The following is a 56,665-nucleotide window of genomic DNA, read 5'->3' on the forward strand; positions in this document are numbered from 1 at the left end:
GCCGTCCGGATCGAAGGTGCGCACCACCAGTTGGTTCGGCTCGTCGTTCAGGCCGACCGTGATCAGGCCAGGGGAGACCGGTTCCTTCAGCGCGCTGCCTATCGTGCCCGCGAAATTGGTCTTCGCCTCGCCCTGGAGCGGCACTCCCCAGCTGATGACATATTCGTTCGTCCCGTCGAATCGGCAGTCGTCCACCAGGAATCCCCGGGCGATCGAGCCGTCCGCCTTGATGACGCAGGCAAGTCTCTTTTCGAATTCAGCCATGCCTATCTCACCTCTGAGTTGGTCGTCTCATTACTGCCGTGCCGTTCTTTCCCGGCCGATCGCCGCGATAACCCCACGCGTCCTTCTGGCTCGCCGCGTTCAGCCGGAATTCTCCGCCTGTCCCGAGCTGGGATTCTCGCTTGGCGCGGAAGTCGCGTGCGCCCGGCGCGGCGGGGTGAAGACGTGCAGGTCCAGGATGGCGGGCAGGTCGGCGATTCCGGGACCGCCGGTGTCCACCCAGGCGGCGATGTCGTCGATGACCTGTTCGTCGAGGACGAATCCCAGCCAGACCGACCGCCCGCCGGCGGCCCTCCCCTCGGGCGACGGCGTGACGATGACGACGTTCGAGTGCGCGCAGGGGCCCAGGCAGTCGGCGACGACGCGAATGCGGAACGGCGGGGTCAGCTTCCGGCGGAGCCGATCCGGCTGGTCCTCGTGGTCGACGTCCGGATGTTTCTTCGCGGTGCCGCAGCAGCAGCCCCGGCACAGGGTGATGAGACAGCCGAGGCGCTCGGCCGTCGCGGAGGCGGCACGGCTCACCTGCCCACCTCCCGCCCGGCGCCGCACGCGATCGGCTCCCGCACCTTCAGTCGCGCCACCGTTGAACCCCCAGACGAAACGTGGATCTCACTCTAGGAAATCAGCCGCGGCCGCCTTCATTGCCATGCGTCCGGAAATCAAAACATCGGAAAGTCTTGTCGTGCGCTTCACGCCCGACGGGGGGGTCGAAGGCTATAGGGTGTCTTTGTTGTGCCTTTGCTCTGCCAGCGCACGATTTGGGGCAGACCCCCTTTCGACGTTCTCGGCAGAACGGAGAATCCAGATGACGAGACTTACATATGACACGCTCCAGGAAAAGGTCAGGCACCTGTCTCCGGAAGAGCGCGACGTGCTCGACTCGCCGTACACGATTTCGAACGAGCTGTACGCCGCCCTGCGGTCGGTGCTCCACGACGTGGGCGGCCAGACCGACCCTCCCGCGCCCTACCTCGAAAAGGGCGAAGAGGAGTGGGAGATGAACACCTACGTCACCTGCGAGTGTCTGGGCTGGCGTGGCGCGTGGAACTCCGAGGAGCGGCGCAGGCGCGAGAACGACCTGGGCGGGACCCAGTACTTCGGGTTGCCCTACTACGCCCGCTGGATCACGGTGGCCACGAAGTCGCTCGTGGACAAGCAGCTCATCACGGTCGACGAACTCGGCGAGAAGATCGACGAGATCCGCACCCGGATGGAGGGGAGCAGGTAAATGGCCACGCCGAAGTTCAACGTCGGTGACCAGGTCGTCATTCGCAACCAGACGAGCCTGTTCCACACCCGCACGCAGAAGTTCGCGCGCGGCCACGTGGGCGTCGTCACGGAGCACCGCCCCGAGTGGGCGATCCCGGAGGACGAGGCATTCGGCAAGATCGAGGACAGCCGGACGGAACCCTTCTACGTGGTGCGGTTCAAGCAGAAGGACCTCTGGCCGGACTACACCGGATTCGACGTCGACACGCTGGAGTCGGAGTTCTCGGAACGCTGGCTTGAGCCGGCGAATAAGGAGCAGTAATGAGTGGAAGCCACCACCACGATGGTCACGCCACCTTCCCGGTGGCGTCGACCGTCAGCGAGTTCGAGATCCTGGAGCTCGCGGTGCGGGAGCTGGCGATCGAGAAGGGGATCTTCTCCGCCGACGACCATCGCCGATTCTCCGAATGGGCCGACGGCGTCGGGCCACACGGAGGCTCGAAACTGGTCGCGAAGGCGTGGGTCGACCCGGGCTTCAAGCAGCGCCTGCTCGCCAACGGCACGGAGGCGTGCAAGGAGGTGGGCATCGACTGGCTCCAGCCGACGGGCACCGGGACCCCCAGTGACTACACCTTCTTCTACGTGCTGGAGAACACCCCTCAGTTGCACAACGTGATCGTGTGCACGCTGTGCTCCTGCTATCCGCGTCCGGTCCTCGGCATGTCTCCCGACTGGTACCGGACTCCGAGCTACCGGCGGCGGATGGTCCGGCGGCCTCGCGAGGTGCTCGCCGAGTTCGGGCTCCACCTGCCGCCGGACGTCGAGGTCCGCGTGCACGACTCCAACCAGAAGTCGCGGTTCATGGTCATGCCCATGCGTCCCGCGGGGACCGAGGGCTGGAGCGAGGAGCAGCTCGCCGAGATCGTCACCCGCGACACCATGATCGGTGTCGCCCTGCCCGCTCCGGGCCGGAAGACCGACGAGAGGGCGCAGGCTCTGGCGGGTGGAGGATGGCGATGAGCGACGGCAGCCGGCCGTACGGCGTGCTCATGGAGACCCTCGACGACATCGGCGAGCGGACCGACACCTCTCTGCGGTGCCTGGACCACGAAGTGGCCGTCTGGGAGTCGAGGATGCAGGTGACCTGCGAGTGCCTGTCCCAGCACGGCGCGCTCGACAACCTGGAGCGCAGGAACGCCGAGGACCGGCTGGGTGAGACCATCTACTCCAGGTTTCCGGTGCAGACCCGCTCCGCGCTGGTGGTGGCCCACTCGCTCATGGACAAGGAGCTCTTCACCGAGGCGGAGCTCCGGCGGAAGATGGAGGACGTCAGGGCACGCCTCAACGAGGAGTGACCCATGACGCGCGGCGGTCGTCATGATGCACCATGACGACCGCCCTTTTCGTGTGTGCACTAACTCGGCCCGGATCGGGCACGCAACGCGGCGAGGACGTGGGCGGCCGTTATCAGGCAACTGAAGATGGCCATGATCGTCAGCGCCCAGGGGAGCCCGAGCTTCAGAAGGCACACGGTGCCGACGAAGGCGCCGATGACGAGCGCGCCGATCTGGCCCGTCCGGCGGCCCGCCCGGGTGCGGGTGCCGGTCCCCAGCAGCGAATCGGCCGCCAGGTTGGTCAACGTGCCGGTGATCACCGTCGTGTTGATGTCGGTGATCTTGAGCCGGCGGATGACGGTGTTACGGGCGCCCATGGTGACCGCCAGGATGACGATCAGCGGGTACTGCCCGGCGACCGTCTTGACGGGCAGGTAGAACGCGGCCACGGCGGCGACCGCGTGCAGGGCCGATTCGGCGGGGAAGCCGATGAGGAGTCGGCGGCTGACGTCTGTCACTCTCGCGGTCAGCTGGCCCCCCATCGCGGCCCCCACGAAGAAGCTCACCAGCGAGATGAGCGTCGCGACGACCGACAACTGGGCCGCCCCGCCCGCGGCGAAGCCCATGATGAGCAGGTTCCCCGTCATGTTGCCCGCGAAGACCTGGGCGAGGGCCGTGTAGGCGATCGCGTCGACCATCCCGCTGATGACGGTGAGAGCGCCCCAGACGGGCCAGCCGAGAGTGCCGCTGCTCATCTCCGGCACCTCGCGTGCTGGATCGGGTCCCCGACGGTCACCTTGGCCCTCCGTCACTAGTGCCCTCACACAGCCGGTTTCCTTGAGCGCTCCTGCCGCAAGGTAGGCAACGGACCCATGTCCCGAACGCTGCGCTCGCCGTGTTTTGGGAAACCTTTCGGAGGATCAGCCCAAGACCGGGCGACTCGGGACTCGCCTCTCACTCGGCGCCGGATCCAGGTCCGGCCAGGAAATGTGGCTTTTTTCCGACAATCAGTCGAGACTGAACGGTGGACGGAACGAAGGACGACATAGGCCGATGGCGTCCGTTGGGGCTTGCTCGCAGGTCTGGCACGGACACGGCTCGGGATCCAGAGACCGCGGAGGTAGGAGACAGTGCGCCGTTCCTCCCCAGGGGCTCCGCACTCCGATGAACCGTGTGGCACCGGCTGCCGCCGGCAGGTCCGGCCGGGACCGCGCACCCTCCCGGCCCTGGTGGCGGAGGTCGTCGCGCGGCAGCCCGGCACGACCGCGGTCATCGGTGAGCACGAGACGACCTACGGCGAACTGGCGCGCGGGATCACGACCGTCGCGGCCCGGCTGGCCGCCGCCGGTGTCGAGCGAGGCGAGGTGGTCGCGCTCGCATCGGGCCGATCCGAACGCGCGCCCGCGCTCGCTCTCGGGATCATGCGGGCGGGCGCGGTGTACCTGCCGCTCGACCCCCTCTATCCAGCTCCGCTGCTGGCCCACATGATCGAATCGGCCTCGGTACGGACGCTGCTCGTCGACGAGGCGGCCGGAGGCCGATCGCCTGCCCTGGTCCATCCGGTGCATGCGGGGGACCGGCTGGAGCAGAGGACCAGGGACCGGCCCGAACAGGGCGCGGGAGATCGGCTGGTGTTGGACGCCTTGGACGTGCTCAAGCGCCCTCCGGCAGGGGAGGGCGGGCCGCTTCCCGAGCCCGTGCCGTGCGGCCCGGCCTACGTCATGTTCACCTCCGGCTCCACCGGCCTGCCCAAGGGCGTGCTGCTCGGACACGCGGGGCTGGCCGAGTACGCGCACGCGCTGCCGGCCGGGCTCGGCCTGAGCGGCGCGGACCGCTGTCTCGGGATCGCGCCGCTCGGCTTCTCCTCCTCGATCCGCGAGCTGCTCCTTCCCCTCGCCCGGGGGGCGACGGTCGTCGTGCCGGGCGAAGACCGGATCCGCCTGCCCTGGGGCGTGCCCGACCTCGTCCGCGCCCACCGGGTGACGCACCTGGACCTGACACCGTCGTACTGGCGGGCCGTGACGGACGCGATGCCGGCCGGCGAACTGGCCCCCGCGCTGTCATCGGTGCGCGGCCTGCTGTTCGCCAGCGAGCCCCTCGACGCCCGGCTGGCCCACCGCACCCGGCGGCTGCTGCCGAGGGCCACGGTCTGGAACATGTACGGCTGCACCGAGACCACCGGGATCGTCGCCGCCCACCGGGTCGACGGCAGGGAGCCGGCCGACTCCTTGGTGCCGGTCGGCACGTCCCTGGACCATGCGTCGATCAGCCTGCGGCCCGCCGCCGGCGATGCGCCGGGCTCTCCGGCCGGGGAGATCGTCGTCACCGGCAGGGGCATCGCGCTCGGGCACGTCGACGGCACCGATCTGGCCGGAGGGGTGAGGCAGGACAGTGGTTGCGCCGTCCGGCGCTGGGAGACCGGCGACCGGGCCACGTTCCGCGAGGACGTCCTGGTGTGGAGCGGGCGCGACGACCGCATGCGCAAGATCCGCGGGATGCGCGTGGTCCCGGAGACGGTCGAGCAGCACCTGCTCGCCCATCCCGGGATCTCCAACGCGGCCGTCGTCGGGGCCACCGAACGGGGAGTGGCGTGCGTCGTGGCCCGCGCTCCCGGTGTCGCGCGTCTGGACCCCCACCGGCTCATCGCCTGGCTGCGTGAGCGCCTGCCCGGCCACCTGGTGCCCGCCACGATCACCGTCATCGGCGACTGGCCCGTGCTGCCCAACGGCAAGACCGACCACCAACACCTGATCGCCCGCTACGGGCTCCACACTCCAGGAGCCGCCGTCCCCCAGTGAGGGAGCGAGATGTCGCCCATCGACACCCCGGACACCGAGCGTGAGATCCGTGCGCGCGTACGCGGTCTGTGGCTACGGCTCCTGCCGGACGGGCACAGCGGCGGCTTCACCGACTGCGGTGGCGACTCGCTCACCGCGCTACGGCTCATCGGCGCGGTGTACGGGGCCTGCGGGGTGCGCATGACCCTGGCCGACCTCGACACGGCGGCCGACATGGAGGACTTCGCCGCGCGCGTCGCCGCCACGGCAGCCGCCACGTCCGTCCGCACGTCCGCCCGTACGGCCGAACCGGCCTCGGCCGAGGCAGCGGACCTCCAGCGATGAGCGCCATCCTGCCTGGCCCGCTCACTCCGGAGGAGGCGGCTCTGTGGCGATACCAGCAGCGCCATCCGCTCGCCGCGACCTACAACATCTGCGTGGCGCTGGAGATCGAGGGCCCCGTCGACGCATCGGTGCTCCGGGCCGCGGCCGGTGCCGTCGTCCGCCGCCACCACAGGCTGCGCTCGGCCGTCCGCGACGAGGGCGGCAACCTGAGCTGGCAGGACGCCGTCGAGCCGGTCTGGCGGGTGAGCCCGGCCGCAGCATCCACTCCCCGGGCCTGGGTACGGGACGACGGCGCGGAGGCGGTGCGTGAGGAGGCGCGACGGGCGTTCTTCCCCGGTCAGGCGCTTCACCGGATGCTCTACTGGGACCTGGGCCCGGCGGGCGGGGTGCTTCAGCTCACGTTCCACCACTGCGTGTGCGACGGTTTGAGCATCCGGCTGGCGGTCCGGGAGATCATCGGCGCTTACCGGGACCTGGTCGAGCACCCGGTCACGGCGGCGCCCGGCCCGGCCGAGCTTCCGTACCGTCCGCTGGTCACAGCATCGGAGGCCACGCGCTTCTGGACGCCGCGCCTGACCCTGGCGAGGGAGCTTCCCGCGCTCGGCCCCGCCGATCCCCGGGCGACCGCCGACACGGGCGTCCTCCTGCGGCGGATCTGTGACGTCGACCTACGGGACACCGCCGAGCCACGGGCGAAGGCGGCGGGTGCCAGCATGTTCGCGCTGACGGTGAGCGGGCTGGCTGCGACCCTGGCGCGCTGGAGCGGCGACCCGCGGGTCGCCGTCGGCATCCCGATCAGCCACCGCACCCCCGCCGAGGACGGCCAGGTCAGCTACCGGGTCAGGACCCTGCCCGCCAGGATCGAGGTCGCGGCCGGCGACACGCTGGGGTCGCTGGCCGGCCGCGTGGGCCAGGAGCTCCGGGACGCGGCCATGCACGCCGACTGGGGCTCCGGCGCCGAGCTCGGTGACGCCATGGGCGGCGATTCGGTCGTCGCCGTCAACCTGCTGCAGCCGGCCGGGATGGTCACCCATCACCGGCCGCCGCCGACGGAGGTCGCGGGCCTGAGCTGGCGGCCCTACCTCCTGCACAACGGCACCGCCAAGTTCCTGCTGAACGTCTACGTCGCCTCCCGCGACGGCAGGCTGGCCCTGACCTTCGAGTGCCGGGCCGGCGGGCGCCCCCGGGAGGAGCTGGAATGGATCGCCGACCTCACCGCCGCGGCGGTGACGGAGGCGTTCACCTTGCCCGAGGACAGCTCCGCCGCTCGGGCAGGCGGCACCGCGACGGTCGTGCCCGGTTCGCCATCGCTGGGGGACGGCGGGGCCGCGCCAGGTGCGCAGCGGCAGGCGCCGACAGGGCAGAGCCCGAGCCGGCGGGTGGGCGATGGTCTGCTGGCCGAGGCGGCCAGGCATCCCGACGTCATCGCCGTAGTGGAGGACGGGCCCGGAGGGGCCAGGGCCGTCACCTACCGCGAGCTGGCCGAGGCGAGCGAGCAGGTGGCCGGACGGCTGGCCGCCGCCGGGATCGCCCCCGGTCAGGCGGTCGCGGTACGCCTCCCGCGCGGCGCCCCGCTGATCGCCGTGGCCCACGGCGTGCTGCTCGCCGGTGGCGTCCTGCTGCCGCTCGACCCCGAGCTCCGGCCGGGCCGCGCGGCGTACCTGCTGGGCGGCAGCAGGGCCGGGATTCTCGTCGAGGAGGACGAGACCGGCGGGCCGGCCGCCTGCACGGTGCTCGGACGGCCACTGCGCCTCGCCGCCGCGCGCCCCGAGACGCGACTCGCGGACGCGGCGCGGCGGATTCCGCTGGCCCGGCCGGATGATGCCGAGCGGGCTGCCTACGTCATGTACACGTCCGGATCGACGGGCCGCCCGAAAGGGGTCGCGGTCGGGCATGACGGGTTCGCCAACCGGTTGGAGTGGATGCGGCGCGCCTTCCCTCTCGGCCCCGGCGACGTGGTGCTGGCCAAGACCCCGCTGAGCTTCGACGTGTGCCTGTGGGAGCTGTTCTGGCCGGTCACGACGGGCGCGACCGTCGTGACCGCCCGGCACGGACGCCACGTGGACGCGGGCTACCTGTGCGACGTCATCGAGAGGTACGGCGTCACCGCCGTGCACTTCGTGCCCGCCATGCTGGGGGCCTTCCTCGACGCCGCCTCCGGCCGGCCCCTGCCCGGCCTGCGGCAGGTGTTCTCCAGTGGCGAGCGGTTGTCCCGGTCGCTGGCGGAGCGGGCCGGCCGACAGTTGGAGGCGCGGGTGCACAACCTGTACGGGCCCACGGAGGCGTCCATCGACGTCACCTGGTGGACCTTCGATCCCGATGACGGACGCTCGTTCGTGCCCATTGGCCGCCCCATCGACGGCATTCAGGTGCGTGTCCACGACGACGAGGGACGCGAGGTGCCGGCCGGTGTCACCGGAGAGATCGTCATCGAGGGGGTGGGCGTGGCCCTCGGCTACCTCGGCGACGGCACCGAGGACCACGGCCGGTTCCGCGCAGGCACGGCCACGGGGGAGCACGCCTACCGCACGGGCGATCTGGGCCGGTGGCGAGCCGGCGGGGTTCTGGAGTTCCTCGGCCGGCTCGACGACCAGGTGAAGATCAACGGCCAGCGGGTCGAACTGGAGGAGATCGACGCGGTGCTCGGCGAGCACCCGGAGGTCACGGCGGCGGGGGTGGTCTACCGCGCGGAGGCGCCGGGGCCGCGCCGCCTGCAGGCGTACGTGGTGCTCCGTGGCGAGGTCGCGGCAGAGGAGCTCCGCGCCCATGCCGCCGACCGGCTGCCGCGTTCCATGATCCCGACCCTGTTCACGGCGGTGGACCGGCTGCCGTACAGCACGGCGGGCAAGCTCACCCGCGGCGAGCTGGGCACCTTGAGCGGCCGGGACCTGCCGTGGGATGCCAGCGCGCGGCAGGAGGGGAGCGGCACGCCGCCCCACCGGTGGACGGTCGTGCACGCGGCGGTCGGCGAGCTGCTCGGCCTGGCGGAGGTCCCGCCCGACGTCGACCTGTTCCACCTGGGGGTCGACTCCATCAACGCGGTACGGCTGGTGGGACGGCTACGCCAGGCGGGCCTCGCGGTCGAGGTGGCCGACCTCTTCGAGACGCGAACCCTGCGCGCCCTGACGGCCCGCCTCCAGCCCGCTCCACCGGACCTCCAGGGGCCGAAGGCGACACCGCCGGATCTTCCGCACCTTCCAGGCCAGACAGGGTCGCCGATGGGCCTCGCCGGTGCGACGGCGCCGCCGGGGGACGAACGGTGGCGGGGGCACCGCGTCCAGCGAAGATTCCCCCTGTCCCGGCTCCAGACCGGGCTGGTCTATCACCGTGACGTGAGCGGCGACTACCTGACGTACCTCACGTCCTACGACCTCGCCGGAGAGGTGGACTCCGAGGTCCTGAGCGCGGCGCTGGGCGTGGCGGCGGTCCGTCACGAGGCCGTCCGCACCGCGTTCGACCTGGCAGCCGACGGCGGTCCGGCACAGGTCGTCGTCGCGCAGGTCACCCCCCGCCTCGTCGAGCACGACCTCACCGGCCTGACCGGACCCGATCAGGCCGGTGAGCTGAGCCGCTGGCGGGAGGAGGTGCGCCGGAGCCCGTTCGCGTGGGACTCCCCACCGCTGTTCGTCTTCCACCTGCACCGGCTGGCCCCCGATCGGGCCGTGCTGTCCATCGTCGAGCCGTTCCTGGACGGCTGGAGCGTGGCCGTGCTCGGACGCGACATCCTGGACGCCTACGAACGCGCCCTGTCGGCCCGCGACGGTCGCCCCCTGCCGATCACGGCGAGGGGAACGACCGATCCGATCCCCTCGTACGCCTCGTTCGTCGAGCTGGAACGGGCCGCCACCCGGGACGAGGCCGCGCTGGCCCACTGGCGCGGCGTCGTCGAGCGGACGGACACGGCCTGGCGGCTGGCTCTGGCGCCGGGCGAACCGGGCGAACCCGCCACCTGGCAGCGCCACGACCACGTGTTCGGCGAGGACGAACTGCTCGCGGTGCGCGAGGCGGCCAAGACTCTGGGAGTGTCGCTGCGCACCCTGATGTGGGCCGTCCACATGCGCACCGTCGCGCTCTTCACCGGGAGCCGGGTCACCGGATCGGCGATCATGGTGAACGGGCGGCCCGAGCTGCCCGGCGCCGAGGCCATGTGCGGGCTGTTCCTGAACATCATGCCGGTGGTCACCGAGCTCGGCCCGAGCACCACCTGGCGCGACCTGGTCGAGCAGGTGGTGACGGCCGAACGGCACTCCTGGCGGCACCGGCGCACCCCGTACGCGGCGCTGCGTGGTCTGGCGGCCGGGTTCGAGCCGTCGACCGTCTTCAACTACACCGAGTTCCACCTCTACCGCGAGCTGATCCAGGACGAGGGCCGTGCGCTCCGCCTCCGGGGCGTCACCGCGCTGGACCAGACCTACATGGACCTGACCGTGCAGTGTTCTCTGGACGCCACCGGCCGGCGGCTACGCGTCTCGGTGGACCACCGCGCGCCCGCCGTCACCCGGGCGGACGCGCGCCGCTTCCTCGCCTGCCTGGTGCACGCGGTCCGTACGGCGGCGCGGGACGTCGACGCGCTGGTCGAAGCCGACCGGCTGCCCCCCGCCGAACTGGCGCGCGTCGTCGCGGCCGGTCGCGGCCCGACCCGGAGCCGGCCGGCCGAACTGTCGCTGCCGCGCGTCGTGGAGAGGCACGCGGCCGCCCGTCCGGACGCCGTCGCGGTGGAGGACGCCACCGAGTCCTACACCTACGCCGAGCTGGCGGCCCTGAGCCGCCACTACGCGAGAGGCATCCGCCGCCACACCGCCGAACCGCACCCGGTCGTCGGCGTCCTGGCCCCTCGCTCGGCCCGATCGTGGGCCGCCGTGCTGGCCATCTGGCACGCCGGAGGCACCTACCTGCCGCTGTCGGACCGGCTCCCCGCCGAGCGGCTGGCCAGAATGACCGAACGGGGCGGCGTCCGGCTGGTGTTCACCGATCCCCGCCACGGCAGCGCCACGCTGCCCGGCTCCGTCCGTCCGCTCGACCTGGACGACCTCCCCAAGGAGGAAGGACCACCCGAGTCGCCGCGACCACTGGCCGAGTGCGCGTACATCCTTTTCACCTCCGGGTCCACCGGCAGCCCGCGAGGCGCCCGGATCGGGCCCGCCGCGATGGCGAACCACTGGTGGAGCAAGGTGGACCTGCTCGGCCTCGACGAAGAGTGCGTCGTGGGCCAGTCGGCTCCGGCCTCCTTCGACGTCTCTCTGTGGCAGTTCGCGGTGCCGTGGCTGGTCGGCGGCCGGGTCGTGGTGCTGGAGGACGACCTGCTGCTTGACCCTCCAGGCCTGTTCGGCAGGCTCGACGACCGGCGGGTGCGCGTGTACGAGACGACCCCGAGCCATCTGGCCACCCTGCTGGACGCCGCTGAAGGGCAGGCCCGGCCATGGCCACGGCCGAACGGCGTCCTCGACGTCCTGATGGTGACCGGCGAGGCCGTCAGCGCCGAGGTGTGCCGCCGCTGGCTGCGCGCGGGCGGCCCGCGGATCGTGAACGCCTACGGGCCGACGGAGTGCGCCGACGACATCACCCACATGGTGATCGACGATCCTGACATCACCGGTGGCGTGCCGATCGGCCGCCCCATCCCGAACATCGTCTGCCAGGTCACCGACGCGACCGGCCACCTGGTGCCGCTCGGCGTCGAGGGCGAGCTGCGTGTGCGCGGGGCCTGCCTGGGCCTGGGCTACCTCAACCCCGCCGACGAGGCCGGGCGGTTCCTGCGCGCGGACGCCGCGCCGCACCCGGTGGTGGCCTACCGCACCGGCGACCGCGTCCGTCTCACCGAGCAGCACACCCTGCTGTGGCTGGGTCGCGACGACGAGCAGGTCAAGGTACGCGGTCACCGCATCGAACCGGGCGACGTCGAGACGCACCTCCGGAGCCACCCCGGGGTGCGGGACGTGGCCGTCGTCGTCGTGCCGACCGGCGGTGGCCGCCTGCGGGCCGTCGTCGTCGCCCGCCCGTCCGGTGCGGACCGGACGACGCTGCTGGCTCACCTGTCCGAGCGTGTCCCCGCGTGGATGCTGCCCGACGAGATCGTCTTCGTCCCGGCGCTGCCACTCACGCCGCACGGCAAGCTCGACCGCCGCCCGCTGGCCGGGCCGGAGTACGCCCCGTCCGCCGTCCCGGTGCCCACCGCCCCCAGCGCCGAGTTCGCGGACCCCAGGGTCTTCGCCGACCTGGACGCGATCGTGGCCGGGGAATGGCAGAAGATCACCGGGAGCGCGCCGGAGCCCGGCAGCGACTTCTACGCCGAAGGCGGATCCTCGCTGGACAGCGTGCGCCTCGTCTCCCGCCTCGCGGCACGTCTCGGCCACCCGGTGACCGTGACCGACCTGCTCCGCGCTCCCGTCTACGCCGCCTTCGTCGGACGCCTGCGCCAGACCACGGGGCGAGCGGCACCGCGGGACGCCCCCGCCGCCCTCACCGGAGCCGTGACCCCCCGGACTGCCGGGCCGCTCTTCGGATCGCCCGCCGGACCGACGACCGGACCGACCACTGGACCGACCGGACCGACGACCGGACCGACCGCTGGGCCGCCGCCGGGGGCGACCGGGGTGCCGATCGAGAGACTGGCTGGGTGGCCGGTTGCCGGGCTGGTCGCGGCGGTGTTCTCTGACCCGGACGAGCTTCTCACCCTGGTCCCCAGCGGACGCCTGGACGCCGCCGCCGTCGGCTACCTAACCCGTGGCGCCCTGGAGCGCGGCGGGTTTAGCGCCGGAGACGTTCTCGGCCGGCTGGGCGAGCGTCCGGTGCTGCGCAGGATCCTGCGGACCCCGCTGGGAACCGTTGGCCACTACCTGCTGCCCATCCTGGCCGACGACCTCTTCGCGGACCCGGAGCGTCTTGCCGGGCTCGTCGGTCGCGCCGCCCGTCACGCTCGGCAGCACGGAGCGGTTCGCACCGCGCTGACCGGCCTGGTCGCCGCCGCCCTGGACTACGGCCGTGCGCTTCCCCCGGGCCTGCCCGAGGTGACCACTGGCCACGACGTGACGGCGGCGGCCGTGGTGCTCAACGTGGCACGGGCATTGGAGGAGACCGGCACCCGGCTGGCGGAGCACCGGGTGGCGGTCATCGGACTCGGCTCGGTCGGCGGCGCCGCCTGCCGGTTGCTGGTGTCCGTCCTCGGTCATCCCGCCGAGATCGTCCTGGTCGAGGCGCCCGCCGCCGGACAGCGCCTGCGCGACGCGTACGACGCGCTGCGTCAGTGCGGCTACCGCGGGCCGGTGCGCCGGGCCGTGTCCGCCCCGGACGGGGTCACCGACCAGGTGCGGGGAGCGAGCCTGCTGCTCGGCGCCGCCAGCGCCGCCGCGATTGTGGACGTGGACCGCCTGGCCGAGGGAACGATCGTGGTGGACGACTCCGCCCCGCACATGTTCGACGTCGCGGACGCGGCCCGGCAGGCCGATGCCGGCCGCCTGTACGTCACCGAGGGCGGCATGCTGCGCTGGCCGGAGCCGCTGCGGGAACTCCGCTGGATCCCGGCCGACCCGGTTCTCGCCGGGGCGCTCGCCGCGCTGCGCGCCTACCGTCCGGCCCCGGCGGTGTCGATGGGCTGCCTGGTCGCCGCCCTGCCTGAGCTGACCGGCGCCGAACGGGGCGTGATCGGACCTCCCTCACCGGCCCAGGTGGGCGAGGCGTGGCGACGGCTTCGTGACGCGGGCTTCCGGGGCGTCCCCATGATGCTGGAGGACACCCTGCTGCCGCCGTGGCGGCGGTGACGCCGGCCGGGAGCACGATGAGCAAGGGGTGGCGATCGTGGGTAAGGAAGGTCTCCCCCGGGGATGGTTGACTACCTCTTTGCCTCGTCGTACATTTCGTAATTAAGTCGTGACTTTGCGTGGAATGCCCAGCATGATCGCCACGCCGCGTACCCGGAGTCCGCGGGTCACGCCTCTGGGCGACGCCGTGGTCACCCGTCGATCGGAACACGCGCGATCTCGAAGGAGACCCCTCTTGGCACAGGTAGCCGTCCCCCAGTCACAGTCCCTTCCCCTGATCCCGCTGCGCTCGGTGCTCCCGTGGGCCGTGCTGGCCGGAGTCCTGTCGATCGTCATCATCTACTTCATCGGCGTCGAACAGGGCGCGCTCACCCTCATCAGCGGACAGACGGTGCACGAGTTCGTGCACGACGGCCGGCATCTGCTCGGGTTCCCTTGTCACTGACCGGAGGGCGGGCAACGCCATGGCGATGAGCGCCTTACTGGTACGAGGCATGCTCGCCGGGCTCGCGTCGGCCGCGTTCGCGCTGGTGTTCGCCTGGATCTTCGGCGAGCCCCAGGTGAACCTCGCCATCGGGTTCGAGGAGCAGCAGGCGGCCGTCGCGGAGGCGGCCCACGAACACGAGGTGGTCTCACGCACGATCCAGGAGACGCTCGGCCTGGCGGTCGGCATCGGGCTGTTCGGGGTGGCGCTGGGCGGGCTGTTCGCCGTCGCGTTCGCCATCGCGTACGGGCGGATCGGGTCGTTCGGCCCGCGCGCCACGGCGGCACTGGTGGCGGGCGGCGGGTTCGTCGCGGTCGCGCTGGTGCCGTTGCTGAAGTACCCCGCCAACCCGCCCGCCGTGGGCAACCCTGACACCGTCGGCACCCGGACGCTCCTGTTCTTCGCCCTGATGGCCATTTCAATAGCGATCATGGTCGTCTCGGTGCAGGTGGGGCAGCGGCTGGCCGCGCGGCTGGGCAACTGGAACGCGGCGCTGGCCGGCGGCGGGGTCTTCATCGCGCTCGTCGCGGCCGCCTACCTGATCCTGCCGTCGGTCAACGAAGGCTCCGCGAACTTCCCGGCCACGGTGCTGTGGGACTTCCGGGTGGCCTCCCTCGGCGTCCAGGCCGTGCTCTGGACCGGCCTCGGCCTGATCTTCGGCGCGCTCACCGAGCGGTCCCTGGCCTCCCGTTCGCGGGCCACTCCGATATCCGTGACGGGAGCCTGACCCGGCCGGCTGTCAGACCAGGGCGCGCACGATGGCGTAGCAGGCGGCGAAGGCGGCGAAGCCGAGCACCAGGCTGCCGACCGCGTTCACGGCGGCCTTGCCGTACGCGCCGTCCCGGATCAGGTGGACGGTGTCGAGCTCGAAGGTGCTGAACGTGGTCAGCGCGCCGCAGTAGCCGGTGCCGAGCAGTGCCTCCACCTCGGTGCCCGCTCCGCCCCCGTGCAGCGCGCCGAGGAAGCCCGCGCCCAGCAGGTTGACCACGAGCGTGCCCCACGGGAAGGCCCGGCCGGCCCGCTGCTTGACGTAGCGGTCCAGCGCGTACCGGGACATGGCCCCGAGCGCGCCGCCGATGAGCACCATGATGATCGCCATCTCACGTCGTCCTGTCCTTGTGGTGTGGGAGGTGCTTGCCGAGCATCAGCCCCGCCACCACGGCGATCCAGCCGATCACCACGCTGGCCACCGCGTAGCCGACGCCCAGCCCCCACCTGCCCGCGTCGCCCAGGTTGTGGATGCCGTCGATGAGGTGCGAGAACGTGGTGAAGCCGCCCAGGTAACCGGTCACGGCGAACGGCCGCACGAACGGCCGTGGCCTGCTCGCCAGCAGGTACGACGTCAGCAGGCCCATGAGGAAACAGCCGATCACGTTCACCGTGAAGGTGCCCCAGGGAAAGCCCGTCGGCGAGGCGGGGATCGCCGCGGTCAGCAGATAACGCGCCAGGGCGCCGACGGCGCCTCCGATGGCGATGTCCAGGAACACACCCGGCTGCCAGGCGGGCGCGCCGTGCGGGTGCAGCGCGACGGCCTCGGCGCGCTCGCGTCGTCCCAGATGCTCACCGCTGTTCATAGGAGCAGTCCCTCCTCGCAGGTCGGATACGGCGGGTCAGATAGGGCGGGTCAGATAGGCCGGGTCAGTGGTCAGATGCGGCGGTCCGGCGCGGGCACGCCTCTGAGCAGCCGGCGCACGACGTCCCAGGCCAGGTGCAGCGCTGCCGTGACCTCGGGGGAGCGGTCGCCGAGGATCCGGGCCCACGCCCCCCGTTCCCCGGGCAGCACGCCGGCGCCGGCCCGCAGCCCCGTCCCCGAGAGCGCGTCGTGCATGGCGTCGGCGAGCTCCCGCGCGGGCCTGGCGCCGCTGACGACGTAGAGGGAGGCCACGACGTCGAACCCGGCCAGCACGGCCGGGCCGGTCACCGCTCGCTCGGACGGCGCCAGTCGCATCGGATCGGCGAAGATCAGCCGCCCGTCGGGGCCACGCACCTCCAGGTCGGAGCAGTACGCGGCGTAGGCGTGCCGCTCGCCGCGCACCAGCCGGCCGCCCATGACGGTCTCGCCCAGCACGACGGTCGCGTCCGGATCCACGGTGACGCCGATCCGCTGGTAGTACCGCGAGTCCACGTACGGGATCGTGTGCCCCGGCAGGTACTCCAGGTAGCCGCCCGGTCCGACGGTGAGGTTCACCAGCTGGGAGGCGTAGTCCTGGTCCATCCGGTAGACGCGCGTGGCGGCCACGGTGGACAGGTGCACCGACGTGTCCGCGCCGCAGGTCACGTCGATGCGGTACCGGTCGCCCTGGATGACGCCGCCGCTGGACGACAGGAACATCGCGTACGGCATGTCCGGCCACTCGGGGTCGTAGTACAGCGGCCGGGTGGTGTGCAGAGGCGCCTTCTGGTAGAGGGCGGTCAGCTCGGTCCGGTCGCCGATCAGCTCGAAGGCCAGGTCGAGGATGCCGACCTTGCCGGGGCTGCCGACGGGCAGCATGTCCACGCCGGAGGCGTGGCGGGCGACCTGGGGGGGCAGCCAGGTCGCGGTGTAGCTGTCCGGGGCCAGCCGGTCGGGCGAGCCGCCGGACCGGCGCGCTAGTTCTGCGAGACCCACTCCGCCCCCTGACGAGCCTCGATGAAGTCGGCGACCTCGCCGACCCCGGTGCCGGTCAGGCAGTTGGTGAGGATGACGGGCCCGGTCCCGCGCACCGCGTGCGCGTCGCGTTCCATCACCGCCAGGTCGGTCCGTACGTACGGCGCGAGGTCGATCTTGTTGATGATCAGCAGGTCGGAGTCCGTCGTGCCGGGGCCACGCTTGCGCGGCATCTTCTCGCCCTCGGCGGTGTCCAGGACGAACACGTACACGTCGGCCAGCACCGGGCTGAAGGTCAGCGTCAGATTGTCGCCGCCGCTCTCGAAGAGCAGCATGTCGATGTCGGGGAAGCGGTCGAGCAGTTCGGCCGCCGCGGCGAGGTTCATCGTCGGGTCGTCGCGCACCGCGGTGTGCGGGCAGGCCCCGGTCTCGACGCCGACCACCCGCTCCGGGGCGAGGATGCCGGCCAGCGTGCGGCGGACGTGGTCGGCGTCCTCCTGGGTGTAGATGTCGTTGGTGATGACACCGGGTCTGCGCCCGTGCTCGATGAGGATGGGGATGAGCGCCTCGATGAGCGCGGTCTTGCCGGACCCGACGGGCCCGCCGACGCCGACCTTGAACACCGTTTCCAGTTCCATGTCGATCCCTTCAGGTGATGAACAGCCGGGCCGGCGCCCGCTCGTGGGCGGCGGAGACGGTGTCGGCGACGGGCACGCAGCCGTGCACGTCGCGCGGATCGTCGGCGTCCAGCGCCGCTCGGGCGACCCGCGCCAGGACCGGCCTGACCTCGCGCAGGATCGCCTGCGCCCGGCGGAAGTCGGTACGGCCCAGTCGCACCGCCGCGGCCGTGAAGCTCGCGGCGAACGCGTGCAGGTCACCGGCTACCGCGTTCGTCACCGGCACCCCGCCGCCCGCGTGCACCACCCCGATGACGACCGCGTGGTTGCCGGGTGTGACCTCGCACGCGACCAGGTCGGCGAGCCGGGCGGCGGTCGCCGAGCCGAGGGCGGAGACGGCCGTGGCCAGCACCTGTTTTCCGGTCCTCGTCGAGGCCGTGCGCGGTTCGCGGGCGAGCTTGATGGCGTGTAGCCGGCGGTCCACCTCCACCACCCGGTCCCAGTCGCCGGACTTGACCGCGCGGTGCGCGAGCACCAGGGCCGTCGCGTCTCCCGGGCCCACCGAGTTCTCCAGCAGGTCCGTCAGCAGGTCGGTCAGCGGATCGGTCAGCGGGTCCGTCGGCCGCCGGGCGCTCGGCTCGCCGGAGCCGATCAGCCCTTCCTGGACGTAGCCCTCCAAGCCGTGCGACAGCGTGTACAGCCCGCTGGGAAAACCCGAGTCCGTCAGCTGGAACTGGGCGAACAGTGGCTCCAGGCCACCGCGCGACAGGCTCATCGCATCTCCTTGCTCAAGCGATGAAGTAGAGCCGGTTGAGCGGGAGCTTGCGGGCCGGTTCGATGGTCATCAGCTCGCCGTTCAGGGTGACCTTGTAGGTTTCCGGGTCAACTCTGATGTCGCCGAGCGTCGAGTTGTACAGCATGTGCCGCTTGTCGACCGTACGGCACTGACGCACCGGCGCGATGATCCGTTCCAGCCCGAGCCGCTCGGGCACCTGACGCTGGATCCCCGCGTCGGACATGAAGGTGACGCAGGTCTTCTGCAGCGCCTTGCCGACGGCGGCGAACATCGGCCGGTAGTAGACCGGCTGCGGGGTGGGCAGCGACGCGTTCGGGTCGCCCATCTCCGCCCAGCTGATCAGCCCGCCCTTGACGACCATGAACGGCTTGGCGGCGAACGAGTGCATGGGCCACAGCACGATGTCCGCCAGCTTGCCGTCCTCGAGTGAGCCGATCGTGTCCGCCATGCCGCTGACGCGGGCCGGGTTGATGGTGACCTTGGACAGGAAGCGCAACACCCGGTAGTTGTCGTTGCGGGCGGAGTCCTCCGGCAGCGGGCCCCGCTGGTCCTTGCAGTGGTGGGCGATCTGGAAGGCCCGGGTGACCGACTCGCCGACCCGGCCCATGGCCTGGGAGTCGGAGCCGATGATGCTGATCATGCCCAGGTCGTGCAGCACCGTCTCCGCCGCGATGGTCTCGGCGCGGACCCGGCTCTCGGCGAAGGCGATGTCCTCGGGGACGTCGTAGCTGAGGTGGTGGCAGACCATCGTCATGTCCAGCAGCTCGTCCACCGAGTTGGCCGTGTAGGGCAGCGTCGGGTTGGTGGAGGCGGGCAGCACGTTGGGCTCACCGATCACGCGCAGGATGTCCGGGGCGTGGCCGCCGCCGGCTCCTTCGGAGTGGTAGGTGTGGATCGCGCGTCCGTTGATCGCGCTGATGGTGTCTTCGACGAACCCCGCCTCGTTCAGCGTGTCGGTGTGGATGTTGATCTGGATGTCGTGGGCGTCGGCCACCGACAGCGCGCAGTCGATGACCGCGGGCGTCGTGCCCCAGTCCTCGTGCACCTTCAGGCCGCAGGCGCCCGCGCGGAGCTGCTCCTCCAGAGGTGCGGGCAGGCTGCAGTTGCCCTTGCCGTAGACCCCGACGTTGATCGGGATGCCCTCGTAGGCCTGCAGGATGCGGCCGATGTTCCATGGGCCCGGCGTGCAGGTGGTGCCGCGGGTGCCGTCGGCGGGCCCGGTGCCGCCGCCGATCAAGGTGGTGATCCCGTTGCTCAGCGCGTGCTGCGCCTGCTGCGGGGAGATGAAGTGGACGTGGGTGTCGATGGCGCCCGCGGTGGCGATGAGGTTCTCGCCGGAGATCACCTCGGTGCCCGCGCCGACGATCAGCCGCCGGTCCACGCCGTTCTGCGTGTGTGGGTTGCCGGACTTGCCGACTCCTGCGATCCGCCCGTTCTTGATCCCGATGTCGGCCTTGATGATGCCGAGCATCGGGTCGATGATCACCACATTCGTGATCACCGTGTCGAGGGCGATCGTGGCGTTCTGCGAGCCCGGATCCGAGGACATGCCGTCTCGGGCGGTCTTGCCGCCGCCGTACTGGACCTCGTCGCCGTAGTGGCCCTCGGTGTAGTCCTTCTCCACCTCGACGACCAGGTTGGTGTCGCCCAGGTGGATCCGGTCGCCCACGGTGGGGCCGTACATGCTCGCATACCGCTTGCGGTCGATGCTGGTCATCGAGGTCAGCCCTTCTTGCCTGCGGGTCGGGATGAGCGCTTCGCCTTGGCGGCGCCCTTGTCCGGCTTCTCCGGCTTCTCCGGCTTCTCGTGTTTCTCCGGGCTCCCCGGCTCGTCGAGATAACCGCGGGCGCGCATTCTCACGATCGCCTCCCGCCGTGCCTCGCGGGAGCGGACGCTGCCGTTGAGCAGCCCGCCGAATCCGACGATCCGCAGACCGCCGCCGTATTGCACCAGCTGGACGTCCTTGGTGTCACCAGGCTCGAATCGAACCGCGGTGCCAGATGGAATGTCGAGGCGCATGCCGAATGCCTTTTCCCGGTCGAAACTCAAGGCTCGGTTGCTCTCGAAGAAATGAAAATGAGAGCCGATCTGGATCGCCCGGTCTCCGGTGTTGTGCACGGTGAGCGACACTCTTCGCTGTCCCGCGTTGAGCTCGATATTTCCTTCTCCGTAAATGTAAACACCGTCATCCGACATGGAACGTCGCCCTTTCTAGGGAATTGTGCTCGTGCTCGTGGTCATGGTGGTGGTGCGCGGCCCTGCCACCACGGGTCAGGCCGTCGTCGCCGTCCAGGCGCCACCGGCGCTCCGCCGTGGCAACACGGTCCCGGATGAGTGCGGCGAGCCCGGCCGGGCCCAGCAGAGGGCCGGCCGTCCGCACGCCGTCGAGCTCCGGCGCCGTGACGAACGAGGCGGGGACGAGTAGCACGTCCGAGGCCCCGAGCAGGCGGCAGCGGCCCAGGCTCTCCGGCACGTCCGGCCGGCCGCCGGTCAGCGCCACCTCCACCCAGCCGACCGGCAGGCCCTGCCCCACCAGGTGCGCCACCTTGAACAGCTCCGCGTCCTCCTCCGGCCTGCCGGCGGCCGGCGCCGACAGCAGCACGGCCTGCGGCGGTGGCCCGGCGCGCATGACCCTGCCGATCGCCGCCTTGATCCAGCCGACCAGGTGTTCCGTCGAGCCCAGCGGCTCCGCGAGCAGCAGGTCTCCGGGCGTCCGGTCGCGTCCCGCCCAGGCCAGGGTCTGCGCGGCCGTGGCGGCCAGATCCGGGTCGCGGCCCAGCGTCATCGGCACGATCACGGCGCCGGCGTGGTCGCGGACGGCCGCGGCCAGGTCCCGCCCGGCGGCGTGCGCCTCGGTGCCCGGCCCGAGCAGGTCGCGCAGGCTCGCCCCGCCGAGGCTCTCGTGCCCGGCGGCCAGCAGGACGTCGCGGGGCCGGGTCGTCACTTTCCGCCTACGGGATCGTGGCAGGAGACCAGTTTGGTGCCGTCGTCGAACGACGCCTCGACCTGCATCAGCTTGAGCATCCCGCGCACGCCGGGCAGCACGTCGTCGGGGCCGACGACGTTCTTGCCCAGCTCCATGCACTCGGCCACGGTCTTGCCGTCGCGGGCCGCCTCCATGATGGCGGAGCTGATCAGCGCCACCGACTCGCCGTAGTTGAGCTTCAGCCCGCGTTTCCTGCGCTTGTCCGCCAGCTCCGCGACGACGAAGATGAGCAGCTTGTCGATCTCTCGTGGTGTGAGGTTCATTCAGGTTCTCTTTCGGATCGGCGCCTCAGGTGGCGACTCGGTGGATCTTGGCGAGCATCGGGACGGCGGCGAGGAAGACCCAGGTGATCAGCACGAACGGCCACGTGAGGGTGTGGCCGCCGACCACGGCGAACAGGTTGCCGACCCCGGCGGTCAGCGCGGCCGCCGCAGCGGCGCCGATCGCCGCGTAGACACCGCTGACCGGGGTCAGCACGACGAACGTCCCGGCCAGCGCGATCCCGGTCAGCACCGAGTTGTAGCCGTACAGACCGGCTCCGAGGTCGGCCGCCTGAGCGCCGAACGACCAGCCCACCAGCAGCCCGAGCAGGCTGGACAGGAAGGCCACCAGCGCGATCCGCCAGCCGGCGACCAGCAGTCCCACCAGGAAGATGAGGCCGACGTACCACTTGTTCTGGAAGAACACCTGGCCGACACCGTTGAAGGTGCCCTGCCAGACGTCGGTCCAGCTGACCGCCGTGCCGGGGTGGGTCACGGACGGCGCGGTGGTGTTGACGTGCCCGGCCCAGACGCGTGCGAACGACGGCGCGCCGATCACCATGACCGTGGTGATCACGCAGAACGGGGCGGTGAACGTCGGCAGGTTGTACGGGGTGAGCACCGTGACCATGGCCGAGGTGAGCACGCTCCCGGCGATCGCGCCCCCGATGACCAGGAAGACGGTCATCCAGCTGACACCGAGGTAGAGGACGAGGCTGACACCGATCAGCGTTCCGCAGAAGCCTTCGAGCCCGATGGACACCCGGTTCCACGTGACGCCCAGCAGGTAGGCGGTGGCGGTGGCGGCCACCGTTCCCAGCAGCCCGAAGACGCCGAACTGCCAGCCGCCGACGAAGAGCGCGACGATGAACAGCAGGCCGGTCCAGTAGCTCGGCTGAAAATCGACCTGCGCGACGCCGCGCGGAACGGTCAACAGCAGGTCGAGTAGCCGGTTACCGCGTGCCGAGCCGGTTCTGCCCGGCGTGTCCGCCGGCTGCGACGCGGAGCCCATGGCACCAGGCCTCCGTTCTTCCAGAAAACACACGGATAGTGCGGGTCGCACCGTTAAATTCCCTGCCATGGCCCACCGAAAAATAGCGGGGAGTTAATGATCGGCAAAGTCACGAAACTTCGTGTTTGCATCTCCGGTGCTGAGGTCAGGACAGCGGGCAGGGCCTCGCCATATGCCAGTGAGCGGGATTCGGAAGCGCAGCTTGAACGAGGGGGAAGAAATGCCGACCGGTCTGAACACCGGCGATTCTGCCTGGATGCTGGTCAGTACCGCGATGGTGCTTCTCATGACCCCCGGACTGGCTTTCTTTTACGGCGGAATGGTCCGCTCCCGGAATCTTTTGACAATGCTCTACATGAGCTTCATCTGCATCAGCCTGGTGACCGTGGTGTGGTTCGCCTACGGCTACGGGCTCGCCTTCGGCAGGGACGCCGGCGGTGCGGGGCTCATCGGCTGGACCAACTTCCCCGGCATGGCCCCCACCGAGGTGTTCGGGCGGATCCCCACCTACGTCTACGCCGCCTTCCAGGCCACCTTCGCCATCATCACGGTCGCGCTCATCAGCGGCTCGATCGCGGGACGCGCCCGGTTCGGGCCGTGGATCGCCTTCGTCGTCGTCTGGGTCACCCTGGTCTACGCGCCGATCGCGCACTGGGTGTTCGCGCGGTCCGGGTGGCTCAGCAAGTGGGGCGTCATGGACTTCGCCGGCGGCCTGGTCGTCGAGCTGAACTCGGGCATCGCCGGGCTGGCCATGGCGCTCGTGCTGGGCCGGGGCGTCGCCTTCCGGCGCCAGGAAGGGCCCAGACCAGGCAACATCGCTTATGTCATGCTCGGCTTGGGTTTGCTGTGGTTCGGCTGGTTCGGGTTCAACGCTGGTTCGGCGCTGACCGACGGCGCGGTGGCCTCCAGGGCCTTCGTCAGCACCATGATCGCCGGCTGCTCCGCGATGCTGGCCTGGCGGCTGCTGGAATGGCTGCGCTTCCGGCACCTGACCAAGGTGGGCTCCGCCAGCGGCGCGCTCGCCGGGCTGGTGGCCATCACCCCCTCGTGCGCCTTCGTCAACCCCGTCGGCGCCTTCTTCATCGGGATCATCGCCGCCATCGTCTGCACGTACGCGGTGGAGATGAAGTTCGTCGTCGGCTACGACGACACCCTGGACGTCACCGGCATCCACGGCGTGGGCGGCATCGTCGGGCTCCTGTCGCTCGGCTTCTTCGCCACCGGCGAGCTGCGCGGGGTGCCCGGCCTCTTCCACGGCGGCTCGGCCGCGGTGCTCGGCAAGCAGGCGGTCGCCATCCTGGCCGTCGGCGTCTACTCGTTCGTCCTCACGTACGCCATCGGGTACGTCATCGACAGGCTCTTCCGCATGCGCATGACGGACGAGGAGCAGGAGCAGGGCGCGGACCGCAACTTCGCCGAGAGCTGATCCGGATGATCGCGGGAAAGGGGCGGGCATCCAAGCACGCTAGGTGCCTGAAATAAGTACAGGCCAGCCGTGTGGACATTGCCGGAACTATCCCCAGCGCCCGGTTGGCGCACAGTGGTGCCCTCGAACTTCCAAGATCTTACGGAAGGCCCGTTGCCGGTGTGGGAGACCATGAACCAGCATGATTCGGCGGGGCCTGACTTCATCGGCGATGTCGAGAAGCCCTCGTTTGTCGGCGTGGGCGGACAGACGCATCATCTCGATCCGTGCGTTCAGGGGAATTTCCTTTTGTACTCCGCGATCGTTGACGGTCAGGTAGGAGGCCTGCTCTTCAACGAGCCTGAGTAGTCTCGCGCCGCCCGACTCCTCATCCTGATACCCCGACAGGAACAGGGCGCTGCGTGCCTCAGGAAGGATCTTGGCTGCCCATTCCACGGCGGGACCTCCTGTGAGCATGCCTGACGTGGTGATCACAACACCGGAGGTGAACGCGTCCAGGTCCCTGACCCGCGACGCGCGGGCCACATTGCCTCCGAAGATGCGCAAGGGAGTCGATCGATCTGCCGTGATGCGCTCGAAAGAGGATGCGACATCGGCGGCCATTCCATCGATGAGTACGGGAACGTCCGGTAACTGAACGCGCATGATCAGGGCAAGCTCCTGGGCGCGGCCGAGAGCGAAGGCGGGGATGAGGACACGCCCGCCTCCCGCGTGGATCTCCTCGACAGCCCGTATCAGATCCTTAACGCGTGTCTCTCGCTGAACGTGCTCTTCGGCGCAGCAGGTGGACTCCATGACGAACAGATCCGCGGTGCGCGCCGAATCCGGGATGGAATAGCCGTCCACCGTTTCCTGGCGAAATCCAGAGATGTCGCCCGTCACAACGATGCGCTGGTTGCCGGCCTGGACGACCACACCGGCGGCGCCCAGGATGTGCCCGGCAGGGAAGAGTTCCACCGTGACATCACCGATCTCGCGCGGGATGCCATACGGGATTTCCTCACAGCGTTGTGTGGCGGCCTCCACCGCGTCGCGCTGGTAAAGAGCCTCGCCTTCCGCACCCCATCGACGGTGAAGACGCTCTCGCTCGCCCATGAGCTTCGCCGAGTCCGCCCACATCCGGGGCATCAGGGCGTTGGTCTCTGAGGTGGCGATGACACGCAGATCCGGCGAGTGTTCGACCAGGGCGGGAACGTAACCGCAGTGATCGATGTGTGCGTGCGTGACCACGACGGCATGGACAGGATCAGACAGGGCCTGATCGATATCACGTGGTGGAAGCGCCGGATCGCCAGGTCGCAGACCTGCGTCGATCAAAACGCGCGTGTCGCCGGCCTCGATGAGCACACAGGAGCCTCCGATCTCGGTTGCGCCGCCAAGCGGGTTAATCCTGAGATGTCGTTCCCGGGTCACAGTCACCCGAGAAACCTTCGGCTCAAGCGGCGGCGGCATGATGATTGCCTGTAGTGCCGTAACAAGGGTTTCCGGTTCGATTCCCGCGCTACTGGCCGAGAGTGCGACAAGAGGCATGGGCTCGTCCTCAGCCTGAGCCGGACGATTGCGCGGATCCCGCGCCTCCGATCCCATGTCGGCGGAGCCGGGTGATTTCTGCAGGACTCCCAGCAGACTGGACGCCATGGCACGAGGGTCATGGAGCCTGCGTTGGAGGGCCGCAACCTGGACGTCCAACTCCTCGGCTCGCTTTTCCGCGTCCGCGAGTGCGCTGTTCGCAGATTGAAGAGCCGCTTGGGCATGCTCGTGGCGGCCCTTGGCGGTCTCAAGTTTTTCTTGCAGTTCACGGACTCTGTCCTGATGGCGTTTCCGCAGGGTCTGCTGTGTACGGCCCTCCTTCGCCAATTCGTCCACCAGCCGCAGGCCGGCCATGACGGTGTCGCGGTCAGCGGACAGGACCAGCGTGGAGACCGCCTTCAGATCCAGTCGGTCGCGAGTCATTCGCAGACGGTTGCGGACCTGAGCGCGTAGGCCGGGTAGCTTGACCAGAGTGTCGAGGATCAGTTGCCGTTGATCGGAGGCGAACTGCGCAACATCGTGTTCCTGCCTGGCCAGTCCAGGCCGGGACAGGAACACTTCGGCAGCCGCGTGGAGGATCGGTAGGAGCGGATCGGAGATCACTGACCGAGCCCCATCCGCTGCGTGGCCTTCATCAGAACGGGTTCCAGGCGGAGCTTGCCGTCATCTTGGACTACCAGCGCGCCGAGAATTCGCAGCACCTCGACCAGATCCTCGGTGGAGATGTACCCCTCCTCCTGGAGCCCCGCCTCCGACAGCGGATGCGCTCCTTCGTCCGCTCCGGCCAGAGCCAGCAACTCCGCGAGCGTTTCCGAAGTGTCGGCGATATCGGCCTGCTCTACGAGCGTGTGCCATGCGGCGCTGAGCGCTTTGCCGGAGAGCACTCCCGTCGAGCGGACGAACTCCTCCGGCGCTCGGTCCACATACGTCCTGCAAGATTCCAGCGCGTGATCTCGGTCCGCGTTGCTGCTGGTGAGGGCATGGATCACCTTGCTGATGAGCAGCGGCCATCCGCCGGTGGTACGCAGCAGCGTGTCCTGACTCGGCTCGTCCTGGAAGCCGAGACCCGCTTCGTGCATCCACTGGCGGATGGCGGGACGGTTGAACCGCTGGAGCTCGATCAGGTCACCGGTCCCACTTCCTACGGCGTCAGGACGACGACCTGTCGAAAGCCATTCGGAGGCGTGTTCGGGAGGCGCGATCAGGACAACGGAAAGCGTGCCCCGGGTACGTATGGAGATCGCGTTCGCAGCCAACCGTACGTTCGCGTTCGCCTTCCTGTAGGTTAGGCCGGTCAGATCGGCGATCACGATGTTGTGGTCGGATCCCTGGGCCGCCCGTTGTACTGCTCCGTCGAAGGTGAGCCCGCCTATGCCGACCCGGTGAGTCCGTGCCTGTCGACTTGCGGCCTCCTCCAAAGCGGTAGCCACCCGGTCGATCTGCAGGGCGGATGAACCCGCGATGAGGTGCAGCACGTTGCGGGGGCTGAGCAGCAGAGTCACTTGGCTACCGGTCAGCGGGGAGCGTTCGCCGTGGCTCTTGTAGGCGTCCCGGTAGGACTGCGCATCGAAGGAGTCGGGCAGTTCGAATGCTTCCGCCTGTCCGAGTACGGTCTCCACTTCGTCGGCCCCACCCAGCAGGTTAAGAATGTGCGGAGTACGCAGCCTGTAACCTTCGCCGTCGGAAGCGAGGACGCCCAGGTTCACGCACTCGTCGAGCAGACCGCGGAAGCCGTCACTTGTGGACTCCCGGAACCCCTGGAGCCACCACTGCTGGCACTCGTTGCGCAGTTCGTTCGCCGTCAGCGTGACGTCGGTCCCCGCGCCGAGGGCGTGGAACGCCACGGTGTAGGCGATGACCTTGTACCGCTTGTCCAAGTTCAAGGTCCACTCGAACCGATCGCGGAATCCCCGAGCCAGCTTGTTGTCCCGCCAGACTGCGTCCACATCTTCGCGGCTAATTTCGTACGGCAGCGGCGCGTTCGGCGTGGAAATCCGGCGTAGTCGCGTCAGGAGAGCATCGGCGAACAGCTGGATGAGAGCCGGAGCGTTGTTCGCCTCCGCGATGACGCGCGCTGCCAGACGGGCGGGGAATCGAAACCCGAGCGCCGCCAGTGGTTCGGTCAGCAGGTTGTAGGCGTCCTGCGGGTCAAGCGGGCCGACCGCGACGGGCGTCCCCAGATGAGCGAAGGGCTGGTTGGGCAGGCTTTCGAACCTGGCCGTCTGGTGCAGGCCCGCGAAGACGACCTTGACCCGGTGGTCCGTCTCGTGCATGAGGTCACGCAGCGCGATTACGTTGGCGAAGAAGGAGTCCCGCGCATCCTTGTCGAGGAACTCGTCGGCCTCATCCAACAAGATGAGCAACTGCCGTGCGGGGTCACCATCGATCCACTCCCGCACCTTGCGGCAGATCTCCTTAGGGTCGGTTAGAGAGGCCGCGCTCCGCGGCAGGACTTCGGCATCCGCGAGCTTGCCGGCGAGCAGTGGCCACAGGGCAGTGACTTTGGTGACTCGGCCGATGTTCTGGATGATCTCAGAGATGACCTTCCGGTTCACGTCGGTCTCGCGGACCTTTCGCTCGGCCTTGCGCAGCAGCGCCGACTTACCGAGTTGGCGCCCGCCGTACACAAAGGAGGAACCGGTCCGGCTGGTGACCTCCCGCAGTTGGTCCTGCCGCCCGTAGAACATCTCCTCCGGCACCTCGCCGGTGGGCGCATATGGATTGGCTGCGGTGAACGGCGCCAGCAAACTTACCGTCGTTGCCCAGTTCGCGTCCGGCAGGCAGGCCAGGTAGCCGATCGCGGCATCGTCGAGTACCGCCGCTACCGGCGCGGGCCGCCTGCGGCTCAACGTCGCGAGCTGACGGCGCTGCTCAGCGGAGAGGACGCCGAAGTACAAGACCACAACGGTCTGGTCCTCTGGCTGGTCCTTCAGCGACTCGATGACCTGCTGCGGCCCTGGAGGCTTCCATACCAGAAGCAGCCGGAGACGATTGCCGGACGGGCTCATCCGGGATCCGAAAGTGGGTAGTAGCGGATCACCGATGGGATTCACTTGGCTCAGCGTGATCCACTGCCGGTTCTGCTCCGGGTCGGCCGCGTCCTGTTCGCCCTCGATGCCGATCATCTGCAGGATCGCCGCGATCGCGGATTTGAAGTTTCCGGCGGCCTTCGGCCCCTGGGCCACGGTCCGCCAGAGGCGTAGACCGTTGTCGGCGACCCGGCGGCGGCTCAGCGGAATCCCGGAAACTGACAGGCCGGTTCGGCTCAGGAGTCCGTCAAGATCGGGATCGGTGATCTCGCCGCCGGTAGCGAGGGCACCCTTGAGTTTCTGCAGCCATTCCCCTCCCTCTCGGCCACGCTGCCGCCCACTTACCTGAGTGGATATGTCCTCGAAGGCCTGAGGAAAGTGGGGGAAGAACTTCTCCAGGTGATCGACGGCGCTGGAGATCTCGGGAAGCTCCTTGCCGGCTTTCGCCTGGGCTGTGAACTCGCGGGCAGTAGTCAGGTCCCCAATTTCGACAAAGCGTCTGATCCGGTCCTGGACCGCTGCCACGTCGGAGTTGTCAGCACTCAGTGTCCGGAGCCGGTTTTGTTCTGCGGCGATCTCGTCGGCGTGGACTTGAGCCACAGCCTCTTCCAGCTCGGTCAGATGGTCTGCGATGGCGCCAAAGTCCTCCCGTTCGTCGCTGCCGAGAGCGTGGAGCCTGGCGGAGAAGTGAGTAGAGACCACTTCGGACAGCACACCGTCCCGGCGCCACTGCGCGATGCGGTCCTGGATATCCTCTATCCGGATCGTGCGCTCGTGCCTGGCGGAGTCGACCAGTTTGTCCCGGCGCTGCCGGAGCTCAGTGGCATGCACTTGGTCTTGGCGCGTCAGAACGTTGAGAAGCGCACGCGTACCCTCGTGATCGCCCAGGGCCGCGCGGGCTTCGAAGGCCGCACGCCAGTCGCGGTTGTCCGGCGTGCAGAGGGACACCAGCTCGTCCAAGGAGGGCTTGGTCCGCGGAGTGAGCGTTTCCGCCGCAAATCGGATTGTCGGTGAGAGCAGTAGGTCGCCGTTGAGCACGTGAGCGGCGAGCGGCTCCGCCCGTTCCAGTGGACCGCCGTCCAGGAGACGCAGAGTATTGTCGATCAACCTCTTAGCACCCACTGCGGCGGCGGCGATGAGCGGGTCGGATGAACTCACCAGGGCTGTGAGGTCCTCCTGGGCATGCTCCTTGTTCTCGGCGACAATCGCGCGCAGGTCGTTCAGGTGCTTGACGATCCACGACACACCGGAGTCGTCGGTGCGCGACGACTCTGCCTCGCGTGCGGCCGTCACCCAGTCCGCCACGATTCCCAGAGCTTTGTCGATCTTCTCGATCAGCTTGGCGCGTGCCCCGGAGTGAATGCGGGTGCTTCCCCGTACCTTGGCCGTCTCGTCGATGAGGCGGTTGATCGCGGTCCCAGCCCGGAGCTTGTCAAGTTCCTGGTTGGCGTCGCGAGCCATGGAGGCGTCGTCATGGGCTGCGATGGCGAGCAGCTTGCCTAGGCCAGACGAATCGGCCTGGAGCAAGGTTTTCCACACTTCCGTGGCCAATGCGAATTTGATCTTTTGGGAGGGTCCCTCATTGAGAAGTTTGGCGGCGGCGGTGGAAGCGTCGATGCGATTGGCCTCCGCCTGCGACGTGTCGTGCATCCGCCCTGACAACCCGGGCATCAGATACGCGCCGGCCCGGGCCATCGTGCTGAAGCCGTCGCCGTAGGCAGCCAGGCCAGGGTAGGAGGACAAGGCAGGTGAGAGATCGTCGAGCAGTTGGGCGGCCTCCGGCGTCGGCTGGATCAGCCCGGTGCGCAGCGCGGCGGCCCAGGCCAGCAACTGCCCGGCGGAGTCGTCGCCGAGAGCCTTCATCGACAGGCCGTCGGCGGACTCGGCGAACGCGGCCGACAGCCGACCGGCGAACTCGCTCATCTCGGCGGCGATCGCGGCGCATCGCCTCACGTTCACCTCCGCGGACGGTCTACCAGCGGCATCACGAATCCAGGCCGCCAGCCCGAACCGCCCGGTGCGCAGGGCGAACGCCTCGGCGTCTTCTGCACTACCGCTGATCGTCACCGCATCGGCTGGGGCCATGGATGCCACGGGAGGCTCGGCGGAAGCGACCTCTCGAAACGTTTCATCCACCGGCGGGCCGCTCACCTCGGCCTTGGGCTGCCCGGACGGCTTCTTCTGAAGTTTGTCACTGATGATGGCGTCCAGAGCGGCCAACTCATCCTCGTCTGTGGAGACGATGGTCGCTTCCGCTCCGGAGGGCGGGCCGAGCAGTTCGTCCGAGGTGGTTGTCGCGCTGCCGCCTTCCTCCTTCGAGGGATCCTCGGAGGAGGGCTCAACCTCGAGAGTGGACGAAACGTCGTGCACTCCGTCTGCAACGGTCAGCCATCCGCGCGCGACGGCAGTGAGCAGCGGTATCCAGGTGAGAGGAGCATCCCGTTGAAAACGTTCCTCCAGTTCGATGATGTGCGGGGCGGCGTCGGGATCACCAGTCAGCCGGATGAGCTGCGCCAGGATCTGCACAATAGGAGACTCCGCCAGAGCGGCCTCGCGAACCTCCTGGAGCAGGTGATCGAGCGGGGGAGGGCCGCTGATGCGAGCCAACGCGAGGATCTCCTCGCGTTGGGAGTTCGCCGACTCGAGATCGTCGAGTACCTGCTGAAGGGCTTCCGTGGTCGCCTCGGGGATCGTGGCACCGTGTTCGGTTTCGAGTTTGTCGCGCAGGCTGTCAAAGTCCTGGACGCCCCGCAGAAGAAGGTCGAGGTCCTGGTCGAGCGGTCTGCCGGTGGCGGTGAATGCTCGCTGGACGCGGTCCGCAGCGGCTGCGGCCACCTGGAGCGCCTGGCGCAGGGATGTCAGCTCCGCGCGCAGTGCCCGCGTTGGGTCGCCCTTCTCAGGCGTTTGTTGAGCTTTCGTTGTCATTTCGCTGATCTCCTGCTCGGCGGCCTCGACAGGCTCCGGTTTGGTGTCTACCAGACTTCCGGAGATGTTCGTGGGCAGCGATGAAGCGATGTCCCGCAGATCAAGCAGAGAGATCGGGACCTCGGGAAGCTCTGGATGGAGATCGCGGAGCTGTGACCAGGCTGAGCAGACTGCGTTGCTCGCATCCTGTCCCATATGCCTGGCGGTTCCGGTGAGCAACCCGAGCGCGAGAGCGGACAGCGGCTTCGCTTGTCCGTACATCTCAGCCACCATGAGCGCGACCAGGGGGGCGGGTAGCTGCGTAGTGTGCCGCAGGGCGGCCGCGAAACAGCAAGAACGGGACAGAACGCTCTTGGCATCATCGACACTCAGCAGGCTGACGCAGTCGTCCTTTGAGAGTTCGTCATGATTGTCAAATCCGTCTTCAATGGGTGCGCTCAACACACCGATGAGCGAGCTTCGCCGTCTCCTGTCGTTGCCCCGTAGGACGCGCTCCAAGCCGGTGGCTACCGACTTGCTGATCGAGCGTGGATCCCGAAGCCCGGTATGGCTGATGATCGCCTTGCGGAGCTGCGGTGGGTAGGAGCGGACCGCCATGAGATCGTCAGCGCCGACTCGTGCCGTCACATCGGCGAGAACCACATCGGCATGAGCGAAGGCTGGCAGGGCACTGATGTCGCCCATCGGTGCAGGATGGAGGCACTGCCCGCGCTTTTCGATACAGTGTCGCTGCGTCACTGATCTCGCCCTTCCATTGCCGTGCACATCAAGGAGATCATTGCTCTCGCGCGCCTTCGCGAGTAGGCGAAATGCTCGATCTGTTATTGATCGTTCACAGTGTGTTTCGTGTTTCGGCCCGAGTGGTCACAGTTGCATCGCCCCGTCGGTGACTGCTTGGTGCAGGTGAGGACGATGACGGTGCTGACCTTGACCTTGCTGCCGGCGCGGTGGGACTGCGTGGTGACGGTCCAGTTCTCAAAGGAGGACCACGAAGCTGTCGGACTCGTCCTGAGAGCCGAGCTGATCTCCTTGCACTCGTCCCAGCCCTTATCGATCAACCACTGCTGGGCCAGTGCGGTGTTCTGGCCCTTAAAGGCGGCCATTGTCATCTGCCGGGGCTTCTCAGTTTCCGGCGAGGGCGGCCCGATTTTTACCAGCTGTGTACCGCTCTCGGCCTTGCGGGTCTCGGAGGCTGCCGGGAGGGTGGTCCTCACCGGCCCGTGAGTCGCCCTCCGGCCGATCGCCATGGAGCGATCCGGACGACGAGCGGGACGTCCACGATGTCCTGAGGACTGACGACATCGTGTTCGACAAGACCGTCCGCGCAACCGCTGACCAGCACATCAGCGTGCGTGAGCTGGCCGACTTGGTAGGCTTGCGCCGCTGCGGACTGGTCGAGGTGGAACTGACGGGTGAGGACGGCGCAGCTCCCAGAACGGTCGGTGAGCAGGGCAGCACTTCCTACATCAGATGAACGAACAGAGCGGCCCGCAGGCGGTCGGCGCGCGATCCAGGGGGGCTGGAGTTTTGGCGAGCGCGGCGGGAAGGTGCAGTGCAGCGACGTCTCCTGGGCCCCGATCATCAACCTCCGTCGTCGGCCGACGCGTTGAGCTAGGTGCGGTTGATGAGGTCGATTGAGTCCCCGAAACCGAGGGTGATGGAATCGACTCGCTACTTCCCGTAGTCCACGGTCCCGTGGTCTCGAAACACGGAACGCGGGCCAGGAACCTGTCCTGACCCGCGCCCGCGAATGGTGGACGATACTGGGATTGAACCAGTGACCTCTTCCGTGTCAGGGAAGCGCTCTCCCGCTGAGCTAATCGTCCGTGTTGAGTTGTCTCATATTGAGTGATCACTCAGAGCGGAAGACGGGATTCGAACCCGCGACCCTCACCTTGGCAAGGTGATGCTCTACCACTGAGCCACTTCCGCGTGGCACTGCTCGCTCTTTACTTTAGCGGATCCTGGGGGTCCGCTGTCCGCCCGAGGTGGAGACGGGATTTGAACCCGTGTGGACGGCTTTGCAGGCCGCTGCCTCGCCTCTCGGCCACTCCACCAGGAGTGTTGAACTCCGAGCGGAAGACGGGATTCGAACCCGCGACCCTCACCTTGGCAAGGTGATGCTCTACCACTGAGCCACTTCCGCGTGTCTCCGGCGAGGTGCCGGTCCACGGGAAAACCATATCGTCTTCGCGGAGTGCCCGGCGCGTCCTGACCGGGACAGGGCCGTGTTCCGGCGTGATTCAGCGTGATCTGGCGTGGGACTGAGAAGCTGACCGGATCACGCGGACGTCCTCGGCCATGACGAACGCGATGCGGTGGCCGAGCTGGATCTGGTGGAAGCGCTGGGAGCCCTGGACGGTGACGTGCCGGGCCGGGACGAAGGAGCCGGTCGCCTGGTAGGAGCCGGGCAGGGTGAGGCCGAGGGAGTAGGACTGGCCGGGGCGGATCACGTACGGGAGGGCGACCGGCTGCTGGTAGGCGGCGCGCGTGCCCATGTAGGCGGATCGTTCGGGGTAGGCGCGGCCGTAGACCCTGACGCGCCCGTCGATCGGGGTGACCAGCGGGCCCCTGGCGGGCACGGCGGTGGGCCGGTCGGGCGGATTGTGGAACCACGCCTTCTGGCCGAGGTACCAGATGGCCGTCCAGTCGCCCTGGGTCCCGGCGAGGGCGAACCGCTGGCCGGTCGAGGCTCGCGCGCTGTGGTCGTACACGCTGCGGGTGCTGGGCCGGCCGACCCGCTTGCCGATGTCGTCGATCAGCGGGGCGTCGGCGCGCGGCTCGGTGCGCAGCCACACCGTCGAGGCGCCGTGCGGTTCGCAGCCGGTCTTGGAGCAGCCGGTGAAGCGGGGCAGGTGGGTCTCGTAGTCGGGCCGGATGACGACCGAGGTGCCGCGGCGGGAGCCCTCGATCGGGCTGCCCATGAGGTCGAAGTAGTGGGCCCAGTCCCAGTAGGGGCCCGGGTCCTCGTGCATGCCCGGCAGCGCCTCGGGCGTGGTGCCGGGCACGGTGTCGTGGCCGAGGATGTGCGCCCGGTCGATCGGGATGTCGTAGCGGGCCGCGAGGTAGCGCACCAGCTTGGCCGACGCCCGGTACATCGCCTCGGTGTACCAGGTGCCGCCCGTGGCCAGGTAGCCCTCGTGCTCGATGCCGATCGAGCGGGTGTTGACGTCCCAGTTGCCGGCGTGCCAGGCGATGTCCCCGGTCCGCACGTGCTGGGCGACGTGCCCGTCGCGGGAGCGAACCGTGTAGTGCCAGCTCACGTACTCGGGGTCGTGCACGAGCTTGGGCAGCCCCGTGTAGGCGCCCTCGGTGTCGTGGATCACGATGTAGTCGACGCGCCGCGCGCGGTCGAGCCGGTCGTGGTTGCCGTAGCCGCCGCCGCTGGTGCGCCGGTAGGCGGCGGGCATCCACTCGCAGGCCAGCGTGGCGGGGCACTCCGCCTCACGGGCCGGGCCCGCCTGTGACGCCGGGCGCGCGCCGGGGTCCGGCTCCAGCCGGATCCGGAAGCCGTCGTCCGTACGGCGGGCCGCGCCCTCCCGGATGACCGCGAACACCTCGTCGGCGAAGGCGGGGGAGCCGGAGTAGCGGGTGACGGCGTCGTGCCAGTCGGCCGGGTCGGAGCTCTGGTGTGGCTGGTAGGAGGCGAGGACGGCGGCGCCGCCCCTGATGTTGGCCGCCGGGTCGGAGCGCAGCCTGGCCGGGGGCAGCCCGGTCAGCCGCGCCGCCTCCCGCAGAGTCGCCTGCTCGGAGACGGGCGACGCGGGCGTTCCAGGGCCGACGGGCGCCGCCGCATGTCCGCCACCTCGCGCGGCGCCGGCGTCCACCAGGTGCATCGGCCCGTAGCCGCCGCTCATGCTGGGCTCGCCGGCGTTGACGTCCCAGCGGGACTCCAGGTAGGAGACCCCGAGCAGCACGCTGACCGGCACGCCGTAGTCTCTGGCCGCCGCGGCGAACTCGGCCTGCCGGCCGGGCTGGCTCGGCCCGGCCAGAGCGCTCGCGGCCAGTCCGGCGACGACCCAGTGCAGCATGAGAACCCCCACGTAACGGCTTCACTCGATTACCCGCCGTAACCATTCCCCGAAAGGGATGGGTCAGACGTGACGGATGATGCGGATGAGGCCGACCAGCTGACGGCCGTCCGGAACAGTCGCCTGCGGCGCTTGGTGAAAGGTTGGGGACGTCCGGGAGTGCTCTAGGCGCTAATCCTGCCCGATTTCGGGCAGGACCTTGGCATGTCTCGTCTCTCATGCGTAGTGTCCTCGTCTGTGTCCATGGCACGGCATCCCTATGAGGACCTCATCGCCCATCTGACCCGCACCAGCGGGCTCGGCTCGGGCGAGGCGGCGCGCGTGGTGGCCGACGTGCTGGCGTACTTCTCCGAGGCGGTCGAGGAGTTCGTACGGCGGCGTCACTCCGAGCTGAAGGCTCACGGCTTCACCAACGACGAGATCTTCCCCAGGGTCGCCGCGGAGCTGCGGGGCCGCCCGGTGGCGGCGCCCGAGCTGTCTCTGCGGCAGCTGCGCCGGATCGTCTACGGATAAGCGGACAGAGGAGACCTCGGATGTGCGGAATCGTCGCCTACGTCGGATCGAAGGACGCGGCGCCCATCCTGCTGGAGGGCCTGCAGCGGCTGGAGTATCGCGGCTACGACTCGGCGGGTGTCGTGGTGTCGAACAAGGGCCTCAAGCTGCGCAAGGTCAAGGGCAGGGTGGCCGATCTGGCCAAGGTGGTGCCGGCCAGGTTCAAGGGCGGCCTCGGCATCGGTCACACGCGCTGGGCGACCCACGGCGTCCCCAGTGATCTCAACGCGCATCCGCACCTGTCGACCGACGAGCGCATCGCGGTCGTGCACAACGGCATCATCGAGAACGCCGACGAGCTGCGCGCCAAGCTGGTCGCCGACGGGGCGCTGTTCGCCTCCGAGACCGACACCGAGGTGCTGGCCCACCTGATCGCCCGCACCGCCGAGGAGACCGAGACGCTGGAGGAGGCGGTCAGGAAGGCGCTCAAGAGCATCGTCGGCACGTACGGCATCGCGGTGATCGACGCTCAGCGGCCGGGCGAGGTCGTGGTGGCGCGCAACGGCAGCCCGATCGTGCTCGGCATCGGCGAGAAGGAGATGTTCGCCGCGTCCGACGTGGCCGCGCTGGTCCGCTACACGCGCCAGGTCGTGCACCTGGAGGACGGCGAGCTGGCCGTGCTCAAGGCCGACGGCTTCCACACCTTCGCCAGCGACGCCCGCGAGACGGCCAAGGAGCCGCTGACCGTCGACTGGGAGGCCGGCCACTACGACACCGGCGGTTACGAGCACTACCTGCTCAAGGAGATCTCCGAGCAGCCCGACACGGTCTCTCGCACCATGCGGGGCCGCCTCGACGAGCGCTTCCACATCGCGCACCTGGGCGGGCTCAACATGGACGCCCGCGAGACCAGGTCCTTCCGCCGGGTGAAGATCATCGGCTGCGGGTCGGCCTACTACTCGGGCCAGATCGGCGCCCAGCTGATCGAGGAGCTGGCCCGCATCCCGGCCGACGCCGAGCCCGCCAGCGAGTTCCGCTACCGCAACCCGGTCGTCGACCCCGACACGCTGTACGTCGCGATCAGCCAGTCGGGCGAGACCTACGACACGCTCGCCGCGGTGCAGGAGCTGAAGCGCAAGGGCGGCCGGGTCATCGGCATCGTCAACGCGGTCGGCAGCGCGATCGCCCGGGAGGTCGACGGCGGCGTCTACCTGCACGCCGGGCCTGAGGTGTCGGTCGCCTCGACCAAGGCGTTCACCTCCACGTCGCTGGCGTTCGCGCTGCTCGCGCTGCACTTCGGCCGGGTGCACGACCTGTCGCCGGCCGACGGCCGGCGCATCTGCGAGGGGCTGCGCCGGCTGCCGGGGCAGATCGAGGAGATCCTGGCCCAGGGCGACAAGATCGCCGAGCTGGCGCTGAAGTACGCCAAGTATCCGAGCATGATGTTCGTCGGCCGGGTGCGGGGTTACCCCGTGGCCCGCGAGGGCGCCCAGAAGCTCAAGGAGATCTCGTACGTGCACGCGGAGGCCTATCCGGCCAGCGAGCTCAAGCACGGGCCGCTCGCGCTGATCGGCCCCGAGATGCCGACGGTCGCGATCGTCCCCGACGACGAGCTGCTCGACAAGAACCTCACCACGCTCGGTGAGATCCGCGCCCGCGGCGGCCAGGTGCTCATGGTGGGCCATCGCGAGCCCGACGCGAAGCTGGCCGACGACGTGATCGTGGTGCCCCGCAACGAGATCGAGTTGGACCCGATCCTGCTGACGATCCCCCTGCAACTGCTGGCCTATCACGCGGCCGTCGCCCTCGGCCGCGATGTGGACAAGCCACGCAATCTGGCAAAGAGTGTCACAGTCGAATAAATCCACATGGCACTATGGCCACAATCCGACAAAATTCTCGTTAATCCTCGAATAGCGACTTAAGCTCCTCATGTGGTCGAGTTCGATCCTCAGGCTCCCAACCTTGCGCGAATGTACGACTACATGCTCGGCGGCGATGACAACACCGCCGTCGACCGCGAGGTGACCGACCGGCTTGCGGCCCTGTTCCCGCAAGCCGTTCCACTCGCGCGGACCAACAGGGAGTTCCTGCAGCGGGCGGTGCGCTACCTCGCCCAGGCCGAGGTCGGCCAGTTCCTCGACCTGGGCAGCGGCCTGCCCACGGGGGGGCACGTGCACGAGGTGGCCCCCGGCGCCAGGGTCGTCTACGTGGACCACGACCCCGTCGTGGCCACGCGGGCCAGAGACCTGCTGGAGGAGTCGGGCCGGGCCGTCCTGGTCCAGGCCGACCTGCTCGACGCCGGCGAGGTGCTGGAGCGCGCCTCCGCCTACCTCGACCTCGATCGGCCGGTCGGCGTGGTGCTGGCCTCGGTGCTGCACTTCGTGCCCGACTCGGCCGACCCTCAGCGGATGGTCGCCAGGCTGCGCGACGCGCTGGCGCCCGGCAGCCATCTGGTGATCACGCACGCCACCTCGGTCGGGCGGCTGAGCCCCGAGGACGCGGCCAAGGTGGTCTCCCGCGGGCCCTCCGGCGCCGGGGCCGACCGGACCCCGGCCGGCATCAGGGCGTTCTTCGGCGACTTCGCGCTGGTCGAGCCGGGCCTGGTGAACGCCCCCGACTGGCGTCCGGACCGGCCGAGGCTGGTCGGCGCGCCGTCCACGTCGTCGTACCTCATGGCGGGCGTCGGCGCGAAGCGATAAGTCCGGTTTTCGGGATCATGGGTTATCGCGACCCCGATGTGTGACCGTACGTGATGTGTTAATAACCTGTAGTAATAGGAGGTCTGCCGAATCCCGTGGAGGCACGTCATGCGCCGACGGCACTTCTTCGCGCTGGGACTCGGTGTCGCGGCGTGCGCGGCGGGGTGCGGCACCGAGCGCGGCGTGCCCGCGAGGCCACGGGAGCCGTTCTCCGTCACGCCGGCCACCGACAGGCTGGAGGGCGTCGTCCAGGCACTCGTGCGGGCCGGCGGACGGGCCGGATTCACGGTGTCGGCCCGGCCGGGAAGGTCCGGCCCGGCCACCCCGATCACCGTCACCGGGCTGTCCGTCCTGGCCGCCGCCGAGCTGAACGGCCGGCCCGGCCTGCTCGACACCACGACCCCGCTGGCCAGGCTGGTCGGCGACGTCGAGGTCGTGGTCGTGCCCGCCCACTCGCGGTTCAAGGACTTCGACGAGTTCGGCGCCCACCTGCTGGCCCAGCCCGAGCAGACGCTGCTCGCCGGCGGCCCCCAAGGAGAGCCCGACCACCTGCTGTTCGGGCTGATCGCCCGGGGGCTGGGCGCCGACACCCGGCGGGTCGACTACACCGGCTATCCCAGCGCCGTCGGGGCGGCCACCGCGCTGCTCGGCGGCCGGGCCGCGGCCGCCGCCGGCACGCTCCCCGACTGGCGCGGCAGCATCCGCATGGGGCTGGTCAGGCCGCTGGCCGTGTCCTGCGCCAGCCGGGTCGACGGCATCGACGCGCCGAGCCTGCTGGAGTCGGGGGTGCGGGTCGACTTCTCCGACTGGTGCGCGGCGGTCGGGCCGTCCGGCATGACCGAGGAGAGCCGCGCCTCGGCCCTCGACCTGTGCGAGACGGTCGCCGATTCGGCCGCCTGGCAGGCCACCTGCCGCACCCGAGGATGGAGCTCCATCCCGCTCGCGGGTGACGACTTCAAGGTGTGGCTCGCCTCCGAGGTCGGCCGGACCCGGGCGGTGCTCCGCGATCTCGGCCTCCTCAACACGCCGGGCACCACGTGCTGGGGTAGCTGCGGGAACGGCCACTAACGGCGGGTGTCCAGACGCGGCGCGTGCTGTCCAGGATCGGGCACAGGTGGGCGCTGGCCCGGCATCTGGTGGAGCCGTCCCGCCACGTACGGCTGAGGCCCGGCCACGGCGGTAAATGCGTGGCGTGGCCGGTGATCACCCGGTTACCGTTGAGGACATGCAGCATGACGGCCCTGAGCGATCAAGGCCGCGGACCTTGGTCTGACCGGCGGGAATGGCGCCCCCCGGCTGGATCCGGTCCTTCGTTCCGGGCCTGGCCCACGCCAGCCGGCCCGGAGCCCACGCCGCTCTGGCCCAACTGGCAGAGGCGCCACATTCAGGATGTGGAGGTTCGGGGTTCGAATCCCCGGGGCGGCACCCTCGGACCTGTTCCTGGTGGGGACTCGTCGTCAGGCGAAGAGGTCAGCGGTCCACGATCTCGTTCTTCCCGATGACCACGACGCCGCCCCGGGTCAGGGCGAAGCGGGTGCGGTCGTAGTCGAGGTCGAAGCCGATGCGGGCGCCGTCGGGGATCACCACGTTCTTGTCGATGATGGCCTTGCGCACCACCGCGCCCCGGCCGATCTTGACGTTCTCCATCAGCACCGAGTCCTCGACCAGCGAGTGGGAGTGCAGCACCACCTTCGGCGAAAGGATCGACCTCAACGCCGTGCCGCCCGAGACGATCACGCCGGGGGAGACCAGCGAGTCGATCGCCCGGCCCACCCGGTCGCCGTCGTTGTGCACGAACTTGGCGGGCGGCAGCGGGTCGTGACCGGTGTGGATCGGCCACTTGTCGTTGTAGAGGTTGAAGATCGGGTGCGCCGAGATGAGGTCCATGTGGGCCTCGTAGTAGGCGTCGAGCGTGCCCACGTCGCGCCAGTAGCCCCGGTCGCGCTCGGTCGAGCCGGGCACCACGTTGTGGGCGAAGTCGTAGACGTCGGCCCCGCCCGACTTGACCAGCATGGGGATGATGTTGCCGCCCAGGTCGTGCTTGCTGGTGGGGTCGAGGGCGTCCTCGCGCAACGCGTCGATCATGGACTGGGTCTTGAACACGTAGTTGCCCATCGAGGCGAACACCTCGTCGGGGGAGTCGGCGAGGCCCACCGCGTCCTTGGGCTTCTCCCGGAACGCCACGATGCGGCGCCCCTGCGGGTCGGTCTCGATCACGCCGAACTGGTCGGCCAGCGCCAGCGGCTGCCTGATCGCGGCCACCGTCACGTCGGCGCCGGAGTCCTCGTGCTGTTCGAGCATCTGCCGGGGATCCATCCGGTAGATGTGGTCGGCACCGAACACGATCACGTGATCGGGCATCTCGTCGTAGATCAGGTTGAGGTTCTGGAACAGGGCGTCGGCCGAGCCAGAGAACCAGCGCGGGCCCAGGCGCTGCTGCGCGGGCACCGGCGTCACGTAGTTGCCGAGCATCGCCGACAGCCGCCAGGTGCGCGAGACGTGCCGGTCGAGGCTGTGGTTCTTGTACTGGGTCAGCACGACGATCTGCAGGAAACCGCCGTTGGCGAGGTTGGACAGCACGAAGTCGACGAGCCGGTACATCCCCCCGAACGGCACGGCCGGTTTGGCCCGGTCCGCCGTAAGAGGCATGAGCCTCTTACCCTCTCCACCAGCCAGCACGACCGCAAGCACCCTCCGGGACCTCATGTCCAGGACGCTACCCCCAAATCGCCGATCTATCGACGAAACCCCACACTGGCTCTCTTCTTGGGCGCGACGCTGCGGACAGGCGGCCCCGCGCCCCGTGCCGTACGTCGCGTGGGGTGGATATTTACCGGCTTGTCGGTGTGCCTGAGCACCCGGGTTGCTCGTAAGGTCGTCTCATGCGTGTTGATCTCCTCAGCCGGGAGTACCCACCCGAGGTGTACGGCGGGGCCGGCGTCCATCTCGAGTACCTCGCCCGGGAACTGCGGCGGCTGGCCGACGTCCGGGTGCGGTGCTTCGGGGCCGACCGCGACGAGCCCGGTGTCGCCGCCTACCGGGTGCCCGCCGCGCTGGAGCCGGCCAACGCCGCGCTGCAGGTGCTCGGGGTGGACCTGGAGATGGCCGCCGCCTGCGAAGGCGCCGACCTGGTGCACTCGCATACCTGGTACGCCAACTTCGCCGGGCAGGTCGCGAAGATGCTGTACGGCATCCCGCACGTGATCACCACGCACAGCCTCGAACCCCTGCGCCCGTGGAAGGCCGAGCAACTGGGCGGCGGCTACACGCTCTCGTCCTGGGCCGAGCGCACCGCGCTCGCCGAGGCCGACGCGGTGATCGCCGTGTCGGAGGGCATGCGGCGCGACGTTCTCGCCGCCTACCCCGAGATCCCGGCCGGCCGGGTGAGCGTGATCCACAACGGCATCGACACCACCGAATACGCCCCCGACCGAGGTGACGACGTCCTGAAGAAACACGGCGTCGACCCGCGCGTCCCCTACGTCGTGTTCGTCGGCCGGATCACCCGGCAGAAGGGGCTGGTCCACCTCCTGCACGCGGCGCGGGAGTTCGACCCCCGCGCGCAGCTCGTGCTCTGCGCCGGCGCGCCCGACACGCCGGAGATCGAGGCCGAGGTGACCGAGCTCGTCCGCGACCTCGGGCAGCGACGCGAGGGCGTGGTGTGGATCTCCGAGATGCTGCCCAAGCCCGAGGTGATCCAGCTGCTCACGCACGCGACGGTGTTCGTGTGCCCCTCGGTCTACGAGCCGATGGGCATCGTCAACCTGGAGGCGATGGCCTGCGAGACGGCCGTGGTGGCCACGGCGACCGGCGGCATCCCCGAGGTGGTGGCCGACGGCGAGACGGGGCTGCTGGTGCCGATCGACCAGGGCGCCGATGGCAGCCCGCGCGACCCCGCCCGGTTCGCCGCCGACCTCGCCGAACGGGTCAACACGTTGCTGGGCGACCCGGCGCGGGCTCGCGCCATGGGCGAGGCGGGCCGGGCCAGGGCCGTCGAGCACTTCTCCTGGGAGCGCATCGCGCGGCGCACCCTCGACCTCTACTCCTCGCTCACCGGCTCCGCCACAGGGTCGCCCGGGTGAGCTCGCCCCCCACCGCGCCGGCCGCGTAGACCTCGGCGGTGCCGGGGCGCTGGGCGAGCGCGGCGACCTGGCCGTCCAGCCGCTGGCTCGTCCACCGGCCGCCCGCGTGACGCAGCAGCCGCGAGCCCGTCGAGTCGAGCACCCACAGGCCGCCCCGGCCGTCGGGCTCCGCCTGCGCGAACGTGCTGCCGAGCGGGCCCCAGTCGCACCGCCACGCGTCGCCGTCCCAGTGCAGGGCGACCGGCCGGTGGCGTTCGAGCGGCTCGTTCTGCTTGTCGAACCTGCCCGGCACCAGCCACGACACCCCGCCGACGGCCCACACGTCGCGCGGGCCGAGCACGGCCACGTCGTTGAGGCGGATCCGGGGCGAGCCGGCCTTGGCCGGCAGGCCCAGCTCGGGCACGCCGACCCGCTGCCAGGCGGAGCCGTTCCACCGGGCGGCCGGGCCCGGCTCCAGCAGCGGGCCGCTGACCGTCCAGACGTCCGTGCCCCTACCGCCCCCACCGCCCCCACCGCCCACGGCGCCCCCACCGCCCACGGCGCCGGCCGGCGCGGTCAGCTCGTGCGCCCGCCAGGTGGCGCCGTCCCAGGACAGCGCCGCCGTGCCGTTGACCGCCCACACGCCCCGGGCGGCGGTGCCGCCGGTGCCGATCGTGGTGGCGGAGCGCCCGGTGAGCGGCAACGGGGTGAACGTGCCGTGCTGGAAGCCGCCCACCAGCCCGGCCTGGCCGTCCGCCAGCCCGAACACCCAGGCCTGCTCGGCCGAGGTCGCGCCCAGCGCGGTCACGCGCACGTCCGGCAGGGGGTAGGCCCGCCACCGGGCGCCGTCCCATCGGCGCAGCCCGGCGAACGCCGTCTCGACGGTCCCGCCGCTCGCGCGCTGGGTGAAGTGCGTCGTCCAGACCGCGCCGTCACCGCCCACCGCGAGGTCGCCGAAGCCGCCGTGGTCCTGGTCGGTGGAGACCGCGCGCCAGGTCGTCCTGACCGGCCTGGCGCGCAGCTGGTCGGCGCCGGCCGGCGGCTGCGGGCAGCGCGCCGGTCTGGCGACGAGGGGCGGCGGCGTCGAGCCCGGCACGGGCGCGGGGGTGAGCGATCCGCCGGTCTCCGTGGGCGATGTGACCGGCGCGGACTCGGATTCGGCCGGGGTCCGCGCGGACGGCTGGACGCACGCGGCCGCCAACGCGATCACGGCCGTGGCCGCTCCCAGCCGCCTGGCCGCTCGCGGCACGCCGACCTCCCCGAGAGATCTCATGCCCCCGCACGATAGGCCAGCGCGGCCCCGGCGTCTCCTGCCGCTCAGGTCGGCGGCAGGTCCGTGGGTCCGGTCAGGTCGGCGGTAGGTCCGGTCAGGTCTGCGAAATGTAGTGAAGGATCACGTTATGTACGTGGTGCGCCTTGTTGTCGCCGCGGAAATCCACCTCGTACGTGTGCGTTCCGACATGGACGGCGATGGAACCCGACGAGAAGAAGCCACCGGCGAACGACTTGTTGCTCACCACGCTCACCGCGGAGATCTTGCCGTAGGGGATGCTCGTGAGCGCGACCCGCTTGCCCACGAACGACTTGTCCTGCACGATCACCCGGCGATCGGTCAGTCCGAGGAAGCCCGTGCCCGCCCCGATCGCGTCGTACACGGCGAGGATCCGCTCGCCCTGTAGCAGCCCGCTCTCGATCTGTTTGAGCTGTTCTTTCCGGTCGTAGGGGATGTCAGCCATGCCAGGAGAACGAGCGGGACGGGGTATGGCGTTCCATTCGCGGCATTTGGGTCTTGTAGCCGACTGGATAGGGGCTCACCCTGAACGGCAGGAGGCCTGAGATGTCGCATCCGCTCGGAGTCAGTCGCCCGGATCTCACCGTCACCGACCTGCCCTCGCCCGAAGAGGTGTTCAAGGTCTCCAGGATCGGCCCCAAGGAGCTGTTCAAGTACGCCGTCGGCCCGAGCCTGATCGCGCTCGGCATCTCGATCGGCAGCGGCGAATGGCTGCTCGGCCCGCTCAGCGTCGGCCAGTACGGCTTCGTCGGGGTCGGCTGGGTCATCCTGGTGTCCGCCCTGCTCCAGACGTTCTACAACGTGGAATGCTCCCGCTACGTCCTGGCCACCGGCGAGACACCGGTCGTCGGCTGGGGGCGGGTCCCTCCGGGATGGAAGCTCTGGATCCCGCTCTCGGTGCTCATCGTGATCTTCGCGTTCATCGCGGGAGGCTGGGCCGCCTCCGCCGGCCAGGGCGTGTACGCCCTGTTCCACGGCGAGCCGCCGCCCGCCGGGGCCGAGGAGCCCAGGCTGTGGGCCATCGCGCTGCTCGTGCTGGTGTTCGTGATCACCGCCTCGGCACGCCGGATCAGCCGGTCGCTGGAGCTGGCCAACTGGGTGATGGTCGGCTCCATCCTGATCGCGCTGCTGGCCCTCTGCCTGTTCGTGGTGCCGTTCGCCCAGTGGTGGGAGGGCATCCGCGGGTTCGTCACCCCGGCCGCCCCGCCCAGCGGAATCACCGCCACCCAGCTGGGCGGCCTGGCCGGATTCACCGCGCTGGCCTCCGGCCTCAACTGGTACGTGATGGGCCACTACCGCGACAAGGGCTACGGCATGGGCTTCCGGGCCGGATACATCTCGGGCCTGCGTGGCGAGCGCACCGAGATCCTGGCCAGCGGAGTGACCTTCCCGGACGACGAGCGCAACCGGAGCATGTGGCGCCGGTGGTATCGGCTGCTCATGGTCGACATGTGGGGAGTGTTCTTCGTCGGCGCGATCCTCGGCATGCTGCTGCCCACGCTGCTCATGTCGCAGGCCGTGGCCATGTCGGGGGAGCGGCCGACACGGGCCAACGTCCCCACGTTCGTGGCCTCCGCGCTCGGCGACGAGTACGGCCAGGTCATGTTCTACCTGGCGCTCGTGCTCGGCGTGCTGATCCTCTTCTCCACCCAGCTCGGCATCTTCGAGGCCATGGTCAGGGTGACCACCGACGCCGCGCACGCCACCAGCCCCCGGTTACGCGCCCTGATAGCGGGCGACCCGCGCCGCTTCTACTACCCGTTCATGATCGTCCTGCTGGTCGTGATCTCGATCATCATCCACTTCTCGCTGCCGGTCGGGCTGGTGGAGTGGTCGGCCAACATGTCGAACCTGGGCGCGCTGATCTACCCGTTCCTGCTCATCTACCTCAACAGCAAGCTCCCGCGCCCGGCCCGGCCCCGTCCATGGCACTACGTCATCCTGATCCTGAACTTCCTGTTCTTCGGTTTCTTCTTCGTCAACTTCATCGCCGATTTCATCGGCGACCCGCTGGTGACGTTCTAGCCGGTTCCGGCGCTCAGGCGTGCAGGATCCGCGGCTCGTGACGCACGGGGAAGTTGACCGAGTTGGCGACGAAGCACATCCGGTTGGCCTCGTGGTGCAGCTCGACGGCCTTGTCGTGCACCTCGGGGGCGGCGACCGTGACCGTGGGCCGCAGCGTGACCGAGGTGAAGCGGCCGGCGCCACCGGGCTCCTCGGTCATCGTGCCCTCGGCCTCGTCCACGTAGGAGGTCACCACGACGCCGTTGGTCGCGCACAGGTGCAGATACCACAGCATGTGGCACTGCGAGAGTGACGCGACCAGCAACTCCTCCGGATTCCAGCGGGCCGGGTCGCCCCGGAAGGACGGGTCGGAGGAGCCGTGCACGGCCGGCTTGCCCTCGGCGGCCACCTCGTGGTCGCGGCTGAAGGCCCGGTAGCCGGAGGTGCCCTCACCGAGGTTGCCGGTCCAGGTGACGGTGGTGTGATAGCGGTGTTCGCGGCTCATGCCTCCATCCTGGGGCACCGCGACCCGCGGCGATCATCCGGGGTGCCCCGCCGTACGGGCTAGGGCTCGCGCGGCGGGACACCCGGTCACCGGTCTCGCGCACCATGACCGGGTGGTCAGCGGACGGTCGTGCGCATCATGACCGGGTGGTCAGCGGACGGTCTCCAGCACTACGACCGGGATCTCGCGGTCGGTCTTCTGCTGGTAGCCGTCGTAGTCGGGCCAGGTGCCGTTCATCAGCCGCCACAGCTCCGGCCGCTCCTCCGGGCCGGCCGTGTGGGCCCGGGCCCTGAATTTCTCACCCTTCACCTGCACCTCGACCTCGGGGTCGGCCAGCAGGTTCTTGTACCACTGGGGGTGGTCGGGATCGCCACCCTTGGAGGCCACGACGACGTGGTCGTCACCGTGCCGCTGGTAGATGAGCGGCGTGGTGTAGGGCCGGCCGGAGTTGCGGCCCTTCGTGGTCAGGAGCAGGACGGTGGTGTTGTTCCAGTCGTGCCCCTCCCGGCCGTCGGTCTGCTGGTAGCGCTGGACGTGTTCTTCGCCGTAGAGCATGTCTGACCGGCTACCCAGGAACGGCGTGATGTCACCCACGACTCACCTGGGCCTGGCCGCCCTCCGCGCGGGCGGAGAACCCGTCCAGGCCCGTGGGACTCGGTGGTGGGGCGAGGGTCACAGGTAGGAGCGGGTGGCCGTGACGAGCTCGGGGGTGGCGTCGCGGGTGTCGACGTAGAGGGCGGCGTCGGGGGTGCGCTCGCGGACGTCGCGAGCACGGATCGCGAACACCGCGGGGGCCGCTCCCACCTCGCCGTAGCGGGCGGCGACCGCGGCGGAGACCGCCCGGCGCACGTCGGCGACCACACCGGCCGGCGTGTGGCCGGGCCCCGAGGCGGCGAGGTGACCGAGCATCGCGGCGAACCGCAGCTCGGTCTCGGCCGGGGGCCGCTGCTCGGCGAGGATCGGCCGGTCGAGCCAGAACACCTTGCCGGCCAGGAACGCGTCATAGCTCGCGCCGTCACGGTCGAGTGTGCGCGCCGTCTCCGTGAGCAGCTCGCCGAACCCGGGCAGGTCGGCGCCGGGCGGCAGGTCCGTGGTGACGAACAACGGCACGATCAGCGAGTCGAGCATCTGGGATCCCTCCGTGAGGAGGCTCATCGTAGGGTGCGCCACCGACAATCCCACGGGACTCAGGTCCGTGTCGTCAAGCGGGAGCCCTCACCGGAGGGGGCTGAAGCGGAACGGCTCGTGGTGAACCGGGTCCGCCGTGGGGCGGGGGCAGGCGAGGTCAAGGGCGAGGCTTAGCGCTCTCGTGGGCTTAGCCGCCTGGCCGGACACGGTATGAGACAGACGCGAGCGCCATGCCGGCCGGAAGGTCCGCCGATCTCGTGGCCGCCCACCTCACCGAAGGAGACCTGCGATGAAGATGCCCGTCGTGAACCAGTGCCAGGCCGAAGCGTGCGCGTACAACCGTGAGCGTGTCTGTCACGCCCTGGCCATCACCGTGGGTGACGCGCCGGGGCAGGCGCACTGCGACACGTTCTTCACCGCGTCCGCCAAGGGCGGTGATCCCGGCACCGTCGGGCGGGTCGGCGCCTGCAAGGTGGCCGACTGCCGGCACAACACCCAGTTCGAGTGCCGGGCGCCTGGCATCGAGATCGGCTACGTGAGCGACAGGGCCGACTGCGTGACCTACGCGCCGGCCTAGCCTCCTGGGTGACGTTCGCGGCGGCGGGGTGGTCAACGGTCGATCCACCTGTCCTTGACGGCCGAGTGGATGACGGAGTCGCGCCAGCCGCCGGGCGTGCGCATGTGCTGCTCGACGAGCCCCTCCTCGACCATGCCCGCCGTCAGCATGGCCAGCTGCGCGGGCAGGTTGGCGGGCGCGCGGGCGCCCCAGATGCGGTGCAGCCTCAACTGCTTGAACCCGAACGACAGCAGCAGTTTGATCAGGTCGGTGCCCATGCCCCGGCCCCACTGGTCGGGCCGCAGGCCGAGGCCGATCTCCGCGCTCTGCGGCTGGTCGGCCTCGATGTGCATGCGCGCCACGCCGATCACGTCGCGGTGGTCGGCGTCGACCACCGCGAGCACGTAGAGCTGCCGGGGCTCGGCTTCGGCGGCCCGCAGAGCCTCTTCGACCAGCGCGGTGACCTGCGGGAACGTCAGCGGCGCGAACGGCATGTACTGCGTGGCCGCGGGGTCACCGTAGATGCCGTGCAGCGCCGCCGCATCGGCCTCCGTGACGTCACGCAGGCCCAGACGCGCACCTTTGCACTGCACGAGACGCATGCGCAGAAGTAAACGCGACTTTTGTGATCTCTACAAGCCTTTGTCAAGTCGCGAGTTGACTCCCGTAAGCTCGCGCGACAAGTTCGGCGATGGCGCCGTGCGCGCCCAGCGGCGCGGCGTGCCTGGCGTCGACCGCGGTGGCGACCTGCTCGACCAGTTCCTCGGGGACCTCGTGCCCGATCAGGCAGGGGGCGATGGCCAGGCGTTCGGCGCCGGCCGCGCGCAACCGCTCGGCGGCCATCGGCACGCCGGGCTCGCTGTCCAGCGACGCGGAGACGACGGGCAGCGTGAGCCTGGAGGCCAGCAGCACGGCGGTGGCCTGGACGGCGTGCACGGCCTGAGCCCCGCCGACGGTGCCCAGGATGACCGCGTCGACCGGGCTGCCGACGTTCAGCACGCGCACCCGGTCGGCTCTGGCCAGTCCGCGTTCGGCCAGGCGGATGTGCAGTGCCTCGGCCAGAAGGGGATGCGGGCCGAGCGCCTCGGTGACCACGGCGCCGGATCCGCTCGCGGCGACGGCCTTGTGGATCTCCGCCAGCACGGCGGGATCGTCCCAGGTCAGCAGGGGCACCACGATGGCGTCCCGTCCGGAGGGCAGGGAGTCGGCCAGGTCGGCGACGGCCGTCAGGCGCACCTCGATATGCGGGTGGTCGACGCGCACGACGGCCGCGATATCGGCGGCCACGCCGGAGGTGCTGCCCGGCGCCGCAAGGACGAGAAGGGGGGCGTCCGGCGGCAGGGACGTGGGCACGGGACGGCGGTGCCGGCCACCGCCCGGCCGGGGGGAACGTTCGCGTACAGGCAGGCTCACAGGCGCGCAGTTTATGCCCATTGAGGGTGCCTTGTTCCAGAATTCGGCAGAGATTCAATCACAACGCTCCTGGTGTGACCGAGATCACATCGTGATGCCCCGAGTCGTTGACTTGTCCCCGGGAAGCGGCAAACTCAACATCAACTAGAAACGCGTTCTAGAGCGAGTGTCACGCTCCGTCCCCAGAAGGATGGGTAATGAAGCCGTTCTATGTCCGCGAGCTGAGCGTCTACCCGGTGGGCCGGCGCCGCATCTGGTTGCTGGCGATCGCCGTCCTGGCGAGCCTGGTGGCCAACTTCGAGACCACGATCGCCACGATCCTGCCGCTCCTGATGGAGGACCTGAGCATGTCGCTCACGGTCTACGGGCAGATCGCGGCCGCCTCCGTGCTGGTCGGCGGGCTGTCGGCGGCGTTCGGCGGCATCCTGTCCGACCGCTGGGGCCGCGTCACGATCCTGGTGCCCACCCTCACGGTCACCGCGGCCTGCAACTTCCTGCTCGCCACCGTGGACTCGGTCGGCGAGCTGTTCGCGATCCGGTGCCTGATGCTGTTCATCGAGGGCGCCGGCATCACGATCACCGCGTCGCTGGTCCGGGACTTCTCGCCGCGACTGGGCCGGGCGCAGGCGTTCGGCTTCTGGACCTGGGGCCCGGTCGGCGCCGCCTTCCTGGCCTCCGCGCTGGCCAGCCTGACGCTGCCGCTGTTCGGCAACGCCTGGCAGTCGCAGGCGATCATCATGGGCATCGTCTCGCTGACCTTGTGCGGCGTCATCATCTGGCAGATCGCCGAGCCGTCCGCGGCACTGCGGGCCCAGGTCATGCACGCCGAGTCTGAGGTGACCGCCGAGGAGAAGATCGACCCCGGCAAGGTCAGGGAGCTGTTCCGGCATCCCCACCTGTGGGCGCACGTGTTCGGCAACACCGCCTGGCAGGTGCTCTACTGGACCTTCGCGATCTTCGGGCAGACGATCCTGGCCGGGGCGTTCGGCATGGAGACCGCCGCGGCCAACGGCGTCGTGGCGCTGGGCATCGTGGTCAATGCCGTGGCCGTCATCGTCGTGGGCCGCGTGTCCGACCGGCTGCGGCTGCGCAAGCCGTTCACCGCCGTGGGCACCGCGCTCACCATCGCGGTGCTCGCCTACTACATCAGCCTGATCGGGCAGGACGTCTCCGCCGGCCACATCACCCTGGTCTACGCGGCGCTCTTCCTCTGCCTGGGCGTGGCCTACGTCCCGTGGATGGCCAACTTCTCCGAGGACGCCGAGGACGTGGAGTCGCGCCTGCAGGGCGCCGCGCTGGGCATCTGGGGCATGGTCGTCCGGATCATGATCGTGGTGCTGCTGGTCGTCTCGCCGATGGTGGTCCAGTCCGGCGGCTGGGGTGCCTGGCTGTACGTGGCGCTGGCCGGTCAGGCGCTCTTCCTGCTCTCGATGCTCGCCTACAAGGGCGACTGGCGTCGTACGCGAAGCACACCGAACGTCTCGGCCTGACCGGTCAGCGGGCCGGCACCACGACCGACTGCGGGTTGCCCGGCGCGTATACGGTGATGCCCTGCGGCAGCGACTTGAGCTTCTCGATCTCGGCGCAGGCGGGGCACTTGTCGTAACCCTCCTGCCTGGCCCGGTTCGCGTCCGCCTCCGCCCTGGCCTGGGCGACTCTCGCCTGGGCCTCGGAGACGGCCGCGCCCGCGGCCAGCGATCGGTCCACCGCCTGCTGCACCTCGGCCGGGAGCGTCACCTTGACCAGCGTGAACCGCAGCCCGGTGAGGAAGTCGCCGCCCAGTGTCCGCGGCAGGTCACGGGCCAGCGAGTCGTTGACCGCGCTCTGCACCTTGACGATGTTGGTGTTGCTGTCGCCCGGCTTCAGCGACGAACTCTCCAGCAGCGCGCACGACGGGACCAGTTCGCCGCAGCGCATGGCGCCGATCTGGCCGCGCAGCGCGTTGTCGATGACCGGACGCACCGCCTGGCCGAAGAACGCCGCCCAGCCCTCGTCGCCGTCCCACGGATAGAGCGAGTCGTCGTCCTGCGACCGGAAGGTACGGGTGCCGTACCTGTCGTCGAACGTCTTCAGCGTCTCGTGGTCGAGGGTGAGCGTGAAGTACAGCGTGCCCTCGATGCCCAGGTTGACGCCGTCGCTGCTGGGCACCGTCACCACGTCCACCCCGAGGGAGGTGGCCCGCTTGGCGTCGGCGGTGATCGTGTAGAAGCGCTGCTGGGCGGGATACAGGTGGGTCGAGGACCACAGACCGGTCCAGGTCAGGCCGGAGCCCGGGTCGATGACCTGGCGCACCTTGTTGTCGTCGAGCGGGCCGCCGTCGCGGATCACGGCGACCTCGCCGCCTCCCGTGCGCTCCAGACCGGCGATGCCCCCGACGAGCAGCGGGATCGTGACGAGCGCGGCGACGATGAGCAGGGCGATTCTCACAGGGGACCTCCCGCGCGGGCGACGGTGGCAGCCGCCGCCCGCGGTTTTCGCGGCAAGATTTCGGAGGCTCGGCCCCTACGCCCGCTGCGGCACCTGGCCGCCGCCGGCGGTGAGGTCGAGGTCGCGGGTCTCCGGCGCGATGGCCAGGCCCACGGCGGTGACGGCCAGCGCGGCCACCACGTAGATCGACACCGCCAGAGTGGTGCCGTACACGTCGAACAGCTTGATCGCGATGATCGGGGCGATCCCGCCGCCGACGATCCCGGCCACCTGGTAGCCCATCGAGGCGCCGCTGTAGCGCAGCCGGGTGCTGAACAGCTCGGCGATGAAGGCCGCCTGCGGGCCGTACATCGCGGCGTGCGTGACCAGCGCGACCATCGCGGCGAGCGCGATCAGCGGGAACGACTTCGTGTCGAGCAGCGGGAAGAAGGCGAACACCCAGACCGCGGCCCCGACCACGCCGGCCAGGTAGACCGGCCGCCGGCCGACGCGGTCGGACAGCGCGCCGAACAGCGGGATCAGCACCAGTTGCAGCGCCGACCCGATCAGCACCGCGTTCAGCCCCACCGAGCGCTCCATCCCCAGCGACCCGGTCAGGTAGACGAGGATGTACGCGGTGAAGGTGTAGAACGCCACGTCCACGCCGATGCGCGCGGTGAAGGCCGAAAGCAGCGCGCGAGGGTGCGTGCGCAGCACCTCGATCAGCGGCATCCTGGCCTTCGCCCCCGTACGCTCCACCTCCGCGAACAACGGCGATTCCGACACCTTCACCCGCACCCAGAGGCCGACGAGCACGAGCACGCCGGACAGCAGGAAGGGCACCCGCCAGCCCCACGACAGGAACGCCGCGTCGGACAGCGTGAACGACATGACCGTCAGCAGCGCGGTGGCCAGCACGTAGCCGGCCGGCACGCCCACCTGCGGCCAGCTGGCGTTGAAGCCGCGGCGGCGGTCGTCGCCGTGCTCCAGCGACATGATCACCGCCCCGCCCCACTCGCCGCCGAGCCCGAGGCCCTGCACGAACCGGAGCGTGGCCAGCAGGATCGGGGCCGCGACGCCGATGCTGTCGTAGCCGGGCAGCACGCCGATGAGGAACGTCGCGACGCCCATCACCAGCAGCGTCACGACCAGCACGGTCTTGCGCCCGGTCCGGTCGCCGAAGTGGCCGAAGACGATGCCGCCGAGCGGCCGGGCGACGAACGCGACGGCATTGGTGGTCAGCGCCAGCAGGGTCGCGTTGAGGGGGTCGAAGGTGGGGAAGAACAGCTTGCCGAAGACCAGGGTGGCGGCCGTCGTGTAGAGGAAGAAGTCGTACCACTCCAGCGACGTGCCGATCAGGCTGGCGAGGATCACCCGCCGGGTTTGTGGGGTGGAGCCTGACATCTCATCGCTCCTCAGGGTCAGGGGGTTCCTTTCAACGTAAGGATCGTTGAACAATTCGACAAGAGGTTTGTTGGATGATTATCTGTTGATTGTGGATGACGCCGTCGCTGATCTCGCTCAGGACCGCGGCCGGCTGGGGCGCAGCAGCACCGCCGAGCGCGTGGCCGACATCCTGCGCGACCGCATCAGCGAGGGCTTCTTCGAGCCGGGCCAGCGCCTGTCGGAGGAGGCGATCTCCGAGGCGCTCGGCGTGTCGCGCAACACGCTGCGCGAGGCGTTCCGGCTGCTCGGCCACGAACGACTGCTCGACCACCGGCTCAACCGCGGGGTGTTCGTCCGGGTCCTGTCGGCCGAGGACGTCGCCGACCTCTACCGGGTGCGCCGCGTGCTCGAAGGCGCCGCCGTCCGCCGCCTCCCGTCGAAACGGGCGCTGGAGCTGATCGCCGAGGCCGTGGACGACGCCGAGCGGGCCGCCGCGGCCGACGACTGGCGGGCCGTCGGCACCGCCAACATCCGCTTCCACCAGGCGCTCGTGACGGCCAACCAGAGCCCGCGGCTCGACGAGGCGATGCGCCAGCTGCTGGCCGAGCTCCGGCTCGTCTTCCACGTCATGGCCAACCCGCGCGACTTCCACGAGCCGTTCGTCCAGCGCAACCGGCGGCTGTTCGACCTGCTCCAGGACGGCCGGCTGGACGAGGCCGCGACCTTCCTCGACGGCTACCTCGACGAGGCCGAGCAGCTCCTCATCCGCGCCTACGAGCCCAACCGCTAGCGTTCGTGCATGGACAGGTTGTTCACCCTCGACGAGGCCCGCTCGCTGATGCCGTCGATCCTCGACGAGGCCCGCGAGCTGGTCGCCGCGCGCGCCGACCTCGCCGAGATCGCGCTTGACTGGAAGACCGCCGGCTCCTCGGCGCTGGGCGGCATTCCCGAGCTGAAGGCACTGGAGGCCCGCATCGAGGAGATCCTGAGCGGCTGGACCGACCAGGGCATCGAGGTGAAGGGCCTGGCCCCGGTCCTGATCGACTTCCCGTCGCTGCTCGACGGGGTGTCCGTGCGGCTGTGCTGGATCGAGGGTGAACCCGGCCTGGCCTGGTACCACCGCACCGACCTCGGGTTCGCCGGCCGCCGCCCCCTCGCCTGACGGAGCACGGCCCGAGGTTGTGGCTGAGCTGTGACCAACTGGTCCCGCCCGGTGGCTGTCTAACCGGGGGAACTTCTTCGCCTCCCGGGCCGGGACTCGCAAGGGGCCCACGCTGGGGCCGCCGCGTTTGCGGTCCCGTAAGGACAACCGGCAGGCCATCCGCTTCACCCGCAACGCCCGTTTCGCCATCACCGCGGCCGGCAGGCTGCGGCTGCCGAAGATCGGTGATGTTGCGGTGCGCTGGTCACGCAGCCTGCCGTCCGAGCCCTCTTCCGTCACCGTGGGCGGGAAGCGGAGACGGAAAACGCCTGCGGAGACCGGTAAGACCCCTTCGCCCGCTCATCGGGGCGCGCGCGGGGGCACGGCCGATGAAACAGGAAGCCACAGAAGTGCCGCGTGACACCACGCGGCACAGGCTGAATCCCCGGCGTTCACGCCGGGGAGCGCGTCAATCGGTCCTGAAGGACAGCTACGTCTTCGCCGCCTGCGGCGGTTGATCTTCCTCCGGCCCGTACGGACTGCGTGCGGTGCGGGCCGGGGGAGTAGTCCGGCGTCGAATCGAATGCGTGTTTGAATCGTGGCGTAGAATCGGCCACATGACGGCTGTTTTCCAAGCTTCTCTGCTCGGTCTCGACGAGGACATCGGCCTCGGCCCGCTGGGGGCGACGGTGCGCAGGACGATCCTGGGCCGCGGAGCCTGGATCGACGTCAGGCCCGGCTGGGTGAGCGGCGCCGACACGCTGTTCGAGCGGCTGGCGGAGTCCGTGCCGTGGCACGCCGAGCGGCGGCGGATGTACGACCGGGTCGTCGACGTGCCCCGGCTGCTGAAGTTCTACGACGAGGACGAGCCGCTGCCCGACGCCGTGCTCGACGACGCCAGGCGGGCGCTCGACGCCCACTACGGCGACGAGCTGGGCGAGCCGTTCCGCACGGCCGGCCTGTGCTTCTACCGCGACGGCCGCGACAGTGTCGCCTGGCACGGCGACACTCTCGGCCGGGGCGGCGCCGAGGACACCATGGTCGCGATCATCTCGGTCGGCGCCCCGCGCCCGCTGCTGCTCCGGCCGCGCGGTGGCGGTCACTCGATCCGCCACGACCTGGGGCACGGCGACCTCATCGTGATGGGCGGCAGTTGCCAGCGCACCTGGGAGCACGCGGTGCCCAAGACGTCCCGGCCCACCGGGCCGCGCATCAGTGTCCAGTTCCGCCCGCGCGGCGTGCGCTGACCGGCGATCCCGCCGCCTGGACGGTCGCGGGTCTACCATCGGACGGCAGGTCCGCCCGTGAAGGACGGCGGCGGACCGTCCGGATCATGGGCGATTGCCGGATGCGATAAGGTGGCCGTCCTCAGCAGCGAATGTCCTAGGAGGTGAGACCCATCAACGCCACATCAGGCCGGGTGCTCTCATCTCGCGGCCGCACGGTTCGCCCGTCGTAGGTGACCGGGGGAGAGCACCCGTCGGCATTCCGAAAGGCTCTCCCATGTCGGTTCCTCCCCCACTTCTTTCTGCAGCCGCCATCGTCACCACACTCCGGGCGGCCGGCTGCGTGTTCGCCGAGGACGAGGCTGCGATGCTCGTCTCCGCCGCCCGCACCCCCGCCGAGCTCGCCGCCATGGTCGAACAACGCGTGGCCGGCCGTCCCCTCGAACACGTCGTCGGCTGGGCGGAGTTCTCCGGTCTCCGGGTGTCCGTCGACCCCGGCGTCTTCGTGCCCCGCCGCCGCACCGAGTTCCTGGTCGACCAGACCCTCACCCTCGCCCGCCGGCTCACCACTCCGGCTCAGGCCGGCTCCGCAGGCGCGGGGGCCGTGGTCGTCGATCTCTGCTGCGGCTCCGGGGCGGTGGGCGCCGCGGTGATCGCGGCACTGGACGGGATCACGCTGCACGCGGTCGACATCGACCCCGCCGCGGTGCGGTGCGCCCGCCGCAACCTCGCCGCCGCCCAGGTGCACGAGGGCGACCTGTACGAGCCGCTGCCCGCCTCCTTACGGGGGCGCGTCGACGTCCTGGTCGCCAGCGCCCCGTACGTACCGACTGAGGAGATCGGGCTGCTGCCCGCCGAGGCGCGCGTCCACGAGCCGAGGATGGCGCTCGACGGCGGCGCCGACGGGCTCGACATCGTGCGGCGGGTGACCGAGGCGGCGCCCATGTGGCTGTCGCCGCGCGGTCAC

Annotated in this window: 50 protein-coding genes and 5 tRNA genes (2 of these 55 cut by a window edge); 25 read left to right on the top strand and 30 right to left on the bottom strand. The window is 69.8% G+C overall.

The features are described 5' to 3' along the window. Both AB0I38_RS29600 and AB0I38_RS29605 read right to left on the bottom strand, forming a co-directional pair. A protein-coding gene (locus AB0I38_RS29600) for a hypothetical protein (protein WP_358484564.1) crosses the window boundary here: on the bottom strand, window positions 1–264 show its 5' portion. The gene continues 48 nt to the left of window position 1, outside the view; only the first 264 of its 312 coding nucleotides appear in the window; its start codon is at window positions 262–264; its stop codon lies beyond the left edge, outside the window. Window positions 265–363: 99 nt separating this feature from the next. Beyond that, window positions 364–804 carry a (2Fe-2S) ferredoxin domain-containing protein gene (locus tag AB0I38_RS29605; RefSeq protein WP_358484570.1) on the bottom strand — a complete coding sequence of 147 codons (441 nt, stop codon included), beginning with the start codon at window positions 802–804 and terminating at the stop codon, window positions 364–366. 283 nt (window positions 805–1,087) lie between these two features. On the opposite strand from AB0I38_RS29605, the gene AB0I38_RS29610 reads away from it, so the two are divergent. The 4 genes from AB0I38_RS29610 to AB0I38_RS29625 are packed head-to-tail and all read left to right on the top strand — an operon-like array spanning window position 1,088 to window position 2,846. Beyond that, a complete protein-coding gene (locus AB0I38_RS29610; RefSeq protein WP_358484576.1) occupies window positions 1,088–1,510 on the top strand; it encodes a hypothetical protein in 423 nt (140 codons plus the stop codon). Continuing rightward, on the top strand, window positions 1,511–1,813 hold the full coding sequence (locus tag AB0I38_RS29615) for an SH3-like domain-containing protein (RefSeq protein WP_358484592.1): 303 nt from the start codon (window positions 1,511–1,513) through the stop codon (window positions 1,811–1,813). Further along, complete coding sequence (gene scnC / locus AB0I38_RS29620; protein ID WP_358484604.1) at window positions 1,813–2,511, top strand: thiocyanate hydrolase subunit gamma; 699 nt, start codon at window positions 1,813–1,815, stop codon at window positions 2,509–2,511. Before AB0I38_RS29615 ends, scnC begins: the two co-directional genes overlap by 1 nt. Beyond that, window positions 2,508–2,846, top strand: coding sequence for a ScnB (locus tag AB0I38_RS29625; protein WP_358484612.1), 339 nt, complete (start codon window positions 2,508–2,510; stop codon window positions 2,844–2,846). Before scnC ends, AB0I38_RS29625 begins: the two co-directional genes overlap by 4 nt. Before the next feature lie 59 nt (window positions 2,847–2,905). Here the strand turns inward: AB0I38_RS29625 and AB0I38_RS29630 are convergent, their stop codons facing one another. Continuing rightward, window positions 2,906–3,580 (bottom strand): YoaK family protein, encoded by a 675-nt coding sequence (locus tag AB0I38_RS29630; protein WP_358484619.1) that lies wholly within the window; start codon window positions 3,578–3,580, stop codon window positions 2,906–2,908. 474 nt (window positions 3,581–4,054) lie between these two features. On the opposite strand from AB0I38_RS29630, the gene AB0I38_RS29635 reads away from it, so the two are divergent. The 5 genes from AB0I38_RS29635 to AB0I38_RS29655 all read left to right on the top strand — a co-directional run bounded on the left by AB0I38_RS29635 (window position 4,055) and on the right by AB0I38_RS29655 (window position 14,915). Then, on the top strand, window positions 4,055–5,623 hold the full coding sequence (locus AB0I38_RS29635; protein WP_358484627.1) for an AMP-binding protein: 1,569 nt from the start codon (window positions 4,055–4,057) through the stop codon (window positions 5,621–5,623). Between the two features lie 9 nt (window positions 5,624–5,632). Then, window positions 5,633–5,947: an acyl carrier protein gene (locus tag AB0I38_RS29640; protein ID WP_358484633.1), complete on the top strand. Its 315-nt coding sequence runs from the start codon at window positions 5,633–5,635 to the stop codon at window positions 5,945–5,947. After that, a complete protein-coding gene (locus AB0I38_RS29645; protein WP_358484640.1) occupies window positions 5,944–13,704 on the top strand; it encodes an amino acid adenylation domain-containing protein in 7,761 nt (2,586 codons plus the stop codon). Before AB0I38_RS29640 ends, AB0I38_RS29645 begins: the two co-directional genes overlap by 4 nt. A 235-nt stretch (window positions 13,705–13,939) precedes the next feature. Then, on the top strand, window positions 13,940–14,149 hold the full coding sequence (locus tag AB0I38_RS29650; RefSeq protein WP_358484644.1) for a CbtB domain-containing protein: 210 nt from the start codon (window positions 13,940–13,942) through the stop codon (window positions 14,147–14,149). A gap of 25 nt (window positions 14,150–14,174) precedes the next feature. Then, window positions 14,175–14,915, top strand: a complete 741-nt coding sequence (locus AB0I38_RS29655) for a CbtA family protein (protein WP_358484648.1) — start codon at window positions 14,175–14,177, stop codon at window positions 14,913–14,915. Between the two features lie 12 nt (window positions 14,916–14,927). On the opposite strand, the gene crcB (AB0I38_RS29660) is transcribed toward AB0I38_RS29655, so the two are convergent. The 10 genes from crcB (AB0I38_RS29660) to AB0I38_RS29705 form a co-directional block, all read right to left on the bottom strand. Continuing rightward, on the bottom strand, window positions 14,928–15,287 hold the full coding sequence (gene crcB / locus AB0I38_RS29660) for a fluoride efflux transporter CrcB (RefSeq protein ID WP_358484667.1): 360 nt from the start codon (window positions 15,285–15,287) through the stop codon (window positions 14,928–14,930). A gap of 1 nt (window position 15,288) precedes the next feature. Then, window positions 15,289–15,762, bottom strand: a complete 474-nt coding sequence (gene crcB, locus AB0I38_RS29665) for a fluoride efflux transporter CrcB (protein WP_358484678.1) — start codon at window positions 15,760–15,762, stop codon at window positions 15,289–15,291. Between the two features lie 71 nt (window positions 15,763–15,833). Next, on the bottom strand, window positions 15,834–16,796 hold the full coding sequence (locus tag AB0I38_RS29670) for an urease accessory protein UreD (RefSeq protein WP_358484699.1): 963 nt from the start codon (window positions 16,794–16,796) through the stop codon (window positions 15,834–15,836). Continuing rightward, complete coding sequence (gene ureG / locus AB0I38_RS29675) at window positions 16,778–17,413, bottom strand: urease accessory protein UreG (protein WP_358484720.1); 636 nt, start codon at window positions 17,411–17,413, stop codon at window positions 16,778–16,780. The genes AB0I38_RS29670 and ureG overlap by 19 nt, the downstream gene beginning before the upstream one ends. A 10-nt stretch (window positions 17,414–17,423) precedes the next feature. After that, a complete protein-coding gene (locus AB0I38_RS29680) occupies window positions 17,424–18,167 on the bottom strand; it encodes an urease accessory protein UreF (RefSeq protein ID WP_358484740.1) in 744 nt (247 codons plus the stop codon). A 13-nt stretch (window positions 18,168–18,180) separates the two neighbouring features. Then, window positions 18,181–19,905 carry an urease subunit alpha gene (gene ureC / locus AB0I38_RS29685; RefSeq protein ID WP_358484750.1) on the bottom strand — a complete coding sequence of 575 codons (1,725 nt, stop codon included), beginning with the start codon at window positions 19,903–19,905 and terminating at the stop codon, window positions 18,181–18,183. Between the two features lie 5 nt (window positions 19,906–19,910). Beyond that, complete coding sequence (gene ureB, locus AB0I38_RS40440) at window positions 19,911–20,384, bottom strand: urease subunit beta (protein ID WP_436838791.1); 474 nt, start codon at window positions 20,382–20,384, stop codon at window positions 19,911–19,913. Beyond that, the gene (locus AB0I38_RS29695) at window positions 20,374–21,132 is read right to left on the bottom strand and encodes a sirohydrochlorin chelatase (protein ID WP_358484756.1); all 759 of its coding nucleotides are present in this window, start codon (window positions 21,130–21,132) and stop codon (window positions 20,374–20,376) included. The genes ureB and AB0I38_RS29695 overlap by 11 nt, the downstream gene beginning before the upstream one ends. Further along, window positions 21,129–21,437 carry an urease subunit gamma gene (locus AB0I38_RS29700; protein WP_358484765.1) on the bottom strand — a complete coding sequence of 103 codons (309 nt, stop codon included), beginning with the start codon at window positions 21,435–21,437 and terminating at the stop codon, window positions 21,129–21,131. The genes AB0I38_RS29695 and AB0I38_RS29700 overlap by 4 nt, the downstream gene beginning before the upstream one ends. Window positions 21,438–21,462: 25 nt before the next feature. Next, window positions 21,463–22,446, bottom strand: coding sequence for an urea transporter (locus AB0I38_RS29705; protein ID WP_358484773.1), 984 nt, complete (start codon window positions 22,444–22,446; stop codon window positions 21,463–21,465). 256 nt (window positions 22,447–22,702) lie between these two features. Here AB0I38_RS29705 and AB0I38_RS29710 point away from each other — a divergent pair, with 256 nt between their 5' ends. After that, window positions 22,703–23,872, top strand: coding sequence for an ammonium transporter (locus tag AB0I38_RS29710; RefSeq protein WP_358484780.1), 1,170 nt, complete (start codon window positions 22,703–22,705; stop codon window positions 23,870–23,872). Between the two features lie 87 nt (window positions 23,873–23,959). On the opposite strand, the gene AB0I38_RS29715 is transcribed toward AB0I38_RS29710, so the two are convergent. Continuing rightward, window positions 23,960–26,005: an MBL fold metallo-hydrolase gene (locus tag AB0I38_RS29715; RefSeq protein ID WP_358484795.1), complete on the bottom strand. Its 2,046-nt coding sequence runs from the start codon at window positions 26,003–26,005 to the stop codon at window positions 23,960–23,962. Next, window positions 26,002–32,040 carry a hypothetical protein gene (locus tag AB0I38_RS29720; protein WP_358484805.1) on the bottom strand — a complete coding sequence of 2,013 codons (6,039 nt, stop codon included), beginning with the start codon at window positions 32,038–32,040 and terminating at the stop codon, window positions 26,002–26,004. Before AB0I38_RS29720 ends, AB0I38_RS29715 begins: the two co-directional genes overlap by 4 nt. A gap of 228 nt (window positions 32,041–32,268) precedes the next feature. On the opposite strand from AB0I38_RS29720, the gene AB0I38_RS29725 reads away from it, so the two are divergent. Together AB0I38_RS29725 and AB0I38_RS29730 are read left to right on the top strand one after the other, a co-directional pair. Next, complete coding sequence (locus AB0I38_RS29725) at window positions 32,269–32,580, top strand: hypothetical protein (RefSeq protein ID WP_358484810.1); 312 nt, start codon at window positions 32,269–32,271, stop codon at window positions 32,578–32,580. 79 nt (window positions 32,581–32,659) lie between these two features. Then, a complete protein-coding gene (locus AB0I38_RS29730) occupies window positions 32,660–32,830 on the top strand; it encodes a hypothetical protein (protein ID WP_358484817.1) in 171 nt (56 codons plus the stop codon). Between the two features lie 277 nt (window positions 32,831–33,107). Here the strand turns inward: AB0I38_RS29730 and AB0I38_RS29735 are convergent. From AB0I38_RS29735 to AB0I38_RS29755, 5 genes are all read right to left on the bottom strand, one after another. Beyond that, window positions 33,108–33,182, bottom strand: a tRNA-Val gene (locus AB0I38_RS29735). Between the two features lie 34 nt (window positions 33,183–33,216). After that, window positions 33,217–33,288: transfer RNA gene (locus AB0I38_RS29740), tRNA-Gly, on the bottom strand. A gap of 54 nt (window positions 33,289–33,342) precedes the next feature. After that, window positions 33,343–33,413, bottom strand: a tRNA-Cys gene (locus AB0I38_RS29745). A gap of 17 nt (window positions 33,414–33,430) precedes the next feature. Next, window positions 33,431–33,502 (bottom strand) — tRNA-Gly (locus tag AB0I38_RS29750). 97 nt (window positions 33,503–33,599) lie between these two features. Further along, window positions 33,600–35,387 carry an N-acetylmuramoyl-L-alanine amidase gene (locus AB0I38_RS29755; RefSeq protein WP_358484829.1) on the bottom strand — a complete coding sequence of 596 codons (1,788 nt, stop codon included), beginning with the start codon at window positions 35,385–35,387 and terminating at the stop codon, window positions 33,600–33,602. 243 nt (window positions 35,388–35,630) lie between these two features. Between AB0I38_RS29755 and AB0I38_RS29760 the strand changes: the two genes are divergently transcribed. From AB0I38_RS29760 to AB0I38_RS29780, 5 genes are all read left to right on the top strand, one after another. Then, entirely contained in the window at window positions 35,631–35,900 is a 270-nt protein-coding gene (locus AB0I38_RS29760; protein WP_358484840.1) for a hypothetical protein, read from the top strand. A gap of 20 nt (window positions 35,901–35,920) precedes the next feature. Beyond that, window positions 35,921–37,741, top strand: a complete 1,821-nt coding sequence (glmS, locus tag AB0I38_RS29765; RefSeq protein WP_358484848.1) for a glutamine--fructose-6-phosphate transaminase (isomerizing) — start codon at window positions 35,921–35,923, stop codon at window positions 37,739–37,741. Window positions 37,742–37,813: 72 nt separating this feature from the next. Continuing rightward, complete coding sequence (locus tag AB0I38_RS29770; RefSeq protein ID WP_358484857.1) at window positions 37,814–38,581, top strand: SAM-dependent methyltransferase; 768 nt, start codon at window positions 37,814–37,816, stop codon at window positions 38,579–38,581. A 108-nt stretch (window positions 38,582–38,689) separates the two neighbouring features. After that, window positions 38,690–39,649 carry a tripartite tricarboxylate transporter substrate-binding protein gene (locus tag AB0I38_RS29775; protein WP_358484873.1) on the top strand — a complete coding sequence of 320 codons (960 nt, stop codon included), beginning with the start codon at window positions 38,690–38,692 and terminating at the stop codon, window positions 39,647–39,649. 283 nt (window positions 39,650–39,932) lie between these two features. Further along, a tRNA-Leu gene (locus tag AB0I38_RS29780) sits at window positions 39,933–40,006 on the top strand. Between the two features lie 45 nt (window positions 40,007–40,051). On the opposite strand, the gene glgC is transcribed toward AB0I38_RS29780, so the two are convergent. Continuing rightward, on the bottom strand, window positions 40,052–41,287 hold the full coding sequence (gene glgC / locus AB0I38_RS29785) for a glucose-1-phosphate adenylyltransferase (protein WP_358484884.1): 1,236 nt from the start codon (window positions 41,285–41,287) through the stop codon (window positions 40,052–40,054). A gap of 176 nt (window positions 41,288–41,463) precedes the next feature. Here glgC and glgA point away from each other — a divergent pair, with 176 nt between their 5' ends. Continuing rightward, entirely contained in the window at window positions 41,464–42,663 is a 1,200-nt protein-coding gene (gene glgA / locus AB0I38_RS29790) for a glycogen synthase (RefSeq protein ID WP_358484893.1), read from the top strand. On the opposite strand, the gene AB0I38_RS29795 is transcribed toward glgA, so the two are convergent. Next, window positions 42,632–43,915 carry a hypothetical protein gene (locus tag AB0I38_RS29795; protein WP_358484901.1) on the bottom strand — a complete coding sequence of 428 codons (1,284 nt, stop codon included), beginning with the start codon at window positions 43,913–43,915 and terminating at the stop codon, window positions 42,632–42,634. The genes glgA and AB0I38_RS29795 overlap by 32 nt on opposite strands. A gap of 94 nt (window positions 43,916–44,009) precedes the next feature. Then, a complete protein-coding gene (locus AB0I38_RS29800; protein WP_358484912.1) occupies window positions 44,010–44,378 on the bottom strand; it encodes a PH domain-containing protein in 369 nt (122 codons plus the stop codon). 101 nt (window positions 44,379–44,479) lie between these two features. Here AB0I38_RS29800 and AB0I38_RS29805 point away from each other — a divergent pair, with 101 nt between their 5' ends. Next, window positions 44,480–45,958: an Nramp family divalent metal transporter gene (locus AB0I38_RS29805; protein ID WP_358484923.1), complete on the top strand. Its 1,479-nt coding sequence runs from the start codon at window positions 44,480–44,482 to the stop codon at window positions 45,956–45,958. Between the two features lie 13 nt (window positions 45,959–45,971). Here AB0I38_RS29805 and AB0I38_RS29810 read toward each other — a convergent pair whose 3' ends face one another. The 3 genes from AB0I38_RS29810 to AB0I38_RS29820 all read right to left on the bottom strand — a co-directional run bounded on the left by AB0I38_RS29810 (window position 45,972) and on the right by AB0I38_RS29820 (window position 47,570). After that, window positions 45,972–46,442, bottom strand: a complete 471-nt coding sequence (locus AB0I38_RS29810; RefSeq protein WP_358484927.1) for an OsmC family protein — start codon at window positions 46,440–46,442, stop codon at window positions 45,972–45,974. Window positions 46,443–46,592: 150 nt separating this feature from the next. Next, window positions 46,593–46,997, bottom strand: coding sequence for a nitroreductase family deazaflavin-dependent oxidoreductase (locus AB0I38_RS29815; RefSeq protein WP_358485254.1), 405 nt, complete (start codon window positions 46,995–46,997; stop codon window positions 46,593–46,595). Window positions 46,998–47,114: 117 nt separating this feature from the next. After that, a complete protein-coding gene (locus AB0I38_RS29820) occupies window positions 47,115–47,570 on the bottom strand; it encodes a hypothetical protein (protein WP_358484933.1) in 456 nt (151 codons plus the stop codon). A 289-nt stretch (window positions 47,571–47,859) separates the two neighbouring features. On the opposite strand from AB0I38_RS29820, the gene AB0I38_RS29825 reads away from it, so the two are divergent. Next, on the top strand, window positions 47,860–48,147 hold the full coding sequence (locus tag AB0I38_RS29825; RefSeq protein WP_358484937.1) for a DUF1540 domain-containing protein: 288 nt from the start codon (window positions 47,860–47,862) through the stop codon (window positions 48,145–48,147). Window positions 48,148–48,179: 32 nt separating this feature from the next. On the opposite strand, the gene AB0I38_RS29830 is transcribed toward AB0I38_RS29825, so the two are convergent. Together AB0I38_RS29830 and AB0I38_RS29835 are read right to left on the bottom strand one after the other, a co-directional pair. After that, a complete protein-coding gene (locus tag AB0I38_RS29830) occupies window positions 48,180–48,728 on the bottom strand; it encodes a GNAT family N-acetyltransferase (RefSeq protein ID WP_358484942.1) in 549 nt (182 codons plus the stop codon). Between the two features lie 43 nt (window positions 48,729–48,771). After that, window positions 48,772–49,539 carry a sirohydrochlorin chelatase gene (locus AB0I38_RS29835; protein WP_358484947.1) on the bottom strand — a complete coding sequence of 256 codons (768 nt, stop codon included), beginning with the start codon at window positions 49,537–49,539 and terminating at the stop codon, window positions 48,772–48,774. Between the two features lie 197 nt (window positions 49,540–49,736). On the opposite strand from AB0I38_RS29835, the gene AB0I38_RS29840 reads away from it, so the two are divergent. Further along, complete coding sequence (locus AB0I38_RS29840) at window positions 49,737–51,029, top strand: MFS transporter (protein ID WP_358484957.1); 1,293 nt, start codon at window positions 49,737–49,739, stop codon at window positions 51,027–51,029. 4 nt (window positions 51,030–51,033) lie between these two features. On the opposite strand, the gene AB0I38_RS29845 is transcribed toward AB0I38_RS29840, so the two are convergent. Both AB0I38_RS29845 and AB0I38_RS29850 read right to left on the bottom strand, forming a co-directional pair. Then, entirely contained in the window at window positions 51,034–51,966 is a 933-nt protein-coding gene (locus AB0I38_RS29845; protein WP_358484966.1) for an SPFH domain-containing protein, read from the bottom strand. A 75-nt stretch (window positions 51,967–52,041) separates the two neighbouring features. After that, a complete protein-coding gene (locus tag AB0I38_RS29850; RefSeq protein ID WP_358484979.1) occupies window positions 52,042–53,349 on the bottom strand; it encodes an MFS transporter in 1,308 nt (435 codons plus the stop codon). Between the two features lie 85 nt (window positions 53,350–53,434). Between AB0I38_RS29850 and AB0I38_RS29855 the strand changes: the two genes are divergently transcribed. The 4 genes from AB0I38_RS29855 to AB0I38_RS29875 form a co-directional block, all read left to right on the top strand. Continuing rightward, window positions 53,435–54,121: a GntR family transcriptional regulator gene (locus AB0I38_RS29855; RefSeq protein WP_358484994.1), complete on the top strand. Its 687-nt coding sequence runs from the start codon at window positions 53,435–53,437 to the stop codon at window positions 54,119–54,121. A gap of 9 nt (window positions 54,122–54,130) precedes the next feature. Further along, window positions 54,131–54,493, top strand: coding sequence for a DUF2203 domain-containing protein (locus tag AB0I38_RS29860; RefSeq protein WP_358484999.1), 363 nt, complete (start codon window positions 54,131–54,133; stop codon window positions 54,491–54,493). 596 nt (window positions 54,494–55,089) lie between these two features. After that, window positions 55,090–55,719: an alpha-ketoglutarate-dependent dioxygenase AlkB gene (locus AB0I38_RS29870; protein ID WP_358485005.1), complete on the top strand. Its 630-nt coding sequence runs from the start codon at window positions 55,090–55,092 to the stop codon at window positions 55,717–55,719. Between the two features lie 256 nt (window positions 55,720–55,975). Then, window positions 55,976–56,665 carry the 5' portion of a putative protein N(5)-glutamine methyltransferase gene (locus tag AB0I38_RS29875; RefSeq protein WP_358485012.1) on the top strand. 138 nt of this gene lie beyond the right edge of the window, so the window shows 690 of its 828 coding nt (coding positions 1–690); it begins with the start codon at window positions 55,976–55,978; the stop codon falls past the right edge of the window.

It is taken from the genome of Nonomuraea cavernae (assembly GCF_040655715.1).
Taxonomy (GTDB): Bacteria; Actinomycetota; Actinomycetes; order Streptosporangiales; family Streptosporangiaceae; genus Nonomuraea; species Nonomuraea cavernae_A.

Coding starts and splice junctions, on each gene's coding strand:
- AB0I38_RS29630 (WP_358484619.1), bottom strand. CDS start 3,580: ATGAGCAGCGGCACTCTCGGCTGGCCCGTCTGGGGCGCTCTCACCGTC.
- AB0I38_RS29640 (WP_358484633.1), top strand. CDS start 5,633: ATGTCGCCCATCGACACCCCGGACACCGAGCGTGAGATCCGTGCGCGC.
- AB0I38_RS29830 (WP_358484942.1), bottom strand. CDS start 48,728: ATGCGTCTCGTGCAGTGCAAAGGTGCGCGTCTGGGCCTGCGTGACGTC.
- glgC (WP_358484884.1), bottom strand. CDS start 41,287: ATGAGGTCCCGGAGGGTGCTTGCGGTCGTGCTGGCTGGTGGAGAGGGT.
- AB0I38_RS29850 (WP_358484979.1), bottom strand. CDS start 53,349: ATGTCAGGCTCCACCCCACAAACCCGGCGGGTGATCCTCGCCAGCCTG.
- AB0I38_RS29775 (WP_358484873.1), top strand. CDS start 38,690: ATGCGCCGACGGCACTTCTTCGCGCTGGGACTCGGTGTCGCGGCGTGC.
- AB0I38_RS29810 (WP_358484927.1), bottom strand. CDS start 46,442: ATGAGCCGCGAACACCGCTATCACACCACCGTCACCTGGACCGGCAAC.
- AB0I38_RS29710 (WP_358484780.1), top strand. CDS start 22,703: ATGCTGGTCAGTACCGCGATGGTGCTTCTCATGACCCCCGGACTGGCT.
- crcB (WP_358484678.1), bottom strand. CDS start 15,762: ATGAACAGCGGTGAGCATCTGGGACGACGCGAGCGCGCCGAGGCCGTC.
- crcB (WP_358484667.1), bottom strand. CDS start 15,287: ATGGCGATCATCATGGTGCTCATCGGCGGCGCGCTCGGGGCCATGTCC.
- AB0I38_RS29815 (WP_358485254.1), bottom strand. CDS start 46,997: ATGCTCTACGGCGAAGAACACGTCCAGCGCTACCAGCAGACCGACGGC.
- AB0I38_RS29680 (WP_358484740.1), bottom strand. CDS start 18,167: ATGAGCCTGTCGCGCGGTGGCCTGGAGCCACTGTTCGCCCAGTTCCAG.
- ureG (WP_358484720.1), bottom strand. CDS start 17,413: ATGGAACTGGAAACGGTGTTCAAGGTCGGCGTCGGCGGGCCCGTCGGG.
- AB0I38_RS29615 (WP_358484592.1), top strand. CDS start 1,511: ATGGCCACGCCGAAGTTCAACGTCGGTGACCAGGTCGTCATTCGCAAC.
- AB0I38_RS29720 (WP_358484805.1), bottom strand. CDS start 32,040: ATGGGCGACATCAGTGCCCTGCCAGCCTTCGCTCATGCCGATGTGGTT.
- AB0I38_RS29625 (WP_358484612.1), top strand. CDS start 2,508: ATGAGCGACGGCAGCCGGCCGTACGGCGTGCTCATGGAGACCCTCGAC.
- AB0I38_RS29860 (WP_358484999.1), top strand. CDS start 54,131: ATGGACAGGTTGTTCACCCTCGACGAGGCCCGCTCGCTGATGCCGTCG.
- AB0I38_RS29795 (WP_358484901.1), bottom strand. CDS start 43,915: ATGAGATCTCTCGGGGAGGTCGGCGTGCCGCGAGCGGCCAGGCGGCTG.
- AB0I38_RS29755 (WP_358484829.1), bottom strand. CDS start 35,387: ATGCTGCACTGGGTCGTCGCCGGACTGGCCGCGAGCGCTCTGGCCGGG.
- ureC (WP_358484750.1), bottom strand. CDS start 19,905: ATGACCAGCATCGACCGCAAGCGGTATGCGAGCATGTACGGCCCCACC.
- AB0I38_RS29760 (WP_358484840.1), top strand. CDS start 35,631: ATGGCACGGCATCCCTATGAGGACCTCATCGCCCATCTGACCCGCACC.
- AB0I38_RS29610 (WP_358484576.1), top strand. CDS start 1,088: ATGACGAGACTTACATATGACACGCTCCAGGAAAAGGTCAGGCACCTG.
- ureB (WP_436838791.1), bottom strand. CDS start 20,384: ATGTCGGATGACGGTGTTTACATTTACGGAGAAGGAAATATCGAGCTC.
- AB0I38_RS29840 (WP_358484957.1), top strand. CDS start 49,737: ATGAAGCCGTTCTATGTCCGCGAGCTGAGCGTCTACCCGGTGGGCCGG.
- AB0I38_RS29655 (WP_358484648.1), top strand. CDS start 14,175: ATGAGCGCCTTACTGGTACGAGGCATGCTCGCCGGGCTCGCGTCGGCC.
- AB0I38_RS29820 (WP_358484933.1), bottom strand. CDS start 47,570: ATGCTCGACTCGCTGATCGTGCCGTTGTTCGTCACCACGGACCTGCCG.
- AB0I38_RS29805 (WP_358484923.1), top strand. CDS start 44,480: ATGTCGCATCCGCTCGGAGTCAGTCGCCCGGATCTCACCGTCACCGAC.
- scnC (WP_358484604.1), top strand. CDS start 1,813: ATGAGTGGAAGCCACCACCACGATGGTCACGCCACCTTCCCGGTGGCG.
- AB0I38_RS29645 (WP_358484640.1), top strand. CDS start 5,944: ATGAGCGCCATCCTGCCTGGCCCGCTCACTCCGGAGGAGGCGGCTCTG.
- AB0I38_RS29705 (WP_358484773.1), bottom strand. CDS start 22,446: ATGGGCTCCGCGTCGCAGCCGGCGGACACGCCGGGCAGAACCGGCTCG.
- glmS (WP_358484848.1), top strand. CDS start 35,921: ATGTGCGGAATCGTCGCCTACGTCGGATCGAAGGACGCGGCGCCCATC.
- AB0I38_RS29825 (WP_358484937.1), top strand. CDS start 47,860: ATGAAGATGCCCGTCGTGAACCAGTGCCAGGCCGAAGCGTGCGCGTAC.
- AB0I38_RS29800 (WP_358484912.1), bottom strand. CDS start 44,378: ATGGCTGACATCCCCTACGACCGGAAAGAACAGCTCAAACAGATCGAG.
- AB0I38_RS29700 (WP_358484765.1), bottom strand. CDS start 21,437: ATGAACCTCACACCACGAGAGATCGACAAGCTGCTCATCTTCGTCGTC.
- AB0I38_RS29870 (WP_358485005.1), top strand. CDS start 55,090: ATGACGGCTGTTTTCCAAGCTTCTCTGCTCGGTCTCGACGAGGACATC.
- AB0I38_RS29725 (WP_358484810.1), top strand. CDS start 32,269: ATGACGGTGCTGACCTTGACCTTGCTGCCGGCGCGGTGGGACTGCGTG.
- glgA (WP_358484893.1), top strand. CDS start 41,464: ATGCGTGTTGATCTCCTCAGCCGGGAGTACCCACCCGAGGTGTACGGC.